Genomic DNA, 57,671 nt, shown 5'->3' on the forward strand with positions numbered 1-57,671 from the left:
AGCTTTCCGCCCTGCAAGGTGGCGATACCGGCGGAATCATAACCGCGATATTCCAGTCGTTTCAGAGCATCGACCAGAAGCGGCGCGACTTCATCCTTGCCTATAATACCGATAATTCCACACATGCGTCGCTCCGATAGATGCAATCATCTTCCATTTGTGGACCGGATTTAGTTCCAATAAAACAAAGTCGCAATCAAGTAATTGCATGTATCTCGAATTTGTAGCCAAACGACCTTTTTTTCTGAGCGGATCGGGAAGATATCCCCGCCGACATTGTTGTGGGATAGCAGTTTCCGCAGAACTAAAAGATCACGTGATACTGGCCAACGATGGAAGCCGAGAAGTTTCGCTAAACCAGCCTTGCCACCACATCCCCTAGTGACGACTGCCAATGCGGCATGGTCCAGCCAAATGTCGCGCTGAACTTCTCTGTAGAAAGGCGTGAATTGGCGGGGCGCGTCGCCTTGGTCGGATACTCTGCAGTCGCAATATCCATCACTTCAGCGGTCGGGCCGCCTTGCTTAGTGCTTTCAGCGAAAATCCCGCGCGCAAAACCGCTCCAGTTGATGTCGCCCGTGCCGACAAGATGATAGACGCCATAACCAGCAAAATCCGGCTTTGCGGCGAGATGATCCGCCACGCGAATGATCGCTTCGGCAATATCGAGCGCTGAAGTGGGATTGCCCCACTGATCGGACACGACCGACAGGCCGTCGCGGGTTTCAGCGAGACGCAGCATCGTCTTGACGAAATTCTTGCCGAAAGGGCTGTAAACCCAGGCCGTGCGCAAGATGATATGCCGCGGATGCGCCGTGGCAACCAGCCTTTCGCCTTCAAGCTTGGAGCTGCCATAGACACTGCGGGGACCGGTCGGATCGGTCTCGACATAGGGTCTATCGCTATCGCCCGCGAAAACATAATCCGTCGACAAATGAATGACCGGAGCGCCGCAGGCTTTCCCCGCCTCCGCAACAGCAGCAGCACCTGCAGCATTCACCGCAAAGGCCAGTTCCGGCTCATCCTCGGCCTGATCCACAGCCGTATAGGCCGCAGCCGACACGACGACATCCGGCTTGGCATCGACAATCGCCTTGCGGATGGTTGCAGGGTCGGCCAGATCGAGTTCCGGCCGACCCAGAGTAATCACTTCAATATCCGGGCGCTGAGCGGCCTTTTCCAGAAGACTCTGAACGACCTGCCCTTCCCGCCCGGTGACGACTATCTTCATACCGCACCCGCCTTGGCGACACCGGTCTTGGCTTGACCTCCGCCGAGACGTTCACCGGCATAGGTGCCGCTGCGGATTGGCTCCCACCACCATGCGTTATCGAGATACCATTGAATGGTCTTTTCAAGGCCGGTTTCGAAAGTTTCCTGCGGCGTCCATCCGAGGTCACGCTCAATCTTGGAAGCATCGATGGCGTAACGGCGGTCATGCCCCGGACGATCCGTCACGAATGTGATCAGGTCGCCATATTTTTTGCCATTGGCGCGCGGGCGCTTCTTGTCGAGAATGGCGCAGATCGTCTCCACGACATTGAGGTTAGTGCGCTCCGAACGTCCGCCAATATTGTAGCTTTCTCCGATTTTGCCAGTCGTCGCGACCAAAGCCAGCGCGCGGGCGTGATCCTCGACATAAAGCCAGTCACGCACATTCGCCCCTGCCCCGTAAACCGGCAGCGGCTTTTCATCGAGCGCGTTGAGAATCACCAGCGGAATGAGCTTTTCCGGGAAATGGAACGGGCCGTAATTGTTCGAGCAGTTCGAGAGAACGACCGGCAGACCATAGGTCTCGTGCCATGCGCGCACCAGATGATCCGACGCAGCCTTCGAAGCCGAATAGGGCGACGATGGCTTATAGGGTGTTTCTTCCGTGAAAATGCCGCTGTCGAACGGCAGGTCACCGAACACCTCGTCGGTCGAGATGTGGTGGAAGCGGAAGTTAGATTTGCGCGGTTCCGGCAGTTCACGCCAATAGGCAAGCGCCGCGTTGAGCAGGCGGAACGTACCGATGATATTGGTTTCGATGAACGCCGCCGGACCATCGATGGAACGGTCGACGTGGCTTTCCGCCGCCAGATGCATGACGATATCGACATCATTCGAACGCAGCGTGTCCAGAATTAGATTGTCGTCGCAGATATCGGCCTGCAGGAAACTGTAGTTCGGGTGGTTTTCGATCTGACGCAGCGACGCGAGATTGCCCGCATAGGTCAGCTTGTCGAGATTGAGAACATTGACCTTCGGGTCAGCGGCCAGATGACGGCACACAGCCGAACCGATGAAGCCTGCACCGCCAGTGACGAGAATATTCATATCATTCCTCAAGCAAAGGTTTCTGCATCGGCAAGCAACGGCGCGTTCCTATCCTTATCCGACAGTTGTATACCGGAAGCGGAAATCGGCCAGTCTATACCGATAGCGGGATCGTCAAAACGGATCGAGCGATCATGTTCCGGCGAATAGTAATCCGTGACTTTGTAGACGACTTCGGTGTTCTCAACGAGCGTCATGAAACCATGGGCAAAGCCTTTGGGAACCAAAATCTGGTTCCACTTGTCAGCCGAGACATCCTGCGCGACCCACTTCCCGAAAGTCGGCGAGCTTTTACGAATATCGACCGCAACATCTAGGATTGCACCGCGAACAACGCGGAGCAGTTTATCCTGAGCAAATGGTGGCAGTTGATAATGAAGACCACGCACTACTCCCTTGGCCGCCGAAAAGGAGTGGTTGTCCTGAACAAAATGGAAGTCAATACCCGCATCACTGAACGCCTTGGCCTTGTAGGTTTCGGAGAAGAACCCACGATCATCACCGAACTTTCGTGGAAGTATCTCAAAAACACCATCTAAACCTAAAGGGCGGACTTCCATTAAATTTTCCCTAGTTCGTCAACACGTCGGCGCAAATAAGCTGCATACTCGGTTTTACCAAGCTTGGCTGCACGTTCCAACACCGCTTCACTGCTCAGCCAGCCCTTATCCAGACCGATTTCCTCTGGACAAGCTATCTTGATACCCTGTCGCTTTTCGATCGTTTGAACAAATGACGACGCTTCGTGAAGGCTATCGTGTGTACCTGTATCCAGCCAGGCATAACCGCGCCCGAATCGCTGAACGTTTAACTCACCACGTTCGAGATAAACATTATTGACAGTAGTAATTTCCAGCTCCCCCCTAGCGGAAGGTCTGATTGAGCGCGCGATATCGACAACTTGATTGTCGTAAAAATACAGACCGGTGACAGCCCAATGGGACTTTGGCTTTTCCGGTTTCTCTTCAATCGATATTGCTTGACCTGTCTTGTTATCAAAGTCCACCACACCATAACGCTGCGGATCATCAACGCGGTAAGCGAAAACAGTTCCGCCTTTCATTGGTTGCGAAGAGAGCTGAGACAATTTTGAAAGGCCATCACCGAAGTAGATGTTATCGCCAAGGATCATCGCAACGCTGTCGTCGCCGATGAACTCTCTACCAATGATGAAAGCTTCGGCCAAACCATTAGGATGCGCTTGTTCGGCATATGAGAAATTCACTCCAAATTCTGAGCCATCGCCGAGCAATTTCTGAAACAGGGGCAAGTCATGCGGTGTCGAGATGATCAAAATATCCTGAATGCCCGCGAGCATAAGCACACTCAAGGGATAATAGATCATCGGCTTATCATAAATCGGCAAAATCTGCTTTGAGACCGCGATTGTTAAAGGGTACAGTCTCGTACCACTACCACCAGCGAGAATAATTCCTTTCATGCGATTTCACATCCTATCATCTTACTTCTTTCGCTTCGTCATATAAGCACGTACCGTGCCTAAGATGATGGCTTCCTTTTGACAACCGCCAGACCCACGTGGCGAACCGAGAATTCAAAGAATGACCTATTGCTCTTCAGCTGCTGATCCTCAAATCAATAAGCAGCCATTGCTCACGATTTCAATCGTTACATTTAATCCGGACTTCGCTGAATTTAAAAAAACTCTGGATAGCCTACAAACTGCACTGCAGGCTTTTTCATCCGACTCTTTCTCAATCACAATTGTGGACAACTCCTCTCGTGATGACGTCGCCTCATTTTTGCTGCGCTGCTATCCTAAATTACCAGTTACTCTAATTCAGGGACAGGGGAATATCGGCTTTGGCAGGGCTCATAATCTTGCAATGCGCGAGATGGGTGAGTTTCACCTCATTCTGAATCCGGATATCCAGCTTGATCCTGATGCGCTCATAAATGCAGTTGCATTTATGAGAACTCATGAAAATTGTGGGCTATTGAGCCCTCATGCCACCTGGCCAAATGAGAAACGACAATATTTATGCAAAAGCTATCCGGCTGTATTTGACTTACTTCTAAGAGGTTTTGCGCCCCAGCTAGTTCGCACGTTTTTCTCTGCACGCTTGGCACGATATGAATTGCAGGCTGAAACACAAAACGCCGTCTTCTGGAATCCTCCCATAGTGAGCGGATGCTTCATGTTCTTTAGACGCGCTACTTTAAGAAATACGGGCGGCTTCAGTGATAAATACTTTCTATATTTCGAGGATTTTGATCTCTCCCTAAGATCAAGAAAAATTGCCAATACAGCTTATGTACCAATGATACGAGTAGTACATGCGGGGGGACATGCTTCGAAGAAGGGGCACTGGCATATAAAAATTTTCATCCAGTCCGCCATGACATTTTATAGAACCCATGGGCTTAGATTATTTTAGTTTACAGCAGAGACCGAAGAAGGCACATCGAATGAAGAGATTCCGATTATATTATACTTCGATTTAGGCAACCCGCTTCGTTGGTGAACGATTCCACCATTGACGCCCCCCAAAAAAGAACTCGGCCACCCGTGCAAGACAAATCTGCTGAGCATGGTGAATGGGTGTTCCTTCTATTTTTTCACTGGCGTGCTGAGTAGCGACATGCAGATCGAAGAGGCGAACAACTCCTCTATCGGCAACAAAAAAATCAAGCTTCGCCTGCCAGAACGATTGGCCGCGGGTGACAAACCATCTTCTGCTCGGCTCATTTCTATCCGTTCTATTATGTGAGACCGAATCAGACACTAGCGAGGCCTGGCAATCGACAAACGCCACCATGGCTCCTTGGCTATACGTCCATCGCAGCTGTCACTGGCATGTTTCTATTCTTGAGGCGCTGAATTGCCCCGAAAGTAGCTCGCCAATATCTTGTCAGAACTACGGTCGACAAAATTGTAAAGCGGCTTTCCGTGGGTATCCATAATGAGAATCGAGATGTACTCGATTACTAATCCTGTGAGGAAAATGGATACTCCACCGAAGAACATGATCGTAATCATCAGTGAGGCCCATCCGGTCACAGGCATCATCGACGGATCAATAAGCTTAGTCACGATCACAACAAATGAGAAAAGAAATGCGAGGCACACAGCCAATCCACCTACCGCACTTCCAATGCGCAAAGCCTTCACTTGCGTTGAGAATAGAAGACGGCGGGCGTGGCTGAACAGACTTTTGAGATTGTAACCGCTCTTTCCAGTTACGATATATCGGTCATCCTTCAAAAGCATCGTGACATTTGAGACCCGCTGCGTAAACCACGAAAGGGCCATATCGAAATAGGTGCTATGGCCACATGCCTGCGAAGCCTCACGAGCTACGCTGCCACGAATAAGCCGAAAGCTGTTGAATACAGTGATGTTTCTATTGCCACTCAGACGGACCATCAAAGACTTGAAAGTTTTCGACGTCCAATCACGCAAAAAACTCTGATGCACAGCCTCTTCCGGGTTTGCGTAAACAATATCGCAACCCAGCTTAACAGCTTTCTCCAAAAGGCCCTCAACCTCCTCGGGAGGATGCTGCAGATCTTCATCCATTGTCACCACCCAATCGCCGGTGCTCTTCATTATGCCCGCGACAGTGGCCGCATGCTGTCCGTAGTTCCGTGACAAATGAAGGGGCTTTACCCAATCGAATTCAGATCCTAGATCATCAATGATCGTACCAGACGCATCCTTCGCCCCATCCTCCACGAAGATCAACTCGGACACCTGAAAAGGCGCACCCGCGTCGGTCAGCTTCGAACGTACACGAGCCACGCGCTCGCAGAGCTGCCGTAAATAAGCCTCCCCAGAATAAACTGGCACGACAATGGAAATAAAAATCATATTAAGCCCCGAAATTCGCTTGTCCAGTTGCTTAACAACTGTCAGAAGCAGCATCAAACGAATTCTAACGGGCGCGCAATGAATGTGATAATGCAATTCGGGCGGTTTGGGTTGGTTGGCTTACTCAACACGTTCATCACGCTTCTGGTTATTGCGGTTCTGACATGGCTCGGAGCTTCCCCGTTTGTAGCCAATGCCGCTGGATACGTTGCCGGACTTGTAAATAGCTACTTTGGAAACATGAAATGGACATTCAGATCCGAAAGCAGTTGGACAAGGACCCTTCGTTTTCTAGTAGCCTTCGGTATCTGTTATGCCGTTAACGTCTACGTATTGCATCTATCGTTACCGCTGGCTCAATACCAAGTCCTAATGCCACAGGTGGTGGCAATGACGTCATATACGGTATTGTTTTTCATTCTTTCACGGGCTTGGGTGTTTAAAAAGTGAACAACACTAAATTCACCAATGTGGTTGGCATATCTGGCTATATTGCACGGGCGACCTCCTTCTTTTACAAAAAGATGGCTGCGTATCAGCGATTTGATCGGGTGAACATTCTAGGGCATTTAAAATGATGAATAACGGTAAGAATTTCTACACGCATTTATTTCTATCTGTTCTGTTCCTTTTATCCGTGATCTGGCTTTTTCTAGGAGTGTTTAGCCCCGATGACATTTACCAGAATACGCGGTCAGCGACTGATTTTTCATCTATTCAAACTCATTGGAACAATTTTCGTTATTTCATTGTATTGATTTCTCAACCCTTTTTGAAAACAGGCATACACTATAATGACGTCTTTTATCTGTGGGTATCGTCACTAATAATAGGAATTTTTCTTACTTGCTATGCAGTCCTACGTTACTCAGAATTACCTATTTCAAATCTACCTTACTTTATAGTTCTGGTAGCCGTTCATGGGTATTTTACAAACATATTCTACTACCCGATGTCCTACTCTGTTTTCGGATTTGGTTTTATTTTTATTGCGTTAGCCATCCTATCGTTGATGAAACCTGGAGCGATGTGGGCAGTTGTTGCTGGGATACTAGTTGCCCTGTCTCTAATGTCTTATCAGCCGGCTGCACTTATTATTCTATTCGCAGCATCGTTGTCAGCTATTAACAAGTGGCTGCGAGGCCCCATCGATACGTCGAAGCTGTTCCAGGATGTTATCCGGGCACCAATCGCTTTTGTGTTGGGGGCAGCGCTCTTTCTTCTGTCTGTAAAACTCTTTTCAGATGGACATGGGCGAGCAATAGCCCCAAAGAACCTAATAACGAACCTGCCCGTCTACTTCTCCGCCTTGAATGAAATTCTTTTTGGTATCACAGCGGTTAATAATATATATCCAGTAATTCAGCGGCTAGTCTTTTTAATCGTGAACTTAACGACCATCGTGGCTCTTGTTCTGCACTTCAGAAAGGCTTCTGCAAGCGGAGGAGTAATGGCTCTGGCGGCTCTAGCCTGCGCCTTTTTGATTTTTCCCAGCCCATTAAATCTATTTTCTGATTTATTCTGGCCTTCTCCAAGAAGCATATCCGCCTCCGTTTTCTTTGAACTTGGCTTGCTGTTCGTCATCACAGGGCACTTTAAACGCCACCTGAATAACCGGCTGATTCTTTTAGCTTTTAGTATGTTTATCGCAGCGTCAGCAGTCCATCAGATGAATGTTTTCGCCGGGGCCAAATCCCAAAACCTTGTTGACCAATTTGCGGCGAAGCAAATTTTGTCTGCGATAAATGACATCACCCCAATCACGCCAGAGACCGGTATAGCTGTAGTTAGTACGTGGAAGAATGGTGCGAAAATGAATCCATATGTGTCTATGGACAATGGACTGTCGGCCTTCGACACAACCTGGAGCAACAACTCTGTCCTTTGGCTGGCTAGCCCCGTGAAATACAAACAAGTCCCTCCCCCTGCTGGCGCATGCGCAAATCATAAAGAACCACGCTTCTGGGAAATCGAGCAGCGAGATGGCGTTTTCGTAGTCTGTATGAGGTAGAGTTATCGTTTACCACCGGACAGCCATTTAATGAGATTACAATCCCTTGTAGTCGCCTACTGTCAGAACTGGCAACCCAAACCTTCAAGCCTGAGACGCACCCGTCAACACACCTCCACGCACTTGCTGCGTAAGCCCACGGTGAAGGCCGTCTTGCGATGACGGCCTGCTGACTGCCAGTCCTAGTGGTAACACTAGGAGTAGTCATATGACGGAGCATCCAATTGAGGTGATCACGTCCGTGGAGCGCCGTCGGCGCTGGTCACGCGAAGATAAAGAGCGCCTCGTCGCTGCCTGCTTTGAGCCATACGCGGTAATCTCCGAGATTGCCCGCGCGGCCGGCATCCATGTCAGCCAGTTGTTCCGTTGGCGCAAAGAGCTTTGCCGGATCGAGGAGCCAAGGTCTGATACGGCGACTTTGGTGCCGGTGATCGTATCCGAGGCCGCTTCGACAGTCTCTCCCGTTCAGCTGGAAGCGCCCACCACATCCCATCCTCGTCGGATGCGCAGCGATGTAACGATCGAGCTCGGCCGGGGCCGTCGGGTCCGCGTGGATAGTGATATTGACACGGACGCGCTTGGCCGGATTCTCGATTGCGTATTGGGTCCGCGATGATCCCGGTTCCTGTTGGCGTGAAGGTCTGGCTGGCCACGGGCTATACGGACATGCGCAAGAGCTTCCCCGGTCTGTCGTTGATGGTGCAGGAGGCGCTGAAGCGTGATCCGATGTGTGGACACCTGTTCGTATTCCGCGGCCGCGGCGGTGGCCTGATCAAGGTGATCTGGCATGACGGCCAGGGCGCTTGCCTGTTCACGAAGAAGCTGGAGCGTGGCCGCTTCATCTGGCCATCAGCGGCCGATAGCACGGTGGTGATCACACCTGCGCAGCTCGGTTATCTGCTGGAAGGTATCGACTGGCGGATGCCGCAAAAGACCTGGCGGCCGACGTCGGCCGGATAAGCAAAAACACTGGAATGATGGGGTCAAATATGATTCCATCCTGTCATGAACGACGCGACCGAAGAGCTTCCGGACGACCTTGCCAGTACCCTTGCACTGCTGGCCCAGGAACGCGCTCGACGTGTTACAGCCGAAGCAGAAGCGGCAACCGCCAAGGCAGAAGCCGCCAGTGCAAAGGCACTCGTATCGCATTCCGAAGCGCTGATCGCTCGGCTGAAGCTGGAGATCGACAAGGTCCGCCATGAACTCTACGGCAGCCGGTCCGAGCGCAAGGCGCGGCTCCTGGAGCAGATGGAACTGCAACTCGAGTAATTGGAAGCGGACGCCGGTGAAGATGAACTGGCCGCGAAGATCGCAGCCAAAGCTTCAACCGTCAAAGCCTTCGAGCGCAGGCGTCCGTTGCCACGCGAGCGCATCGTCATCGCCGCTCCCGCCAATTGCGCCCGCTGCGGATCGGCCAAATTGTCGAAGCTTGGCGAGGACATCACCGAGACCCTGGAGGTCATCCAGACGGTACGGGAGAAGTTTACCTGTCGCGAGTGCGAGAAGATCACGCAGCCACCGGCTCCCTTCCATATAACGCCACGCGGCATTGCCGGGCCAAATCTGCTGGCGATGATCCTGTTCGAGAAGTTTGCCCAGCACCAGCCGCTCAATCGTCAGAGCGAACGCTATGCTCCTGAAGGCGTCGACTTAGTTTATCGACGCTTGCAGATCAGGTCGGAGCTTGCGCCGCGACGTTGAAGCCACTTCATTGTCTGATCGAAGCGCATGTTCTTGCCGCTGAGCGCCTGCATGGTGACGACACGACAGTGCCGATCCTGGCCAAGGGAAAGACCGATACGGGCCGCATCTGGACTTATGTCCGGGATGATCGGCCGTTCGGAGGCCTCTCGCCGCCGGCAGCCCTTTACTATGCCTCGCGCGATCGACGACAGGAACATCCGGAGCGCCACCTGAAGACCTTCACCGGTATTCTGCAGGCGGACGCCTATGGTGGCTACAATCCGCTGTTCAAGGGTGATCGCGATCCAAATCCGCTAAGACAGGCGTTTTGTTGGGCACACGCGCGTCGCAAGTTGTTCGTGCTCGCAGACATTAATGCGAACGCCAAGCGTGGAAAGAACGCCGCGCCGATCTCGCCTATGGCGCTCGAAGCCGTCAAACGGATCGACGGCCTGTTCGATATCGAGCGGGAGATCAACGGGCTTACGGCCGATCAACGCCTGGAACGTCGCCGCAAGGAAAACCTGCCGCTCGTCGACGATCTGCATGCTTGGCTTCAAACCGAGCGTGCAAAACTGTCACGCAGTTCTCCGGTCGCCGAGGCGATCGATTACATGCTCAAGCGTTGGGATGGCTTCACGTCATTCCTGGAGGATGGCCGGATTTGCCTCACGAACAACGCCGCGGAGCGAGCCCTGCGAGGCTTTGCACTCGGTAGGAAGTCCTGGGTCTTCGCCGGATCAGACCGCGGCGCGGATCGTGCAGCCTTCATGGCAACGTTGATCATGACGGCAAAGCTCAACGACATCGATCCGCAGGCGTGGCTGGCCGACGTTCTTGCCCGCATCGCCGACACGCCGATTATCAGGCTGGAGCAGTTGCTTCCGTGGAATTGGACGCCGCGGACCGTCAACGCTCAAGCTGCCTGACCTGTGGCCTTCACCGGAGGCTTACCTTGCTGCTGCCAGTCTTTAAATGCGTGAAGAGCGCCGTTGTGGCAAGGATTCCATAAATGACACCAGTAACGGGTCGAAAGCATTCTACGACAAGCCACCCGTTACAACGTTCGGTAAATGCTGGGTTCCTCGACGTGGCTACTACTGTGCAACGTCCAAAGATCAATCACCTTGCACCGCGCAGATCGCCAACCCATGCGAAATATCCCTATCACTGACAACTGCCCGCAATAGACCGGAGAAATAGGGGCGGGAAACCGCACTTAATATCCTGCGTGTTTCAACAGACTAAAGCTTTACAATGACTGAGAATGCAAAGTTTGAAACGACCTGTTCATTCTTGCTAAAATAGATCCTTTGAATTGCCGACTGAACGATCTGGCAAAAATACCATGTGATGATTGTAGAATGGCCAGTTGAAGACCCGTCTGTTGAATCAACGGCGGATGCATCAAAATAACTGCTGCATATATATTTAGCCAAGAAATCTTTCCAACGCCTCATCAATTGCACGAATATCTTTATGTGGATTGTTATTCAGGTTCACGTACTGCATTGCTTCAGAAAGGGCTTTAGCTGTGGAAGCCTTAACGGAACCGGCATCTAAGCCTGCCTGCTTACTGCTCAGAGCAACGATATTTGAGAAAAAACACGTACGCTTCCCCTCGGAATCTGCTAAAGACACCGCCGATTTTGACAGGGCAACTGGGATGGCGCCTTGGACCCATTCATCACTCGATATCATCGGTACGACCGACACGTCGTCAAACGACAAAGAGCCGCTTGTTAGACCTGCGCCAAAGGCTTTGGACTCCTCTACTGGAAGCCGAACAACAGGTGTGCCTGCTATATTGGCATCAAGTATCAAGGTTGATTGTGTAGTAATCGCGCCGTCAACCGCCTTCAAGAGCCGCATTAGTGGCCAATCTATTGATGTAAGCAAAATATCATCAATTAGAACAGCATTCTGGTATAGTTTCTCAGAGAAGAAATCATAGATTGAACTGTCATCAGGATGGGGTTTTATGAAAAACAAGTGTTCTGGGTTTTTAGTAACTAAACGTTCTATCCAGGCGTAAGTTTCGTTTACTCCGTGGCGATGAACTGACCAATGAAGATTCAGTGCAACCAGAATCTTACTATTGAATTCATTTGTCCAATCGCCAAACCTATTAGCAATAGCGTCAGGATGTTGTTCGATTGACGCATCCATGGCTTTAGGTGAACCAACAACTTCAATACTATGGGCTGAAGGGTCTGCTACAGCAGCGGCGAATGCGCCTTGTGCCTTACTGTCCCACACGCCGATCACTTCTGAAGCAGGAGATATTGAGGATGCGATAGTCATACCGTGCTGAAGCGAAACAGTATGGTATCCAGCCTCTCGTGCCATGACCATAACGGATGAGTTTAACTGATGCGTGACGCTATGATTTCCTTCCGTTGCAGTCATCCACATTTCATTCTCTTTAGGAGACGAAGAGATGAGCGAACGAGCATCATTTGAAGTATTTAAGGTCGTAAATTCGATACCCTTTTGGGTTAGAAATCCTTTGATTATCTTCTGATATGATTTGCTGATACAATCTTCGCGCAACGTTACACGCAAGAGATCAGCCGGCCACGCATCCATAATGCTACGGGCAAAAGTCCAATCTTGGATGAAGTGAATTGAGTATGTAAGCTTCGGATATGTACGTTTTAAGGCTCTCTTTTTCCATCTGTAAGAAATATCCAGAATATCCGACAGTTTCTTTCGAAGAGCAGGCAGTGACGGAGCTTTCTTTTTCCTGTTGTTCCGTACGATCAGATAATGTTGATGATTCTTGTCGTCACGAAAAGGATTAAGCTTGTGCCAATGAGAAACCGATATAATGTCCGCCCCAGTTCCTACAAAATGAACATCTCGAACCAGCTCATCGAAATAATTGTCTGAATAAATTTCAAATCCGGATGCTTGGAAAATATTCTTCCAGGTTTCAATTGGGATCACAGTCGAATGAAAACTATTAGCTTGTGAGCTTGGGCGCGTACTGATGGAGATAACAAGAGCTTTTCCCGTTATGCTTTTCAGATTTAACATGAAGTCAGCGAGATGCTCATTGTCTATGTGTTCTGCGACGTCCAGACAGGTGGAAACCCAAGCTTTTCCAAGTGAATTCGAAAGAAAAGACGAAATTTCTGACGTTTTACAGTCATCATTTCGAGATAAATCAAACTTCTTACAAAATGCTTCTGGATTATCGTAATAGTCTAATGAGGCAGCTTTCCCACCACCCTCGCGCCAGATATGAGAGAGTTTGCCGTTACCACCACCGATATCCAAAAGGCTATCAACGCCAAGTTCGCCGGCCAACTGCCGAAGTAGTCGTGGAAACCGTTCGACGTCGTAGGATGTGGAGTCGGATTGATGGGCGTAATAATTTTGTGCGTACAGCTTTTCGTAGTTGGTAACGCTGGCCATTTCTTGACGAACGGAAAAGATCGGATCTACCTCCTGTTCTGAACGACATGTGCCGACGCTGGAAGCTAGCGATCGGATCTTGTTCAATATCGTTTTCATTCCAGCATCCTTCTCATTCTGACTATGAGTGCATTATCGAATTGCAGCGCGAATGACAAATGCTCAGCCGCTTATAGAATTAGTTTCAGACCAACAGGACGTGCATATGGCTTCATCCACGACGAATACCGCCATATAGACACTGCAAACGGGCCCATGGGCCAACCAAGGCCGAGTTCGATCAACTGCCACGTCACCTAGCTCCTGGAATCACCTCACATACAAGGGGCACAGTGAACGGTGCTGCGCTAACTTGCGCAGCACCTGAACCGTCTACATCCCAAGCAAAGCGGCGCTTCGCACATAGGATACCATCTGCTGCTGCAGAACGAATGGCCAAACAGCTGACAATGATATTGCGTGGGCACTGATGATGCGCAGGACTTGGTTTCAAAACGTTTGAAATCTCTGGCGAAGGCCAGACTCACGGCGCATGAAGTTCACCATTATCGATTAGATGGCCGCTTATCCCGCCTCTAACCTGTCAGGTTTTTCCGTCAGTCGAGGCGACTATTTGTCGTTGTCATTGGAACGAAAACTATGCAATGAAGTCCCTACGTGGCGCTTCGTAATCAAGTGAGTGAAGCTATCACAGGGGTACCTCACCAAACGAGCCACAACGAGCTATCAGCCTGGCCCTGCGCTCTGCTGCACGTAAGCGTCTTCGCCTTTTTGGTTAGGCTACTTAATAATAATGCCTTTAATTCGCTTTGCGGGAGAGTTCATGTCTGAAGAACGTATGCATTTGGAAAGCGATCATTATGATCCATTTTATGCCAGCCAACATGTCGGACGATATGAGATATTGCGCTCAATATGCGCCGGTAAAGTTGTTCTAGACATCGCTTGTGGCGAAGGTTATGGCTCTGCGCTCCTTTCAAAGTGGGGTGCCAAAGAAGTGGTAGGGGTTGATGTTTCTAACGAAGCCATCAACAACGCCAGCAAGCTGTTCGCGACCGACACGGTTAAATTTCATACATATGATGCGCACCAGGTCGACACGCTTCTCAAAGAAAAGAAGTTTGACGTGGTAGCGTGCTTCGAAACCATTGAACACCTTCAGGAACCGCTGACATTTTTAAAGGCGATCAAGAAGCTTCTGAATAAAGCGGCGGTTGTTGCAATAAGCTGCCCGAACGAGAAGAACGACTTCTCGAGTGACAACGACAACCCTTTTCATCTTGGGGCGTACACGTTCGACGAATTCAAAGCACTGACTGAGGGCGTTCTTGGAAAGGCGAATGGGTGGCTTTTCGGCACTCCTACGCAAGGGATGATCAATATTCCTGTTCATGACGCGCTGTCGCTGAAAGACAACGCACGGCTGCTGGATATTCTCGATGCCTCTCCTGTATCGTCTGCGTCAGTTATACCTCCCGCCGCGCATGTGGCCCCGTCTCAAGCGAACTGCTTTTATTTTGTGGGCTTGTGGGGTGTCGACCCCAAGACAACGTCCGTTATCTCTACACTTTCATACCCATCGTTCATATCTCCTTGGAAAAAAATCGAATTTCTCGAAGAATCATTAACTTCAAAGTCCGAGGCTATTGAAACTTTGAATAAACGGCTGAACGAACTTCGCTCGGAAGCCAGTCTTTACAAGACGAAGATATTAAAACTGGCGCGGGAGCTTGATGCCGAATTGCTTTACTCAGGCAATCACGACGCCGGACAGTCCGCAGTTGAAGCAATTCAGGGGTTAAAAGCCGAGGTCGAAATGTACCGCCGCTCCAAATTTGTTCGGATGGGCCGTAAAATCAATCGAATTTACGACGTGCCAGGCATCGGCCATGCATTGAGGGCAGCCCGCAAAGTTGCCACTATTTTTATGAGGTGAACTCATGCCAACTCCAATCAAGTATGACGTTTCGATAATTGTTAGCGTCCACAATGACTCTAAATACTTGGCCCGTACGATATGGTCATTCTCCGACGCGGCGACTTTTGCGGCGCAAGACGGCATTACCACTGAACTTGTTATTGTTCAGGATAACCCACACTCGTCTATCCCTCATGCTCTGGAGCAGTGCGACTTTTCTGCTTTCGCAAATGTTCAGAAAATTACAGTGTCAGTTGGCTCTCTGGGACCATGTCGTCAAGCGGGTATCGATGTAGCGGCAGGAAAGTATGTCGCACTTAGTGATGCAGACGACCTAATTTCCTACAATATGATTACCGACATGTACCGGCATGCAGAAAAGCATCGCGGCAAGGTCGTCCTTTTCCCTGACTGGTTGGTCGCTTTTGGTGGTCAGCATCATCTGTACAAAATGTACTCACTGGACGAAGTCAATGAGCTAGCCTTATTTGACCACCATCCATTTATTTCAAGGTCGTTTCTGGCCCGTCAACATGCTCAAGAAATACGGCTAGCCAACGTACCCATTAATGGTCCTTACGCTTACGAGGACTGGCATCACAACGCCAGCCTCGCTGCGAGCGGCTTTGAATTGATTGTCTGCCCCAACACTGTCTTCTTTTACCGGAAGAAAGGTGTCAGCATGCTGAACACCGTCAATTCATCATCCAGTAAAGTTATACCATTTTCGTCGTATTTTATCCCAGAGAGTTACATCGAGTTATGCAAATATGGGCATAAGAAATATAAAGAGTCGAAGGAAAACTGGGATTCCTCGGCAGAAAACCTTTACTCCGCCTTTATATCTTCAATATTTTTATTGGAATTGTGTTCTGCGGCGAACTTTATAGATCCGGCGATTGACATCCGCCACATAAAACCTTCGAATACATTCTCAAATCGAAAACATGATTTGACAGCTGGAGACGCATATTTTCAAATTTGTAAACTGCTTAAAGGAAAGCAGTTTACCGATGTCTTCATACTGCCCTTTTTTACGATAGGCGGAGCAGAGAAAGTAATTCTTGATATCATTGAAAATCTGTTGGCAATTGATCCCGCTAAGGAAGTTCTTTTTGTGTTCGGAATGGAACTGAGCGAGCACCAGTGGCTCGATAGATTGCCCGAGCAAGTTACAACGTGCGACATTGCCCATTTTTGCGGCACGGCAGCTGAAGAAACAGTTGATCTGGTAACTTTGCGGACGATACAGGCTTTCGCGCCGAGCGCGCATATCTATATCAAAAGCTCCCCCTACGGATATCGTTTCTGGGGTCGATATGGCAAGCTTCTATCGCATCACAAAAGTATACTTCTTCGATTTTGCGATGGCTCCTTTGAAATGCATTCACTACCTTTCATCGTGGGTTTCGACTTCAACTTTATTTCAGAATATGGCGAGACAATATCGCTCGTTCTCTCGGATAATAAATACATAAATGATGCAGATCGTGCACGTCTGCCATATTTGGCTGGGAAGCAAGATGTACTGTATTCCGTAGCCAACGAAGCTACTAATGGGGAAGAACTGGATAGCCGCTTTGAAAAACTCCATGATCGCATTATTTGGGCGTCACGCTTCGACCCTCAGAAGCGCCCCGAGTTGCTTCCACTCTTGGCAATCGCACTTGAATCGGAATTCCCTTCCGTAACACTGGAGGTCTGGGGTGCTGCTGTCTTGGGAACTGGAGACATTTCGCAACTACAAGCGCACCGCAATGTCGAAATTATGGGAACCTTTTCATCTTTTGCAGATATCCATTACCAGCGGTCTGATCTGTTCCTTTATACGTCGCGTTTCGACGGGATACCGACCGTCTTGCTTTCAGCGCTTGGAGCCGGAATGCCCGTCGTTGCCCCCAGGTTGGGTGGGATACCTGAGATCGTCATCGACGGAGAAACCGGCTTATTAGTTGATCCACACCTGTCGGATGAAGCGCTCATCCTAGCCTATATAGAAGCAATACGGAAAATTCGGAGCAGCGCATCGATCAGATCTTCTATGGGCAGGGCAGCTCTGAAGTTGATCAAAGAGCAACACTCCCGCCAGCGTTATCTGGATGTAATCAAACGGAATTTTTTCGCCTGAGGCCACCTGTAAACATTCAAATCGGATGTTGGACCAATGACGCTTGTACCAGGGATCGCTATCCAAGCCACAAATGAAGTTGCTTGTCGGGCTTTCGATCTTACACTCTATTCCAGCGACAACAGCTTGTTACGTAGGCACTCGTGAAGTTAATTTCCGTGAACGTAGCGCGTCGTCAAGGCATATCACCACGATAACGATTGATCGGTTCGATTGCGTGATAAATACTGGCTGTAAATGCCACCGCAACAATCACCTAATCCGATCAACAATACTTCGCGAGATATGAAAAGCCTTGCGGAGAACTGAATAAAGTATGGGCGTTTTTCTTAAACGCACGATTATAGCATTCATCATTCTGAGTATTTTTCGGCGTTCTAAAGCGCTCAATTGCCCCTGTAATTCGATAAGCCCCTCCGTACTGGTAGCCATGCGACACAAGCGTTGCAATTGAAGGGACTCGAATCTGGATAAGCCATGGGTCGTTTGATAAAGCCGAACCTGTCCCGGCCATTCTGAATAGGTTCTCGCCATCGAATTCTTCCTAACCCGGTAAAGACACGTCACCTTTGGGATAACTGCGATACGAAGCCCGCTGGCTATCACGTTGAGATAGAATGCCCAGTCTTCGTATTTTGCCTTAGACGCGGCGTTCCATCCCCCAATGCGCTTGGCATGAGAAACCCTGAAGCCAGAGTTTGCATGACCCAAATTGTTTTGCACTTGAGAGGTGACGAATCCGTCTCCGAGCGCACGGTAGATATACTGTCCCTTTGGAAGGTATTGATTGAAGTCTGCGCCAGCATCAAACGCAGCCAGATATGGAACCGCCGCTGCTGCCGACGGGTCACGGGTCAACGCGACAACTATGGTCTTAACCCAGTCATTCAGTGGGATATCATCTGAGTCAGCATTCAATATAAAATCCGTTTTACAGGCGGTCAAAGCCGTATTTCTCGCACCTGCCAGCCCACGATTGTGGGCGTGATCAAGGATTCTATACGGTATATTGAGATGCTTCTGAGCCGCCTCTGCCATCTCAATACGATTTTCAGTCAAAGACGCATCATTTACAATGATAATTTCGGTTGGGCGAAGAGACTGCTGATTGAGCGATTTCAACAAGTCAGTAAATTCGGCAATATCAGTATTATAGAATGGGATCATCACCGTCGAACTGGGACACTCGACTTCGGCTTTGTCGCTCTTCACATACTTAGTGGTATCTGCCACATCATTGCTACGACGCAGATCATCAATGAGCTCCGCAGCGATACGGCTCCTTTTACTGCTATCCCAATCGACCAATTCTCGAATTTTACAACGAAGGGCTTCTGTAGAGAGATCAGCTAGACATTCCTGCCACACTTCCGCTCGGAACATCTCCGGGATGCCCCCTGCGTTGCCGGTCAGAAGAGAACCGCCATTGCCGACAACATCATAGACAGCGAGAGGGAAGTTATCGCCGCGATATGGTTCAACAAACAAGCTATCGGACCTGCGCTCTCTTACATACGAAACAAGTTTCGCAAGATCAAAATCGGTATGCACCGTTAATTTGAAATGACGTTTGATAAACGCCTCGTTACGATAACCGCTAGTAGCTCCGCGCCCAATGAGTGTGACTTCCTCAATGCCCTTTGCCTTAAGATCCTTACAAAAGTTTTTGTCAAAGGATTCGCAAAAAAGGTCGAAACCCTTCATCGGCATAAATTTTCCAACAAAAACAATGCGTCTTATATTTGTAAATTCGAGGTTATCATTACTTATATTACCGTATTTATAAGGGCACATCAGAATCTTATTATCTTCGACAACTATTCCTGCTTGCTTGTAGAGATTACGCAAAAAGATCGACGGGAAAACGACTTGATCACTCAGTTCAATGCAAATCTTTTCCTTAACCGCATACTCCTGAGCATCCACCCCTAACCAAGCCTGATTTGCATTTTCCAGATAATGTTGGTTGCCGTGACAATGTGTGACAATTGTGAGTGTATCGGGAAGAATCCCCGCGCTTTTAGCTTGCGCAATGCGCATACCTATACCTAGATACTCCTGGAAGTGTATTTCCTTAAGATCAGGGCACATAAAAAGCAGCTGTTTGACAGCCTCAAGCAATATATCTGGGTGACCTATGTCGCCTATTCTCGATACATCGATCACATGTGCCGGGCTGAAAACGACGTCATTCTTCAACTTTACTTTGCTGTCAAAATCGAAAGTGGTGAGCACGACTGAATTGTCAGTCGAACGGTGCCAGTCCGCCACAAAAGTGCCGATACCACCGCTCGCGACCAACCCAGGATACTCAGTAGTGATCATCACCGACGACACACTTACGGAGGTAATACCATCGCGTGCCAACACTTCTCGATACGAAGAAGCGTCAAACAAGAATTCCGCAAGTATCGTGCTGCCTTGATCCTCTTGAGCATTCTCGAGAATATTATCTATCTGTGCTACATAGAAACCCGAAGCCGCAAGTAAGTTTCTAAGTTCTCCGCTGGTCCATTCTCGAATGTGGGCTGGATTATCTGGCTTACTCGTAAGTCGATGATTCGCCGACTGTGGACGGTTTGGTGTCGACAAGAAACAGCGATTACGGGTCGAAGCAGCCAATAGCAACCGGACTAGCGCTAAAAGCGGGCGCGGGTCGGGCAGATGTTCAATTATGTCGGCACACAAGATGATCGTCGGGACGCCGTCGCGATATCTTTCGGCAACGGATAATACGTCGTTCCACGATGTTAGGTCGCACTCAACACGAGTTGCGGCTGGATAGTTCGCCTTAGCAGCAAACAACACCCCCGCAGTGTCAACGGCAATAACCTCAAAATCGCCTTCCGCAAAAAGGTTCTTGACCGTGAGAGCGCTGCCACAACCAATGTCTATTATCCGCCGCGCACCAGAAGCATCGGCGTATCGCTTTGCAGAAAGATACGCATCTGGTTGCCTTTCAGTATCTACATCCATATCGTCAATGAATATATCATTCAACGCACGAGCTTGCGCGTTTACCCCAAAATTCCATTGCGGGGTTGAGATATACTGGTGTGGAATACTGCTGTGCTCCAAAGACCTTGGGTTAACTTCTTTTGGAGCAGACATCAAAAACCATCCGAACTCATAAGACCTCTAAAGACAACTCACGGTGGCGCTTATACCATCTCTCAGATCAACATTTGGATGCCAGTCTAGTTCATTTCTTACTAACGATATATCAAGAACACTTTTTCTAACGTCGAATATTCTACCTGGAAGCGGGTTTCTTTTCGCTTTCACGCTCATCGCGTTCTCGACAAGGGAAATAATCTCATTAACACTCTTCCCTTCTCCACTGCCAATATTGAAAATCTTGTGGCTGCCTTTGTAGGCTATCGCCGACTCCATCGCCCGGACGGCATCTCCGATGTAAACGTAGTCTCTCTGCGTTTCACCGTCGCCATAGACATCGACTGCACGGCCATTTTTTATCGCATCAATCACAGCCGCTATCAGCCCAACCCCTTTGGCCACTGGTTGCAACGGCCCATAGGGATTAGACAACCGAAGGATCAGATAATCCAGCTGTCTTGTATATGAAAATACCCGAAGATAATTCTCAATTAGAAGTTTATGAGCACCATAGGCGTTCATTGGTATTGTAGGATCACTCTCGCGTGAAGCTACCATACCATTATCACCATATACTGTGCCACCAGAGCTTACAAATATAACTTTCTTTACGCTTGCTTCCGCGCACAAGTCTAATAGAGAAATTGTGGGGTTAATGGTTCGAACAATATCCCCCGCTATATCAAAATTCACCTTCGGGGGATTAGTGCCGTGAACTAAATGAAAAACATAATCCTGATCAACGAGCGCTCGCTTAATTTGCTCAGCGTCAGAAAAATCTCCGCGCAGGAATTCGATATCGGGATGCAACGCCGTTGATGCAGTCCTTCCGAATGAGAATACCTTGTAACCAGCACTCAACAACTGATTACAGAGATGCGTACCTACGAAGCCAGTACCACCCAGCACCAATACTCTTTGCTCAGACAAGGCCATCTCCTCGCGCTGTGATCGGACTAATTGAAAGACCCCAATCTGTCAAACGTGACGAATCCTTGAGATCGATTTGACGCAGACCTCCAAAAAAAGGGTCTGTAGTACAACACTGGACATGCCGCCTGAAAACAATATTCACTTCTGATAGGAAGACATTATGATTCTACAAATCATTCGATGCGTGAGTGTGTAGCCACTCTCGAACTAGACCTTCAATCTTCTGCTGCGCAGCCGCGATCATTGGGGTGTAGCGTTCGTTTTCAAATCCCCATAAAGTGGACGTAGCGTCCTCCTTGTGTCCAGCTATAAATGGCAAAGCCACAACGACCCGGAGACCTTCCTGACGCTCAAGGTAACGGTCAATCGTGTTGGTGACAGCATCAGTATTCAGCGGATTCCATTTTGAGATTATTTCTAAAGCACTTTTATTATATATGTTGAATACAGTGCTAGTCATTTTGTCGATAGTAACGTAGGTACGATCGCCAAATTGATCAACGGAGATGATTTTCGCGTCCGGATGAACATCGGCCATCAGGCCAGAAAAGATATCCCAATTTGATCCGCGCTTATTAAGGTATTCATTTATCTCGCACAGGGTTTTATTGAAATTTCCAGGCAGCTCCACGTCATCTTCGATGACGGTCAGCCTGTCCACCTCGTTCGCGACCGCATAGCGCGATAAGGCATTGAAGCTACATCCACAACCAATCCAACCTGCACTATGGCGAATCCCGTCAAACAACTCGCAACCATCCGGCAGCGATTGGGCTATCGCCCTGCGCCGTTCTATAGTTTCGGGCAACGAAAGAGCGAAGAAGTCACTTTTCTGCGCAACATATATCGGATGTTCTAGAATGACGTTAGCCGCAACAACTCCAATAGCCACCAAAAAGCGGTCCATCATAAAATTGAAGCGTGCCGCACTGACTGAAACAGCGACTTCGAGAGTTTTGCTCTTCGTCGCCAAATTGTGAAGCATCTCCGACGCCGAGGTCATCATGCTCTCGACAGACCCCTCATCGAAGAATTTCACTGCACCTTCGAGTTCAGGATATTCATCCTGATCCATTGTGCCTTCAGAGAGAACAGGGACACCCAAAGAAATGCACTCGCATATCCGGGGCATTTCCAACAACGCTCCGTCATAATAATGAATATTTACAACAATCTTTGATTGTTGTATTACGTCGTATAGTTCTCTACCAAACAAATCGTTGCATATTTTTACACTATACTTCTCTTTCAATCTATCAAGAAAACTACTTCTTCGTTCGCTGCTTGAACTGTCACCATAAAACACAAAATCATATTTTTTTGGCTTTGTGTTATATTCAAAATCCTCGGCCAGCGAAGCACCGATTGGCAAATAATGTACTTTTGGGTATTTCAGACCGTTCTTGGCTAAAAAATCGACGTTCGTTAGAGAATATTCGAGCACCCACAGAGAATCTGCGAGAATTTTCTTATATTGCGCCGTGAACCATCTTGAACTTACCGATTGCTCAAGCTGGAAGATGACCCGTTTGTTTGCTGGCGGGAGACGCCCGAACATCTGCGCGCAAAGAACAATATAAAAATCATGGTCGAAACTCTTCATCGAGCCCGTAACGATTTCGCTTTCGATTCCGTGACTTGCTAAGCGTTCCGATATAGCCCGCGCTATAAAAAGGGTGTGTGGCGTGCAGACAATGCCCCAAACGATGCCACTTTCGTGCGCGAGGCGTTTACGCAGCTTCACATAATTAAATTCGCGCCCGTACCATTTCAGGCGACGTAACAACCCTGAAACATCCCCCTTGGCCAAATAGCGTAGCGCATTGGTCAACTGCCTGAAGCGGCTGGCTAATTTTGGCATGGCTGTTCAATACCTTACAATAATAACGACGAACTCGCATGAGTAAGAAGCCAATTATATCATTGGTTTCTGAAACGCGCTTTCCATGCGACTTTCATGCGAGCCGCTTAGACTTGCGTCATTCACCAAAATATGCAGCCAGTACATCATTAGGCGGCCCGTCCATTTTCACCCGCCCATGTTCCAGCCAGATTACTCTGTTGCAGTTCTTGGTCATCAGATCTTTTGAATGACTGGCAAGAACGAGAATCTTCGTAGAGTCCACGAGCTCACGCATACGTATATTGGCGCGCTCTTTAAAATCCTCATCACCAGTCGAAAGCCATTCATCCATGATCAGGATTTCAGGACGAACAGCCGTTGATGTCGCAAAAGCCAATCTTAACTGCATACCCGACGAATATGTACGGAATGGAACATCCAAGAATTCTCCGAGACCAGAAAAATCGGCAATCTGGTCAAATTTCTCGGCAATTTCTTCGGGCGGCATTCCCATCATCGCCGAGCGCAGACGGATATTTTCTCGTCCTGTCGCATCTGGATCTATTCCTAGATTGATATTGATCAACGATACACAGTGGCCATTAATGACCGAACTTCCATGTGTCGGGGTATAGATGCCCGACAAGACACGAAGCAACGTGGTCTTACCCGATCCGTTATGGCCGATCAACCCAACCCGATCTCCGTCCCTGAACGTCATAGAGACATCATCAAGCCCCCGCACAATCACCAGACGGTCACTGCGTCGTTCGATTTTTCCGCCTGTAGCGATGCTGAGAACTCTGTTTTTGAGTGAGCGGCTAGTCGAATTATAGATCGGAAATTCGACACTAACATTCTGAAGTTGAATTAAACTCATTTTCTACAACCAATACGCTACGCGCCAGCGATATCGCCCAAAGAACAGAATCGCAACGATCCAACCAATTATTGCGCACGCAAACCCGAACGTCCAATCAAGCAGAGATGGCGGAGAACCGAAGAGCGGAGCACGAACAAGTTCGATAAAGTGATAGAAGGGGTTCAAATCGATAAACGCTCGGGAAACGTGGTCCGGTAATATCTTCACCATCCACATGATCGGCGTCGCATAAAACAACACTTGCAGAATGTTCGTAACCACTTGGGTCATGTCGCGAAATCTCGCGCATAGAATCGCGAGAATGAGCATCATCCAAGATAAATTGATGCACAAGACTATAAAACCTGGAATTGCCCAAAGCACATTCACACTGATCATTCGACCGAGAATAAGAAGAAGAACAGGAAAAATGACAATATTATGAGCGAATATTATTATATTTCTCCAAACCGCACGCATAACATGTGTAAACAACGGCATGCGAACTTGTAGGATTATTCCGTCGGAAGACGTAAATGTCGTACATCCCTCATTCAAGCAAGTCGAGATAAAGCCCCACGTGATGACGCCAGCGCACAGATACGGCAGAAACTCACGCATCTCGCTTTGGAAGAGCGTTCCGAAAATCAAACCTAGCGCGCCGATAAACACAGCCATGTTCAACGTTAGCCAAAAAGCGCCTACCCTGGAGCGCCGATAACGTTGTGCAACATCTTGCCAGCCGAAAATTAAAGCCAAGCGATATTTGGACAGAGCTTCCGAAATGTCGCCAATGGCGACTTTAGCTCCTTTGGTTGGCTCTGCCACCACAACGTCGTGCGACACGACGGCCCTAGTCATCTCAATACTCATGGGTTCTTCCGGGCCAATCCGATATTTGTCACGAATGCCACCTTCTTGAATAAATCTAAACAACTCTCTTATGCGTAATTGAAGAAATATAGCTGCTAAGTCAACTCCGTCGTCACCCGCGAATACGGCGCATTTAGGACCCGCTCGTTATGGTAGGATATCACCGAGTATGATCTGTCATATTGGCTAGCATACACCGTTCTCTCGCAGTCGGGAGAATATTGGACCAAAACCCATACGTTTGGTGAGGGCCAAAGCTGCCATTAAGCTGAACCCAGACGACAATCAGCTTATACGATTTTTAATACAGGATGACGAGAACCAAAAGGTGTCCCGGCATCTATCAGAAGGATCTGGGAAAACGCGAGCAGCAGCTAAAAGCGTTTGATTTTTCCATCAAGTAGTGGCTGGGGCGCCTGGATTCGAACCAGGGAATGCCGGTACCAAAAACCGGTGCCTTACCGCTTGGCTACGCCCCAACAAATCAAACCGAAGCAATCGGTTGCGCGGCCTTATAGCCGCTTCATTTCGCAAGCGCAATCGCCTAATCGCGAAATCCTCGCTCATGCTCAAACTACCAGTTCGAACGTCACAATCACTTTATTGGCTTACGTCTTTCACCGGCAATACAAGCGGGGATTTGCGCGGACGCGTAAAGCTGATAATTCCTGTAACAGCTTCATTTGCCGTCGGTATCCCTATGCTTTTTTTAGCAATCTCTTCTGTATTCAGTGCAGTCCTCTGCGTTCTGGGTCTTGTGATCCTTTCTCGTCTTCTGCCCGCGACATTTCTGGCTGCGCGGATGAATTCGCGTTCGAACCACACAGTTGCGGCAAGACAGATTGGTGGATTGGCTCTGATACCGGCGACGCTTGCTACTTTGCTGATTTTCGGGGCCGATCTTGAAATTGCCAACAGGCTGTTGCTCTGCCTTGTTGGTGCATCGACCTTGCTGTGGATTATCGGCGGGCTGGACGACCGCTATGAGTTGTCCGAGATCATTCGACTCGGATCGCAGCTGCTGGCTGCCTGCCTCGTGCTTTATGGCCTGGGACCTGACTTCCGGCTTCTAGCGGATGTGCTGCCCCATTGGCTGGAAGCTGTGTTGATCGTATTTGCGCTTCTGATCGCCATCAATGTCACGAACTTTATGGACGGCCTCGATCTGATGACTGTCGCGGGGCTCGGGCTACCGCTGGCGGGTATCGCTCTGCTGGCGGCGCTTGGCCTTGCAGGCATGGAAAGCGGCGGTTTGAGCGCGGCCACTGCGGGAGGCCTGCTTGTCTTCGCATTTTTCAACCGCCCCCCTGCTCGCGTTTTTCTCGGCGATTCAGGAAGCTTGCCTCTTGGTCTGATGACTGGCACGGCCCTGCTTGTGCTGGCGCGCGAGACTCACATCGTCGTGGCATTGATTTTGCCGCTTTATTATATTCTCGATGCTGGCTCGACCATTATCATGCGTCTCGGCCAAGGCGAGAATATCCTTAAAGCGCATTCGAAACATGCTTATCAGGTCGCCAAACGCGCGGGCTGGAGCGTCCTGAAGGTCGTCGGCCATGTGGCGCTGCTCAACCTTGTCCTGATTGCCTGCGCCATCGCGCTGCTGGCGCTTGACCATCTCCTCACGCGTGTGGCTTTTCTGCTCGTTGCAGTGGTTGCAACGCTGGTGCTGCTTTTGGATTTCCGGGGGCGCTTCAGGAAGCTATGACGCTGAAGAGAACCTTGCGAACAGCGTCCAGATCGCCGCTCTCCATGGCCTTCTCAAGGCGCTGAAGGCTCTCCGGCACATTGATGGCAGCCTTGTTTCCCTTAGGTGCACGCATGATCTTCGGATGCCGTGTGGATTGCGCCTGGGACGGATCGTAGAAGAGCTCTTCATACATCTTCTCGCCTTCGCGGATGCCGGTCACTTCTATGGCGATATCGCCGCTTGGATTCTCCGCATTGCGCACGGTCAAACCGGCGAGCAGGATCATATTTTCAGCCAGATCGCGGATTTTGACCGGTTCGCCCATTTCCAGCAGTACTGTGTCGCCAGATTCGGCTATCGCGCCTGACTGGACGATCAGTTCCGCAGCTTCCTTGATCGACATGAAATAACGCGTCATGTCTTCATGGGTCAGTGTAATCGGACCGCCATTGGCGATCTGCTCGCGGAAAAGCGGCACGACCGAGCCATTCGACCCAAGCACATTGCCGAAACGGACCGAATAGAATGCCTGTTCCTTGCCTGCCTGTGCGGCCAGCAGGCCATAATAGTATACGACAAGCTCGGCCCAGCGCTTGGTCGCGCCCATGACATTCGTTGGCCGAACCGCCTTGTCAGATGAAATGAGCACCATACGTTCGACATCGGTTGCAAGTGCGGCTTCCGCCATGTCCAGCGTACCGAACACATTGTTGCAAATTCCGATCATCGGATTTTTTTCGACCAACGGCACATGCTTGTAGGCTGCACAGTGATAAACCGTATCGATGCGGTTATCGCGCAGCGCTTGCTCGACATATGTGCGATCGCGCACCGACCCCAGCACCGGCACGATCTGGCAGGAGGCGAGCTCACGCAGCTGACGCTCGATCTGATAAAGCGCAAACTCGCTCGATTCAAAAAGCACCAGACATTCGGGATTCCACTGCACGATAGTCCTGCAAAGCTCACTGCCGATGGAGCCCCCTGCGCCCGTGACTATGATACGGCGACCTTCGACTACTTCGCGCAGCAGTTCCGCGTCTGGTGGCACCGGCGAACGTCCGAGAAGGTCATCGATCTCGATATTGCGCAATGCCGATACAAGATATTTGCCTGCGCTCAGATCGGCAATCGGTGGTAAAATACGCGTATTGACCGGAAGCCGGCCAAGCAGACGCGCAAAATCTTGGCGCTGTTTTTGGTCCAGCGAGGGCTCAGACACCAGCACCTGCTTGACGCCGTAATTTTCGATGAGGCCGGGGATTTCTTCAGCTCCGTAGACGCGCAGGCCGATAATGTCCATGCCCTTGAGCTGCCCGTCCGGATCGACAAAGCCAACGACCATCGTATCGCTGTGGCTACGCAGTGCCGTTGCCAGCTGGCGCGCAGGTTCTCCGACGCCGACAATCAAGGCCGAGCTGCTAAAAGTCCTGCCGGTTTCGGCACTACGCAGCAGCCACTTCGCGCCGAAACGGCTGGCCGTAATCAGCACCGTACTCAACAGCCAGTAGAGAAGCGGCACGGAACGCGGAAGACCCGCATTGCCGTAAAGCTCCATCAGAAAGACCAGCGCGACCCAGAAAAGAGCCGCCACGGCGGTCGCCTGAAAGATCGGCCAGATGGCGCGTTCTGCCAGATAGCGGATGATCGCGCGATAAAGTCCAAACCGGATGAAAACCGGAACGGTCAAAAGTGGTGCAATGATAATCAGAAAAAGCTGTGCCTTGCTGGGGGTGAAAACAAAGCCCAGACGGATAACAAATGCCAGGTACGCACTGAGCAACAGCAGGACGCAATCGCTCAGCATCAAAATAATCTGCTTGGTCAGTCGTGGCAAAAGCGCCAGCCTTTGCCAAGGATATCTCAAACTCATACGCGCATTATCCTGCTCTCAAGACAGAGCGAAACAACTACCGCTCCTGTCAGCAGCAAAAAACTCTCTTTTTACCCGACGGATGAAGCCCTTAGCATTATTCCGCAACTGTTAGCATGAGTCCGCGAGGGGAACCATATGAATTGAGCCTCTATAAGACTAACGAACATGTTTCGGGCCGTTAAAGTGCGAGTGCGGCGTAAAAGCGTCAGAAATTGGCAATCCGTCTGGAAAATCCCGGTTTTCCAGACAGATAATCCGAAACCCACTCAGGAAATCAGGATGCCTGTCCTGAGGCTGCGCCACGCGCTGCCGTCGGAATAAGCAAGCTGCGCGCCCGCCGACGCGTCCGTCACGTAGATCAAGGCGCCGGCTCCGTGATTCGCAGCGACAGGCAGCGTGAGTTTTGAATAGGATGCAGGCCGGATCGGCCCATCAACATCGAGACGCGTCATGGGCGTATTGGCTCCAATAGCGACATTGCCCGTCGCCCGATCTACTCGCATGGCCTGACGCCATGTACCCAGATCGTCACTCACCTTGACGGTGAAATCGCTGCTGCCGTTCAGGCCCATTTCGGCATAGCCGGTCCAGTTGGTCTGGAAGAGAAGGCTCGCCGTGTCGGTCGCCGCCTGCTTGTTGACCTTGATCTGATGCCCCGCGCCTGCATTGTTGAACAGGCTTGCCGCAGCCGAAAGCGAAAAACGATTAACCGCATCCGCTGTCGCCTGAATGCCCAGCATATATACCGATAAATTGTCCGGCACGCCACCGCTGGCCAGGTTCCACAGCGTCCCATCGAAGACCAGAAGCTTCGCTTCCGCCTCGATATAGGCCTGCCACCCGATGGCGGGCTGGATGAACAGCCAGCCATCGTCGATGTAGGAGGCGATTGCTCCGGCCTTGCCGGACCACGCGCCCGTAGCAGACGACGCCACGATATAGCGTGCGCCGGCAGATGGCGTTGTCGGCGGAGTGGTCAGCGTGCGCGACTTCACGCTCAGATTCACGAACGCATCCAGCAGCCGCAAGGCTTCATTATGCGTAACGTGCTTCTGCGACTGGCTGGGCAGAATATAGGGAAGTTTCAGATTGGGTGTTTCGTCCATGTTCGGCTCCTCGCGTTTGGTTACGAGGAGTCTAGTCTTTCCGAGCAGCGCGGGGATAAGTGCGGATCAACTGCCGCGATAGGTTGAATATGACCATGGGCTGACGAGCAGCGGCACGTGATAATGACCGTCCACATCCGCCACGGCGAAGCGGATCGGAATGAGATCAAGGAAAGGCGGATTGGCCTGATCGGCACCGCGCCCTTCAAAATACTCGGCCACATGAAATTGCAGCTCGTAAATGCCGACCTGCATTTCGTCACCCGTCAGCAGCGGCGCATCAGTGCGGCCGTCCAGATTGGTGACAACGCGCTTGATCAGTTCCGGTGCGCCCTTGGTCATCCGATAGAGTTCGATGCGCATCGCCGCAGCCGGGCTGCCATGCGCTGTGTCGAGAACGTGCGTGGAAAGTCTACCCATGTTACCTCTTACCTTGCTCTCAGCTCAGGCTGGTTTGGCCGACTGGATGCGGTAAACGACATCCGGGAAGAAATATTCTTCCAGATTGTCCTCCTTGCCAGCACGGTCGACAATGAGAAAATCCGATTTCTGCTCAAGCGCCAGAAGCGGATGGTGCCAGACATTCTTGAGATAATTGACGCCCTGATCGCCCTTGGCAAAGAAAACACGCGGACGGGCGGGCTCGCCATCGGCGTCTTCAGCCACGACGACGAGAAACGGACGCCGTTCCAGCGGGATGAAAGCCTGCGAGCCGAAGGGATGCCGCTCCATCATGACGATATCGATGGGCGCTTCAAAAGACTGGCCGCGGAAAATATTGATCAGCACGCGCGCTTCCGTGCCTTCCGCCTCAACCCGCGCCAAATCGTGAAATCGCTCGGTGGAACCATTGTTGATGAGACGCCGCTCCGCGCCTTCCACCTCGATGACATCGCCGAATGGCGCGAATGCCTGCCTGGTCAGCGGCTCTACCGCGAGCGTCTCAACCTTCACCTTCGCCTCCCGAAAAACAGTACAGGAGGATGACAAAGCGTTGTCCAGCGTCACTTGTCAATCGCGAAGCAGTTTCAACGAGATATGAATAAAGGCCGAGCGCCGTCCGGCATCTACAGCCATGGTGAACATAAGCCCGGCATTAGTGTGCGGGGGCGCGTTTCACTTTTTCTTTGAAAAGCCGTAGAGCGCTGAGAAACCCAAGAGCGCAACCGCCTGCACCGCCATGATCATATAGATGAAATCGACTTTCACCCCGGCGGCAATTGCAACCAGTGCTGCGCCGATCAGGCTGAGCGAAATGAAGGAGAATATTCGGGCGAGTTGTTTGGTTTGACGAGATTCGGCGGCGAGCGATGCGGTAGCGACGCGTGACTTGGCTCTGTGCGGCATATCCAACTCCTAACCGTGATGAATACGATTCCGAATTCCGAACGCACGACCCTCTGACGTCAATTCTTGACGTTGCAGTGTCTGAATCAAAAAACGATAGGCCGTGGTGAAAATGGTGATTTCGAGGACCGGAGCGCAGCGTACTTAAAGGTACGTGAGCACCGGAAGCACAGAAATTGCCATTTGCAGATCGGCATGGCGACTTTTGGATCAGACACTCAGGCAGTTAACGTTTGAAATCCTACTATATAAGGCCTATGCCGTTTCGACAATAACACCAGTGATGAAATGGAAGAGACTTCCATGGCGCTCGTTTTCGACAGCAGTTTCTCTCCTGAATATGGGAAGCCGGTTGCGCTAAGTAAAGGGATTGTCCGCGTGACGGCCAACAATCCGAGCGCCTTTACCTTTCACGGCACCAACAGCTATATCGTCGGCCAGGACACGCTGGCGATCATCGATCCGGGTCCGGTCGACGAGGCCCATTATCAAGCCCTGCTTGCCGCCATTGCCGGACGCCCTGTCAGCCATATTTTTGTCAGCCACACGCATCGCGATCATTCGCCTTTGGCCGAGCGCCTTAAGAACCAGCTTGGCGCGCAGACGGTTGCCGAAGGCCCGCACCGGCCTGCCCGCCCCTATCATGAGGGTGAAGTGAACGTGCTTGAGGCAAGCGCCGACACGGATTTCGTGCCCGATATCGTGCTTGCCGATGGGGAAATCGTGGAAGGCGATGGCTGGGCGCTGGAAGGCCTGCACACGCCGGGCCATGCCGCGAACCATATGGCATTTGGGTTGAAAGGCACGGATATCCTGTTTTCGGCCGATCATGTGATGGCCTGGGCGACGTCCATCGTCGCGCCGCCGGACGGCTCGATGAGCGATTATATGGCTTCGCTTGAAAAACTGCTGGCCCGTGACGACCACGTCTATCTGCCCGGCCATGGCGGGGCGGTGACCAAGCCCGCCGCCTTTGTGCGCGGATTGCGTGCGCACCGCAAAATGCGCGAACGCGCGGTTTTCCAGCGGATCACGCAAGGCGACCGCACCATAGGCGACATGGTCAAGGCGATTTATCGCGATACCGATCCGCGCCTGCATGGCGCAGCAGCGCTGTCAGTACTGGCGCATCTGGAAGATCTGGTCGGGCGCGGCGAAATCGTAACCGAAGGCAATCCATCACTCGAAAGCATCTACCAGCCTGCATAGACCGCATTATTCGACGTCGGCGGGCGCCTTGTTCACTTCGCCTTCCAGGCTACCAAGAAAATCGGTGATGAAGGCCGCGTTGAGCCCCATGTCGCGCTTGCCATAACGTGAGAGCGAACGGATATCGACATAGGTGGTTTCACCTTCATCCAGCAGCCGGATGACGATATCGCTCTTGAGGCCGAGAACGAAACTATGCGCCGTCGCGACAAAGCGGGTAGCGCCTTCCTCGGGCGATGGCGCATCGTTGACGATCACCTGCCAGCCGAAACTCTTCAACACGGTCTGCACGCCCTGCGCCACGCGGTCAGGTGCTGCCTCGTAGCGGCGGCCCAGCACATCGGGATAGGCGGTGAGCTGTGTCAGCGCATCGCCGCTGATTGTCGGCGTCAGCGGGTTCATCCATTGCTGGCGGGCGGGCATGTCGGTGGGAAATTGCGGCGGCGTGTCGAAATCGGTCGAAATATCATAGAGCGCTGGCGAGCTGATCCAGAGAATGCCCAGCAGGCCAAGCGGCGCCAGCACGATGCAGGCAAACACACACGCCGTGAACGACCGCGCCCCGCCCTTGTCGCCATTGACCCAGAGATTGCGAAAACCCTTGGCTGCGCAGATCAGCGCCAGCAGGGCCAGAGCGCCACTCAGCCCCGCGGCAAGGACGAAATCGGGCGTTTCAAGCTTCCAGAAGCGGTGCAGCAGAAAGGACAGCCCCAGCAGCACGGCGGCGAAGACCCCGAACCGCAAGGCCCAGACCGCAGAACGCGACTGCCGCCGCTGATAGCGAAGTTTTCTCATCCAGAGTCCCAGAAGCACATTCCGAAAAATGCAAAGCACTTTCGGCAGAATCCCAAAACGGCCACAACATTCAGCCACGCTTATGAATAGCAGAGAGATTTGAACCCGGCAAAACATCCAGCTGCGCAGTTTTGCATAATCAGATTTACTGCCGGAAAAGCACACGTATTGCGCGATGCTAGCACCTTAAAAACGCATGAAGTGTGAGCCATTTATGGATCACTATTGCCGCCTAACAGAAAAAAGCGAGGTAAATCAATCAAAAGGGCATTGCAGCAACTTCTAATGAAGGGCATGATCAATTATTAGGGGGCTTTTTTCGGATTCGTCGGAGAGGACGGAATGAACCACGCGCCTGAAAACAGTGCCAACGGGATTGGCACCACAACCCGGTCGGGCAGCGCCGAAGAAAGCGCCCAGACGGGTCTCGAAGCGAGCACGATGACGCTCGAAGCCGTCGAGTTGGAATTTGCGCTTGGCGCGATTGATGTGCTGATCGAAGGGTTCGATGCAGCTCTTGCCCAGGCCGCAGAACGTGTCGGCGGCGAAGTTCTTTTCAACATGCCGGCGCTCGACACAAGCGAAGCCCAGCGCATCGGGGCAATCGCCATTGCGGGACAGCCGCAGGATCAGGTGATTTTCGTCACGCTGCGCAATGACGGCACAACCCTGTCAGTCGAACCGCCAAAAGGCGAGAATGCGCTTTTCGAAAGCCTCGGCCGCAACTACGCCGCCGTCATGAAAAGCCTGTCGCCGAAGGCACAGACGAACGGCGCGTGATCATTTCGGCGGGGTGGATTTTTTGACGCCCGGAACACCCGCCTGAAGATTATGTTCAGGCACCGGGTTTAGCGTCATCGATGTTTCGACATCGCGCAGCAGCACGAATTTCATACCCTTGGCCTTCAGCGCCACTATGCCTTTGGCGACGCCCTCGCCCGCCGAGCGTGTCGGCTGATTGATATGCGAGATGATGACATCGCCGTCGCGCGCCGCTGAAATGCGCCGCGCCACCGTTGGTGCCAGCAGCGATGCGCCCTGATCACCATTCAGCGAATAACCGCCGATCTTGTAGCCAAGGCTTGTGGCCAGTGCCACGGCATCTGTTGAATAGCGAGCTGTGGCGTCACGATAGAATTGCGGCTTTGGCGCACCAGCGCCAACAATGGCCGTCGAACCGCCCTCGATCTCCGAGCGGACGGCATCCAGCGACCCGGCGGTCTTGATGCCATACATGGTCGGCACATTGGTAAGAGCGGGAACATGCATCGCGCCGTGATCCTCAATCGCGAACAGATCAGGATTGGCCTTCATGACCGCGAATGCTTCAGTGTTCTGTTTCAACCAGCGCCCGGTCACAAAAATCGTGGCGGGAATGCGCTCCTTGACCAGCGTATCGAGAATACGGTGATCCGTCTTGCCCATACAGGCATCCAGCGTCAGCGCCACCTGCGGCGTTGCAGCCCCGCCCCGCGCTATGCGCAGCTGCGGTTCGACAATACGAATCTTTTCCGGCTTTGCCGCATCCTGCGGTGAAACCTCGACAGCGCCTGCCGCGCTGCACGTGAAAACAAGCGCGGCCCCCGCCGCAGAAATGAAACGACGCATGGCCCGTTCTTCTGAAAGTGTAAATTTCGAAGGATTTTAATATTGCGGGCAAAATTGTCCAGTGCGTCGATCCGATTGAATCGGAACGGCATTCTAACCGTTTGTTTTCTTGATATTTTTACTGATAACGCAGGCGCGTAAACCAGCCCGTCAGGCTGATTTCCCACTGATTTTGCCGCAAAAGCGCCCCTATTTCTCCCGGGCGCTTTCTATGACGTTACGCCTTACGCACGGCTGCCTGTGCGGCGGCGAGCCGCGCAATCGGCACGCGGAACGGCGAGCAGGAGACATAATCGAGCCCGGTTTTTTCGCAGAAGGCAATCGACGACGGGTCACCGCCATGCTCGCCGCAAATGCCAAGCTTGATCTTGTCGCGCGTCTTGCGTCCGCGTTCTGCAGCAATCTGCACCAGTTCGCCCACGCCATCCACATCGAGCGACACGAACGGATCCTGCTCCACAACACCGCGTTGCTGGTAGGTGGTGAGGAAGCCTGCCGCATCATCACGCGAAATGCCGAAAGTGGTCTGGGTCAGGTCGTTGGTGCCGAACGAGAAGAACTCCGCCGTTTCGGCGATTTCCGCTGCCCGCAGAGCGGCACGCGGCAGTTCGATCATCGTGCCGACCATATAGTCGATCTTGACGCCCGCTTCCTTCATGACGTCCTGCGCCACGGCATCAATGCGCCCCTTGACGAAATCCAGTTCCGCCTTGAGGCCGACTAGCGGCACCATGACTTCCGGCACCACCGGCTCGCCGGTCTTCTTGCCTGCAACAACTGCAGCCTCGAAAATCGCCCGCGCCTGCATTTCCGCAATTTCCGGATAGGAAATTGCCAGACGGCAGCCGCGATGGCCGAGCATCGGGTTGAACTCATGCAGGCTTTCGGCGCGCTCGCGCAGCTTTGCCGCGTCCACGCCCATGGAACTTGCGACTTCCGCCACTTCCTCATCCGTATGCGGCAGGAATTCATGCAGCGGCGGATCGAGCAGGCGGATCGTGACTGGCAGGCCCTTCATGATTTCGAACAGCTCGGCAAAGTCCGAACGCTGCATCGGCAGAAGCTTGGTCAGCGCTGCGCGACGGCCCTCTTCATTATCCGAGAGGATCATTTCGCGCATCGCAACGATGCGGCTTCCCTCGAAGAACATATGCTCGGTACGGCACAGGCCAATGCCTTCCGCACCGAAAGACCGTGCTGTGCGGGCGTCCGCCGGTGTTTCCGCATTGGCACGCACTTTCATGCGGCGCTGGCGGTCGGCCCATTCCATCAGCTGGCCGAAGTCACCGGAAAGCTCTGGTTGGAGCATGGCAACAGCACCCTTCAGCACCTGCCCGCTGGAACCGTCGATGGTGACGATATCGCCCTTCTTGAAGGTCTGTCCGGCTGCCAGCATGGTGCCATTGCGATAATCGACGCGCAACGATCCTGCACCCGAAACGCAAGGCTTGCCCATGCCACGCGCCACGACCGCCGCATGGCTGGTCATGCCGCCGCGTGTCGTCAGAATGCCTTCTGCCGCATGCATGCCGTGAATGTCTTCCGGGCTGGTTTCGATACGAACCAGAATGACCTTGCGGCCTTCCGATTTTGCCTGTTCGGCATCTTCCGACGAGAAGACGATCTCACCCGTCGCAGCGCCCGGAGAGGCAGGCAGGCCCTGACCGACGATCTGGCGCTCGGCGCGGGGATCGATGGTCGGATGCAACAGCTGGTCCAGGGCTGCCGGGTCGATGCGCAGCACGGCTTCTTCTTCGGTAATCAGCCCTTCACCAGCCATTTCGACCGCCATTTTCAGAGCGGCCTTGGCAGTGCGCTTGCCCGAACGGGTCTGGAGCATCCAGAGCTTACCGCGCTCGATGGTGAATTCCAGATCCTGCATGTCGCGATAGTGCTGTTCCAGCCTGTCGGCGACTTTCAGGAATTCGCCAAAAGCTTCCGGCATCACCTTTTCAAGCGACGGCTTGTCGGAACCGGCAGCGATACGCGCTTCTTCGGTGATGTTCTGTGGCGTACGTATGCCCGCCACCACGTCTTCGCCCTGTGCATTGACGAGGAATTCGCCGTAAAGCTTCTTCTCGCCGGTCGAGGGATTGCGGGTGAAGGCGACGCCCGTGGCGGAGGTCTCGCCCATATTGCCGAACACCATGGCCTGCACATTGACCGCCGTGCCCCAGGCCGCCGGAATGTTGTGCAAACGGCGATAGGTGATGGCGCGCGCATTCATCCAGCTGGAGAAAACAGCGCCGATGGCGCCCCAAAGCTGCTCATGCGGATCCTGCGGGAAAGGCTGGCCCAGCTCTTCCTCGACCTTGGCCTTGTAGAGCGAAATCACGTCTTTCCAGTCTTCAGCCGTCAGCGCGGTATCGACATCGACGGCCAGATCGTCCTTCTTGTCTTCAAGAATTTCTTCGAAGAAGCCATGATCGACGCCCAGCACCACATCCGAATACATCTGGATGAAACGACGGTAGCTGTCATAGGCAAAACGCTCGTCACCGGCTTCCCGGGCGATGGCCTGCACCGTTTCATCATTGAGGCCGAGATTGAGCACCGTATCCATCATGCCGGGCATGGAAGCCCGCGCGCCGGAACGAACCGATACCAGCAGCGGCTTGTCGGCATCGCCGAAATTGCGGCCAGTCACCCTGGCGATATGGACAAGCGCCGCACGCACCTGCTCGTCCAGTTCGGAGGGGTAATTGCGATCGTGGTCGTAATAATATGTGCAGACTTCGGTGGTAATCGTAAAGCCGGGCGGTACGGGCAGACCGAGGCTGCTCATTTCAGCCAGGTTCGCTCCCTTGCCGCCGAGGAGATTGCGATCTCTCGCAGCGCCCTCTGCCTTGCCGTCGCCGAATGTGTACACCCACTTCGCCATCATGGCCTCCCTTTATGCAGGACCGGTTCAAATAAAGGCTTGCAACAATTGCAAGTACTCCCAGAACCTGCTTTCCGTTGCTTATGCGATCCGCAGGGCCGCTGCCAACCAAAAAGCACGGGCCGCGACAATAGAATCGATTAGAGCGGGACCGGTGGGGGAGCGAGCTAGCTTTATTGGCCAGACGATGAAAAAATATGCGATTAATCCGCTTTATGAAACAGGTAGCAGAATCGCGCGATGGCGTGATTGAGACAATGGACGTTCTAGTGCAGCGGAATCCTGAGAGAGACGTTGGGCATAATCGTGTGCTTGAACGTTTCTGCTATGCCAGCCATCCAGTCGAACTAGGGGCTATTCCACTGGATCAGAGAGAAGATTTTTCAAACAGTTGTCCCGCTTCCTCCAGCTGTATACGTAACAGCAGGAGCTAGCCTCGCAGACGTAATTGACTGACCTCGGACCGAGTAACTCCCCCAATAGACAGCGGTCGTTTTTCGCGATGAAATCAATCAAATCGAGTATTGCCTTTTTATATGGCCTCTTCAGTGGCGGAAGTTTAAAGAGCATCGGCAAACCGAACTGAGAAAACTTTTTTTCAGATTTCCGTCCCAAACATACGTATGGACCGCTTTTTTCAAAACCCAGGCCGAACGTTAGGAGAGACCAAATTCCAATGAACGTGACCAAGTCCAGAGCCTCCACCCGAAGGTGAAGCCCGCTCGCGGTGGGCCTAATAAATGCCCGACCGTCACCAAATCCGATAACTCTGTTACGCCCAGAGATTTCAACCGACCGAAAATATGCGCTGTACGCAAGGCATAGCAGTTTTGCCGCTTCGTCTGGATTTGAAAGGCGCACGAACGTTTCAGTACAGAATTTACATTTCGGGTTCATCACTACAAGAGCCTTGAGTTTATCACTACTGATATGCAGTGAGCTTTTGATCAATCCGGCAGCCGTTTCCCGACAATGAGGCGAGGACCGGAAAAGTGTTGCGGTACATCCTTGAAACCAGGTACCGACACGGCGGATGCGAAGTGTTTTTCAATGGAATGATGGCCTTCAGAATCTGTCCTGTCCGGTCTTGAGCCAGTTGGGTTACCCCTTACCAATCAGGAGCTCTTTGACTGCGTTGCAAAAATTCTCGATCTGATCCGCCTGATGGCTGGCGGTGAGAGAGACACGTAATCCTGCGTCGCCCCTGGCTACCGTTGGAAAGAAAATTGCTGATGCGTAGAAATTGTTCTTCAAAAGCTCCTGGGCACACCCAATGGATGTCATTTCATCGCCGATGCGGATAATGCGGATCGGCAGTGCGGAGCCCGATTGAGCTGTGGGAATCAGTCTGTCGAAAAGTGCGATATTGTCCTGCAATGCAGCCTGTCGTTGCCCTAGCTCTGAAGACTGATGGATTTCAGCTGAAGCCAGCCCAGCACCAATAGCGGCAGTATTGAGTGACGCTGAGAATGCATGCGCAATGGCATAACGACGAAACAAACTTTCCTGGTGAGCGGTTCCAAGCATCAGCAGCCCCCCAGATGCTCCAAATCCCTTGCCTAACGATGTGACGATTATGGTTCGATCTCCAAGGTTATCGAACTGGGATCTCGCATAACCCTGCCCTTTGTTTCCGACAACGGACACACCGTGTGCATCGTCAATATAGAGAAACAAGCCGTATTTTTCTTGTAAACGTTTCAATTCATCGATGTGCGCGCTGCCTCCCATGGAGTACACGCCATCGCAAATGTAAGCTACGCTTCGGTTTTTTTTACAGATGTCCTCAAGCATTTCATAGTCGTTGTGAGGAATCGTTTGAACGGCGGTTTCATCGGCCACTGTTTTTTTATGGTAGGCAAGGGTCGCGTGAGCAAAGCGATCGAAAACCATCGTCGGCTTTATACCGTCTGTCAGATGACCAGAAGCAACCAATGGGAGTGCACTCATGTTAGCGGCCAAAACGGTCGTATAAGTAATAGAGCGGGCTTCGAAGAGCTTTGAAAGCACCTCTTCGAGTTCGACAAGCTGCGCGAAGTTCAGCCTTGTCCGCGCGCACGACCAGTGCAAACTGCCGTTTTGTCGAACTGCCTCAATGGCTCCCGCGACAATACGTGGGTGGTTGTCCAACCCTAGATAGGAACACCGAACAAAATCAACGATGGTCTCGTTGCAACCACGTAGCTGGACCTGGCGTCCTTCTCTCGGGTCGGCATAAAGTGCCATAACACCTTGAAGATGGGCAGCGTCAAAATGGGAGTCTGCAATACCGATCAACTTGGCCGTGTTACGGACACCCGTTCCAGATAGAGCTTGAGACGATTCAAACGAATTCTTTGGCATCACATCCTCCATTGTGGTGCCAGTATGAAAACTTCCTGAATGACTTCTCGCAACAAAGCAATTAAGAAGAATTATCAGATATATTATTCACAAAATTTATATTCTTGTCATTTTTGAGTTTATTGCGAAAGTTCGAATGCATATCCGGTCGTATGAACTGTTCGGATAAGGTTCTTTCCGGTCAGTTTCCATAGCTGACGCCTCAGATTACCAACGTGTACGTCTACGGTTCGCGGCTGGACATAGTGATGCGGCGGCCAACCGATTTTGATCAATTGCTCTCGCTTCATGACCTGGCCCGGTGCGGCAATGAACCCTCGCAAAATTCGAAACTCGGTGGGTGTCAACCGTATTTCCATTTCACCGTGTCTCAGGATCCTTTCGCCTGACAGGATATTCAGTTCGCCAACATGGCCAATACAATGGCGATCGGACGCTAACGTTTTGCGCTCCAAAGATGAGGTTTGCCGGTCGTGTAAAAATGACAGCACTCGCTCGGGCACGAAAGGATGAGGGAAAAATTCGTCGAATCCAGCCTGCAAAAAATCCAGAAAATTCAGCGAATTGCAAGATTGAGCCAGCGCTACGAGAATTATATCTCTGGTGGCGGAATTTTGTTTAATAGCAGCACAAAACTCAAGAATGGGTTCTGTGTTCTCGCTTGTATCAAACAATATCGCATATGGGATTGCTTCCGTTGCCAAGTTCGATGGAGCCTGCAGGCTCATGAGGCTCGGCTTATAGCCGGCAACACTGAGAATGTGACTAAGTATGAGGTAGTTCTGCGGATTTTGTGTGCAGATCTTTACGTTAAGATTCACGGCCAGCATTCTCCGTCGATATCGATGTTGCGACATAAAATATCAAGTTTATGAAGAATTTTAATAAGAATTATTAATAGGTCAATATTTATGTGAATATTTATACACTGATAGAAATGTTGTTCACTTTTTTGTTATATCAAATCGATGTATAAATATTTCTTATGATGCACGATGGACAATGACCACACCGACATTTCACATCCTTGAAACTTCGAGCTTGTCACTCAGGGCTGCGTTCGTTCGTGTGATGTTCCCGTACCGGAGGCTGACTGTTTTCGCTTGTGCGGGTAAAATTTACAGTTCAGCGCGCTCCGAAGATATCAAGGCGCCGGCACTGAAACGGTCCGGCATATCCTTGCGTACTATCGCGATGTTCAACCTCGAACCCACATATTCCAACTCTGCAGCAACTTCCTGGCATTCTCGTTGATCCATTTGGCATCTGGAACCACGACGGTGTCTCGAACTTGTGTTGCTGTTGGCATGAAGCGCTTAGTTTCCTCGGACATCAATGCAATTGCCTCCGTGCTCGGCGGCGTACAGGCCAAGACATCGCACGCTTTGGCCTGCGCGGCCGGATTATCAAGCCAAAAAGCTATAAGTTTAAGGGCATTTTCGCGATTTGGCGCTCCTCGCACGAGCGCAATGCGATCGCCAACCAAGAACGATGCTTCATAGGACCAACCAATTGGGAGACCTTCAGTTTGCAGTGCACGTGCACGGGTAAGCCAGATTTGACCCAGCGCGTATTCGTTGTTTCGAAATCCTTGTACACTTTGATCGCCACTCTTCCACCATAACGAGACGGCTGGACGGATTTCATCCAGCTTTTTGAATGCTCGGTCGACATCGAGTGGGAAAAGTTCGTCACGTTTCACACCGTCAGCAAGCAATGCAGCAGCCAATATGCGCCACGGATCGTCAAAATTCGGGAATGCTCGACCTCCGGGAAACTCGGCGATATTCCACATATCTGCCCATGTCCGTGGTTCCCGCTGGCCTTGCTTTTCTTTTCGGTAGACGAGCAATGTTGCGGTCGACTGGAGCAAAGCACCGCCTGACGCACAAGCGTTCGCCGCCAAATCGGGTCGTTTGGCGAATGCCCTACAAAACTCGCTGAGATCTTCGGTTACGAGCCGGTGAGCTTCCGATTCCGATTGGATTTCTCCATCGAGATAAAGATCCCATGAAACGTTTCCGGCTTTGACCATTGCTGAGGCTTTGGCCCGCATCTCCGAATTGGTTGCGGATACAATTTTTACGCGGATCCCCGTCTGCTCTGTAAATGGATCGAACCAGGCCTCCTTTAGTGCGCGATCGTAAGCTCCTCCCGTTGATGCGATCACGACCTCGCTGGCCGATGTCGCGCTGGCGTACGCATTTATCGCAAGCGTTATCGTCGCGACGGCCATGGATCGGTGGGCGAATTCGGTCACTTCATGAAGTGTCATAATTGTCTCCCCGTTTATCTGTTTTGCTTAGAACGTGATAGTACGAACGACAGTGTGATAAGACACATTGACACCAGAACAACCATGGTAGAGGCGGCTGCAATGGTTGGTGTCAGATTAAAATCTATGTCTTCAAACATTTTTCTACCGATCGTCTTGCCGTTAATGTCTGAAATGAAGAACGCTACAGTTGCCTCATCGAATGATGCCAGAAACGCGAAGACAAATCCTGTCCCGATACTTGGTGTGATTATCGGCAAAGTGATGTGGAAAAACGTTCTGCCGCGCCCTGCTCCGCAATTCAGGGCGGCAAGCTCCAATGCTGGGTCAATACGCTGTAGAGCCGCGACTACAGTAATCATCACGAATGGAACCGACAGGACCGTGTGACTGACCAGAAATCCTGAAAAGGTTCCTGTCAATTGATGCGGTGCAAAAACCAGATAGAGGGCGACGCCCAAAACAATATGCGGAACGATCATCGGGCTGATCGTTAGCACCTGAAACACCCCCTTGAAGGGTAGCTCGCCCCTGACAAACGCGAGAGCCGCCATGGTTCCCACGACGGTGGAGGTCAGGCCCGACGCCAAGGCGATTTTCAGGCTGAACCATGTTGACGCCATCCAGTCAGGATCGCGGAAATAAGCAATGTACCATCTCAACGACAAACCTTGCGGCGGGAATTGCAGATAATCCGTCTGGCTGAATGACATTGGAACTATGATCAATGTAGGTAGAATGAGAAACAACAATACGATGCTCACGAAGAAGGCCGCGAACAGTTTCCAGGCGAGATTACCCATGCGCCCTCCATTCAATGACATTCTTGGAGTCCCGATCTCCGGCCTCGAACCGATTGTAGAGAACTGATTAATGGACATTGGCGAACCCCTTATTGAGCGCCAGTACTCGCCGGAAGCATGCGACAAAAATAATTGTCATGCCGAGCAACACGGTAGAAAGAGCAGCGGCGAAGGGCCAATCGAGTGTCACAGTGGTCTCCTGACCGATCAGCGTTGCCATCAACACCGAATCCGGCCCTCCAACCAGAGCGGGCGTTATGTAAAATCCGAGCGCCAAAACAAAACACAATGTGGCGCCGGCAAATATCCCGGGAAGACACAAAGGAAACGTGACGATGAAGAAAGCCTTCCACGGACTTGCGCCGAGGTTCAGAGCAGCTCGATCGAGGTCCTTGGGTATAGCTTTGAGCGCTGCATAAATGGGCAACACAACGAAAGGCATCAGAACATGTGCCATCGCCAGCGTCACCGCTCCTTGCGTGTAAAGAAGCTTGAGGGGCTGCTCGGTCAAACCAAAAGCGCTGAGAACCCCATTCACAATCCCGTTTCGCTGCAACAGGACAATCCAAGCATAGGAGCGAACTAGAACCGAAGTCCAGAGCGGAATGAAGACGCAAATCGCGGCTATAATCCCGGCAAGCTTTCCCGCTCTTGCCATGACCAGAGCGACGGGAAAGCCGAGCACGCAGCCAATGGCGGTTACAGCGACCGCAACGCCGACTGTGGAAGCCAGAACATCGAGATAAAGACTTCCCTCAACGATGCGTCCATAGCTTATCGCGTCGTCCGAAAAACTGAGCGTGATGAGTCGACCGATCGGATACATAAAGCCAACGACCAATAGAAATAACAATGGTAGCACCAGAAACCAGGATGTTAGCGGAGGGTATTGGCGTGCTGATCTTCCCCGAAGGAATGTGCCGAGACTGGAAAACGAGGAACTCATGCCGCCAACCTCGTCTCAAGGTCGAAAGTCAGGAGTGAGAGGGCATCGAAGCTTATACCGACGCGGCTATTCCTCTGAAAATTCGGTGAAGATGCCGTTGCAGGCAATTGGACACGAAGGTCGATATTGGGAAAAGCGTCAAGTCGGACCAAGACGACAGTGCTCGAACCGATGAAGACGGATGCCTCGACGGTACCAGACAGTTGCCCCATACCCGGATCGGAAGAGATACGAAGATGTTCCGGCCTCACGGCCATCCTGATTTCGGAGCCGATAGATTTGTGCGCCAGTTGGGGATGAAGTCGTGGATCCACTTCCACAGCAACGCCCTCTGAGATATCAAGAATGCACTTGCCGTGTTCATTGCCGCGATAAGTTGCCGGAATAAAATTGATAGAGCCAATGAAGTCAGCAACGAAGGTGCCGTTCGGTTCATTATAGAGTTCTGACGGAGTACCAACCTGCTGGAGGCAGCCATCATGCATTACCGCGATGCGGTCGGACATGGTCAACGCCTCTTCCTGGTCGTGAGTGACGTAGATTACTGTCGCACCGAGGTCTTCCTGAATGCGCTTGATCTCAAACTGCATTGCCTCTCGCAATTTCTTGTCGAGGGCACCGAGCGGTTCATCCATCAAGATGACGGGCGGAGAAAAAACTAGCGCACGGGCGACAGCTACACGCTGTTGTTGTCCACCTGACAACTGGTTCGGATAGCGGTCCGCGAAGTCATTGAGACGGATCAGTTCAAGCATCTCATCGACCCGAGTCTGGATCTCTTTCTTCGAACCCAGTCGACGCATTTTCAGTGGAAACGCAATGTTCTGCCGAACCGTCAGATGGGGAAACAGCGCATATTTCTGGAACACCATGCCGATATTACGTCGATTGGGCGGGAGCGTGGTTATATCTATGCCCCCCACTAGAATCCTCCCGTTCGTCGGCTGTTCGAAGCCGGCGATCATGGTGAGCAAGGTCGTTTTGCCAGAGCCAGACGGCCCAATTATGGAAACGAATTCGCCGGCCCGGATGTCGAGCGTGGTTTCATGGACAGCCCAGGTTTCGATAAATCTTTTCTGAATGCCAGCAAGCATTAATTTCTGACCGATCAATCTATCCTCCTCCGGAAACCATGTTGGTATCTGTGCTCGTGCATTCGGTCTCGATGCAAATAGCATCGTTGACGTTCCAGACGCACAGACATGCCTATCCAACAACCGCGTGACTCCATGAGTACACGCTGCTAAAACCTAAAATGACGCGACAAAATCTTTGCAAAAACTTTATATGATCATTTTGTTGCATCATAATTTTGGTATGTCAACAGGGATTACAGCTTAAATGAGCACAACAAAATTGTCGGACCTCGCCAATGAGGGTCAGGCACCAAGTCTTGGCGACGTGGCGTACCGCGAAATGAAAGAGCGGCTGATACGAGGTGAATACAAGCCCGGCAAGAAGCTTACAGTCCGAGCCGTAGCGGAGGATCTCGGATTCAGCTCCACTCCTGCGCGGGACGCGATCAACCGTCTCACCGGTGAAGGCGCATTGGTCTATTCGGGACCAAAAACCGTAATCGTACCGGTTTTAAACGAAGACAGCCTACGCGAGATCACGCTAATTCGGCTTGCCCTGGAAGGGTTGGCAGCACAGCTTGCAGTAAACTCGGTTACCAATGAAGACATTGAAAAACTTAAGGATATTCAGTGTTATATAAACGATGCGCTGGATCGGCGCGCTTACGATACGGTTTTGCGACACAACAAGGATTTCCATTTTCATGTTTACGGAATGGCAGGGATGCCTCGGCTTTTATCCATGATCGAAGGGGCCTGGCTCAGGGTTGGCCCATCTCTTTACGATCTCTATCCCGAGTTTGCCGAAGAAAAATACGGCGTACGAAACCACCAGATAGCCATTGAATCACTGGAGGACAAAGATGGCGCATCCTTGCGTGCTGCATTCGAGAACGACATTCGGGACGGCTATCGGCGCTTGCGCCAAGCGGCGCGAGTGCGCTCCGCGATAAGATAGATTTTTGTTGTATGGGCTTGACCTATCGCATTTTTGTTGCAACAAAATTGTGAAGGTAACGCAAAAGCGTTAGCTGATGTTCATTTAAAAGGCCCAATCAATGATACCCAATCCGAAAGTACACTGTGACGATGCGGTACAGAGAACGAAATCATCACGCCTTTACGCCCGCGGCCTGCGGGCTTTGCCGCAGGGTGTGTCACGCGTCACGATCGATATCGATCCAATACCGATTTACATTGAACGTGGTGACGGCGCCTATCTGATCGATGTGGACGGGAACCGTCTTCTGGACCTGAACAACAACTTTACCACCCTTATTCATGGACACGGCTTCGAGCCGGTTGCGGAAGTTGTAGCGCGGCTTTTGCGGAACGGGACCTGTTTTTCCAATCCGACGGAACACGAGGTCGCATTGGCTGAATTGCTTATCTTGCGTATCCCGGCAATGGAAAAGGTTCGCTTCGTCAACAGCGGGACTGAAGCGGTCATGTATGCAATCAAGGCCGCACGAGCGTTCACAGGCCGCTCTGCGATCGTTCGCTTTGAGGGATCTTATCACGGGGGGTACGACTGGGCTGAAACGGGGCAAACGGGCACCTATCCCACCAATGAGTCGGGTCGAAGCATTGCGCGACCTGGATATCTTGGTGCACCGTCCAGCCTTGGCGACGATGTCATCGTCCTCCAGTTCAATGACAAGGAGGAGATCATTTCGAAACTCGAAAACCACGTGCATCGGATCGCTGGTATTTTGATTGATCCGATGCCAAGCCGGGCCGGGCTATTTGCACCAAACGAGGGGTTTATCGGGGCGCTGACAACCTTCGCGCAAAAGCATGGTATTCTGCTGATCGCCGATGAGGTGTTGAATATCAGGCAAGGTTATACCGGTGCTTCGGACCGTTACGGTCTTGGTCCCGATTTGATAGCAACCGGCAAGATCATCGGGGGCGGTTTTCCAATTGGAGCCATCGGCGGGCGCGCCGAAGTGATGTCGGTCTTCGAAAAACGGGACGGCAAGCTGCCTGTTCCGCAAGGTGGGACATTCTCCGCTAACCCGGTCTCCATGGCGGCAGGTCTTGCTGCCATGAATGCATTGACATCCGATGCTTTCGTACGGCTCGAAGAATTGGGAGATGCCTTACGCGCACGTCTTTCGCAGATCGCTCAGTCGCGACAGGCTCCCTATTCGATCACTGGAGCCGCTTCCCTCTTCCGCATTCATCCAAAACGTGAAGCGCCGACTGATTACCGCGCTTCGATCATCTCGGCTGATCAGGCCTTACGCATGCGAAAGCTCACACGTTATTTGGCCCGGAATGGCGTGCTGTTGCCGGTTGGAGCAGCAGCCAGCCTATCGACCCCGATGGGCGACACAGAAGTCGAACTCATTGCCTCGCTTTTTGATGATTTCCTTGCACAAAGCCCCGTTCGGGAGGACCATTCATGAAACATGCCGCAATTACAGACAGCGTTGCTGATCGTATCGCTCAAGCACTTGTCCGCCATGGCGTCGAGGTGATCTTCGCACAAAGTCTCCCCTCCGCTGTTATTCTTGCGGCCGAAGCCTGCGGAATTCGCCAGATCGCTTATCGGCAGGAAAATATGGGCGGAGCGATGGCGGACGGTTATGCCCGTGTTTCCAGCAAGGTGGGGGTCGTCGCGGCGCAGAACGGTCCTGCGGCTACGCTGCTGGTTCCACCACTTGCCGAAGCCATGAAATCGAGCATCCCAGTTGTCGCGCTTGTGCAGGATGTCGAGCGGAACCAAACGGACAAGAACGCCTTTCAGGATATCGATCAAATCGCCCTCTTCCAGTCCTGCACGAAATGGGTCCGTCGACTTAATGTGGCCGAGCGCGTCGATGACTACATCGATGCAGCTTTTACCGCCGCGACAAGTGGACGAGCGGGACCGGTCGCGCTTTTGTTGCCGGCGGACCTGCTGCGCAGCCCGGCTCCGAAGATCGATAAGCCGAGAACTGCTTGTCTTGGCTACTGGCCGCTTGACAGGTTTCGTCCATCGGACGATCTCATTCAGACTGCGGCGGATACTATTGCTGACGCCCACAACCCCGTTGTGCTGGCTGGGGGCGGGATTCATGCCGGTGGCGCCGCGGCAGCTTTGGCTCGCCTTCAGGAAATAGCCTCCCTTCCCGTGTTCACGACCAATATGGGCAAAGGTGCAGTTGACGAATTCCATCCTCTGTCTGCTGGCGTGCTGGGGGCGCTAAGTGGCCCAAGATCGTTGGGTTTCTACAGTCACCAACTGATGAAGGAAGCCGATCTGGTTATCCTTGCCGGAACACGCACCAATCAGAACGGAACCGACAATTGGCAGCAGATTCCTCCTTCAGCGAAAATCATCCACATTGACATCGACCCCGGTGAGATCGGGCGCAACTACGAGGCGTTGCGTTTGCATGGCGATGCGCACGAAACACTCACGGCCCTGTGCGAAGCGTTGTCGAAACGAGACTTCCTTCGGCGCGACATGCCCCGCCTCGCTTACGAAAAGAGAATTGCGGGGTTCTGGGCGGAATATGACGAAGCTCGCCAACCGGTTCTTAAAGATCAAACAGCCATGATGAGGCCTGAGCGCGTTATGCAGGAATTGCAGCCCTGGATCGAGCAGGACATAACGGTCGTGGCGGATGCAAGCTATTCGTCCATGTGGGTCGTGGGTCAGCTTCGCTGTCGCAAGGTGGGCACAAGATTCATTACACCGCGCGGGCTTGCTGGTCTTGGGTGGGGTTTACCGCTTGCTATGGGGGTGAAGGTTGCCCATCCTGACAACCCGGTGGTTGCCATCGTAGGAGACGGTGGATTTGCGCATAGCTGGGCCGAACTGGAAACAATGATACGTATGCAATTACCTGTCACCGTTGTTCTTCTGAACAATGGCGTGCTGGGCTTCCAGAAAGATGCTGAAACCGTAAAATTCGGGCGGTACACAACGGCGTGCCATTTTGCTCCCGTCGATCACGCAGCGGTCGCTTCAGCATGCGGATGTCGATCTGCCACTGTCGATAATGCTGCTGACTTCTCGCAGCAGCTGCGTCTGAGCATTGAAAGCGGTAAACCGTCGCTCATTGAAGTGATTACCGATCCCGACGCTCATCCTCCGCTTTCTCTTTTTGCGGCAATGGATCAGGCAGCATGACGGCTGGAGCACGTGAGCGTATAGCAGTTGTTACCGGGGGCAGCTCAGGCATTGGGCTGTCAACGGTCAGACACTTGGCCAGTGAAGGCTACAAAGTAGCGTTTTTCGGGCAAACGCGACAGCGAGTCTCCGCGGCTGGAGAGTTGCTCATTTCGCAATTCGGGAAGGATACCATCTTGTATCGGTGTGTCGACATAAGTGAACCGACAGCAATTGTCGGCTTTTTCGATACCGTGCGAGGCCATTGGGGTTCGCCAGACACTCTGATCTGTAATGCTGGCGTATCGCCGAAAGCAAAAGATGGCAAAGCTACAGCGTTTGCAGAGACAACGATTGACGAATGGAACGCAGTCCTTTCAACCAATTTGATCGGACCCGTCCTTTGTTGCCAATGTATTTTGCCGGATCTGATTAAACGGCGCTTCGGTAGAATCGTTTTGGTTGGTTCTATTGCTAGCAGGGCGGTACCCAGAATCGCAGGCAGTGCTTATACCGCATCAAAAGCTGCACTATCGGGTTGCCTTCGTTCTCTAGTGTCCACGCTTGGCGGGACAGGAGTTACGGCCAATATTGTTGCGCCGGGACACATCGTAACCGGAATGACTAGCTCAGTTGATTCCGATTCAAATCGAGATGCCCTTTCGCGCATTCCGGTGGGCCGCTTGGGAAGCCCTGACGATGTAACCGCTTTGATCGCTTTCCTGGCGTCGGAAAGCGCTGGCTTCGTCAATGGTGCCACGATCGATGTAAACGGGGGAGAATACGTTTCGCCTTAATAGTGCTTCAACGGGACGATGAATGTTATGTCGAAGGTTCTGATAAAAACATCTGACGCGCAATTGTTTTTGATGCTTCGTCATCTGCTCTCGGTTGAAGGGTTCAATGCGGAACTCGCATCACAGCTCAAAGATTTGACGACTTCCAAGATAGGCCCCGAACGGAATCCGACTGTCTTGATATGGGACGGCAGCGAGGCTGAGCTTTCCGAATTTCTTCACCTTAGGGAACGGCTTCCAAGTCTCGCGTTGGTTTTACTGAACAGGAGTGGTATCGATACTGGACATCAGATCAATGAACGTTTGGATCTGGTCCTAGACCCTCCGTTCGATCCCCTTGTTTTGCTGGGATTTCTCCAAAAATACCGAGGCAATATCGCGAGTACGGATGCCGCGAGAGGTGTTTTGACCTATTACGACCTGCTGCTGAACCGTTCGCAGGTTCGGGTGTTTCGCAACGGGCATCGCGTCAAACTCACGCCGTTGCAGTTCCGCTTGCTTGAAGCGCTCATGCAAAAGCCTGAAATAGTCTGGAGCAGGCAGGACCTCATCGACGCAGTGTGGGGCCAGGGAGCTATCGTCGAGCCACGCACGGTCGACATTCATATCGGCCATATACGGCGTGCATTAGCGCGGCATGGTCAAAATTTGGTCAGAACTGCGCAGGGCCGCGGCTATTCTCTCGATCAGCGGGCAGACCCGTTGCAGTAAGTTTCAATTCATGAGGCGCTGAAAAACCCGCGTCCAGAACTGAAAATTACGTTGATCATTTTCGAACCAGGCATCGAGTGCAAAAAGAGCGGCAGCTGTCGGCGCTGTATCCGCATAGATTCGCCTCGTGGCATCGACGACCAGGCTGTCTTCCGTGCCATGACGGATAGCGTCCTGCTGCAAAGTTTCCCGGGCAGCTTTTACATTCGAAATTTGCAACACAACCATTCCTCCTGCGTCCGGCGGAGGGGAAAATAGAATGGAGCCGGACGTTAGAGAGACCGCATGGCGGATTTTTTAACAGCAGGCGCTGTATCGTCGTCCCTGGCATGTGTTGCTCAAATATGCACCGTCTTATAACAGAATCAAATAGTTGTGGCAATAATTGGAGATAGGATTTAGATGAAACTCAAGATATTTTCAGGAACGCAACAACAAAGGGGAATATGCGCTGGACATAAAGGCCAAGGCAGCTGCCATCTCGTAATTTTAAATCTGTTACGGCGCCCTATAGGAGTAAAACCGCATGATCTTTGCAAAGGCTTTGTTGATCAGCGTCGTTGAATTTTGCAATTTAAGCCGACACACGAAATAGTTCGTCGCCCTTTCTTTTGACCCACAGGTGCACCCGTGCTGATGAAAGACCGTATCGATCACCTGCCTCACGTAAAACAGCGTGAGTTGCAGCGCGTGCTGGAAATAATATTCGAGGAATTCGAGGATGCGCTCAAGGAGGGGGCGGCGGAATTCAAGAAGCGGGGTCGTATCGTCAAGGTAATTCTGTTTGGATCCTATGCGCGCGGCACACAGGTGGATGAGCCGCATACTGGCAAAGGTTACCGCTCTGATTTTGATCTGCTGATTATCGTCAACAACCGGAAACTGGCGGACTTTGAATTCTGGCGCAAAACCGAAGACCGGCTTATGCGCCTGCGAGATGTGCAGACACCGGTAAACTTCATCGTCCATTCGCTTCGCGAGGTGAACACGCGAATTAAGGAAGGACGATATTTCTTCACTGACATTCGCAAAGAAGGCATTGTCCTCTACGAACTCGACCCTGAGCCGCTCGCCCAGCCCGGCATTCCCAATCCGGAAGATGCCTATCGTATCGCGAAGGAATATTTTGACGACCGGCTACCGCATGCAAGTAAATTCGCGAAAGGAGCTGCGTTTTATTGTCAGGAGGGAGACTTCAAAGAGGCTGCTTTCCTGCTCCATCAGGCGATAGAACAGGCTTATTCCACCTTCCTGTTGGTGACAACAAACTACTCTCCGTCTTCACACAACCTAAAATTCTTGCGCCGGCTTGCAGAAGGGCAACGCAATGAACTGGCCAAGGCATGGCCGCAAGATCAACAGCGCTACAAGGCATGGTTCAATATCGTCAATGAAGCCTATGTGAAGGCGCGCTATTCTCCGCATTTCGACATTACTGAAGAAGCACTCCGCTGGCTTATGATACAAACGAACCTGCTCATCGCTGAGATAGAGCACATTTGTGCTGATCATTTAAACAAAATGAGCGAAGCCGGATAACAATCGTCTTATCGTTCAAGATTGTCCGTGACCAGAATCTGAAAAGTGCGAAGGTTCTTTACGCTATCGCCGAGCGCTCCAGCTAGGTGCTGCACCGCGATGATCAATCTGGGCCGGTGCGGCGCGACAATCAATGTAAGGCCAGCGTCAATTGACGCGCCGTAGCCGGATTGCTAGGTAACAAATATTCCGCGATTTTTGGCTGCTGTCTTTCTGATTAGCCCCGGCATTTGTGGGGGCGCGCAAATCAGGTGAGGCTGATACCGCGATCAAGCGCGCGACGCTGACGTTCTGCTACGATTTGCTCGCTTGCCTGCTTGCGAACAGTTTGCTGCAAGACCTTCAGACGTTCCTGCATTGTCTCGAATGCCCGGCGTTGTGTCGGTGCCACACTGTTGGTGACGGTCGTTTCGCCGCGCAGGATCGCATCACGCCCGAATCTCAGATCAAGCGCCCGGCTGACAGCGGCGAATTCCTGTATGATATTGGGACCGACTAGTCCGGCTTCCGCTTTGAGGTTTGCGTCCTTCTTCTTCATCGTCTGTGTGAGCTCACGCAATGCCTGGCTGGCTGCGGGCGACAACCCGGGAATAGCAATTCCCATACGCTGACGCTCTCCGGTAATCGCTTTGGTCTCGTTGCTCAGCGCCGTCGCGTAAGATGCACCCAGCGACCGGACACGGCTTTTTGCGTCTGAAACAGACAGAAGCGCTTCCTTTCGTTCACGCCCGGTCGCCAGAAACTTATCCATGATGCGGTCAGAACCGCGCAATGCGCCATAGGCAGCGGGATCGTTAGCAACCGCCGCCGCGATGCGCTCTGCCGCAAAACCTTTGATAATCAAGGCTTCAATTTTGTCGACAACATCTGCCGGATCACGCCAGATGTTGGACGCTGTTTCAGCAAGAGCTGCACGATTGTGGCGATAATGATTGGTTGTTAGCGCCCTCTCCTTTGCCTCATCTTCTATTAGCGTTTTGAACTCCGTCACGGCTGCAAGCATCGGCAACACGGCATTTGTTTTCGCGCCTGGCTCGATGCTGGCAGTTGTAACGACCTTCGCGCGGTCCCTTGTTTCGACAAGACGCTGTTCCTCGGCAAAACGGCGTACGATGGTAAAAAGATGCGTCAGTTTCTCGCGCCGATCTGGATCGAGGTTCTCCGGCATGCGCTCGAGGATATTGCGTTCAGCCACGGCATCAGCTTTGTCGGTAAAGGCCGACCAGCCAAAGCGCGCGGTCAGCGCCTCATTGATCGCCTTCACTTGCTGGACCAACTGACGATCCCCCGCAGCATGGGCAAAGGCCGTCTTATAGGCATCGGGTCCACCCAGCTCGCGCACCTTCTCGATTTCGACAAGGCGGGCCATTGCCTGTTTCGAGATTGCGGGGATCGACAGCGTCATATAGGCGCGACGTTGCTCTTCGCGCGTGCTAAAGCGTTCAGCCTCACGACGGAATTCTGTCGCATGCGCGCGCGCCAGCGCAACAAGGTCAGAAAGAGAGCCAAGCGCAACCTTGCGTTCATCACGAGCGGCCCGACTATCGAGCAGAGAACCCGATCCCCGGAGCTGGCCAAGTCGCTGCGGCGTGGTCGCGAGATCTTCGGCAAGGCCACGTGGTTCCATTCGCCTATTCGACGCAAATGCATTGAGCCTGTCCAGCGCACCATCTGGATCTCGATAGATCTTCCCCAACATAGGTCGAAGAATGACCTCCCGCTCCTTCCATCGATCCGATTGCAACTGCGCACGTCTGGCATCCTCTTCGAGGCTGCGGGCGAACCGGATTATTGGTTGAAGAAGATAAGGTCCGTCATCGCCCCGTTCGGATGTTTCAGTTGGTCGTGCTGCAAGGTGTTGCGAACGTTGTTCGTTATAGGAAACGCTTTTCTCGCGTTCGATCTTGATATCAAGCGCCACGCTCGCCCGTTCCCAAAGCTTTGCCACTTGTCCGCGCTTGTCATCAAGCCACGCCAGTTTTTGTCCGACACGCTCTTCTATGCTCGCTACAACTCCGGCAAGCGTTTCGATACCACGCCTGCGGGCAAAGTCATGCGCATGCGCCCGATAACCAGCTTCATTCTCAAAATCGAGCGTTGTGGTTTTTGCACCTGAACGGCCAAGACGTTCAACCAGTTGCCCAAACAATTCCGGCCTATGGCTCTCACGCTCAATCCGCTCTCGACGCGAGGCTGCAGTTTCGAGCTGCTTTGCCGTCCAGACGTTGCGCTCGACTGCGCGTTCCTCAAAACTCTTCCGGCCGGTATCATTGTCTGTGACAGGGATTTTGACCTTGACGATTTCAACACCGTCTTTTCGGAAAAGTGCGGTATCGCCTTTTGATACGCCTCCGTCGGTCAGTGCCTTGGGCAGGCTGACGCCCCAGAGCCGATGCACTGTCCCGTCATCTCTCTTCACGTCCGCATAGGGACTTTGATACGCATCCTTATCCTGTGGCCGGAACTTCGCCATTCCCGTTCCGATAAGTTCGCCGGCAACACCGGCTGCATGATCAACACGCGATTTCCTGCCCCATTGCGGTTTTGGCTCGAAATCCTCCCGCGCTGCATAAAGGTCAGCGTGATCACGATGACGGGTCATGGACACATAGGTCAGATGCTGATCCATCATGCCGGTCGCCAGCACAAATGTCCTGTCAACGGTGACGCCTTGTGTTTTATGGATGGTCGCAGCATAGCCATGGTCGATATTGCGATAGCTATCCTCGCTGAGCACCACATCCCGGCCAATGTCGAGACGAACAACAGCAGGGGACGGCCACGCTCGTCACCCGTCGAAACGACCGTGCCGAGCATACCGTTTTTGACATATTGCGGACCAAGCTGCTTTGCGCGCTTTTCAACAAAGCGGGCATTTTCGAGGAAGATGATGCGGTCTCCGCAGCCGAATTCCCGAAAGCCACGCTCTGTGCGAAACTCACGAGCGTTTGTCAGTGCACCTTCCCTGTTCATGACGATGCGCAGGGATTCGTTCAAGCGCTTTACATCTTCATTGGTATGGGCGAGCACCAGCATTTCGTCGCCGCGCAGCTTTCCATCATTGCCTGCCGTCCGCGACTGTGCGATCGCCTCTCGGCGCGCATCGCTCCAGTCGGCAACAAGACGTTCTATAACCTCGGCGCGTCGCTCGGCTTCGATTATGTGCCCCTTTTGAGCATAGGCATCGAGCCCCTCTTCGAGCTTGCCCCGCGCAAAGAGCCTGGACGCATCACGTGCCCAGGCTTCTCGTTGGCGACGCACACCGGCAAGCTCGGCGAAACCAATCCGCTCCGCTATTGCTCGGAAGGCTGCACCCGCCTGTATTGGCTGAAGCTGCATCGCATCACCGACCAGAACGGCTTTTGCACCGGCATTCTCAACCGCCTTCAACACGCGTGCCATCTGCTCAGAAGACACCATGCCGGCTTCGTCCACCACGAAGACGTCCCCGGCTTGAAGCAAATCGCGGCCGTTCTCCCATACAAGTTCCCACGCGGCAAGGGTTCGCGATCTGATACCAGAACTATCCTCCAAGCTTTCCGCAGCCTTCCCGGCCAAGGCTGCTCCAAAGACAAGACGATGCTCTTTTTCCCAGGCGACACGGGCAGCGGCAAGAAGCGTCGACTTGCCAGCACCGGCAAGCCCAACCACGGCAGCAATGGCGCCGTCGCCCGTAACGTGAGCGACCGCATCAATCTGCTCTTGATCAAGCCTGAACGGTTTTTCCGGATCCGCCGTTTCGACGCTCCGGACGGCAGCTGCAATCTTCGCAGCCGCAACTCCAAAGCCCTTGCGATTTGATAAAACCCCGGCCGACTGCGCCATGTCATATTCGATACGCAGGATCTCGCGGGTGGTAAAGATTGCAGGTTCGATTGCCTTGCCGGTTTGCCGATCCACCTGCTGTGGCTTCAACAGCACAAGATCGTCCGACTCCATCAGCCGTGTGCGAATATTGGCAAAATCGCTCGGATCATCGACATAACGATGCAGCGTTTTTGCGATATCCTTCTCATCAAAGGTCGAACGCTCAATGCCGAGACGCTTGAGAAGAAGTCCGGGGTCAGCAAGCAGTCGATTAGCCATTTCCTGCCGACGCGCAAGCTCGGCCGGCGCGAAATACATCTCCACGCCCTTACGCATCATGGCGGTCTTTTTCGGCCCAAGATGTTTCTGGGCAATCCCATCCAGGCCCTGTTCCGCATAAGAGCGTCCATCAAGGCGAATGTCATGGCCAGCCAGCGCAAGATGCCGATTGGCCGTTTGCGCCCATGCGACTTTCCACGCCTTCATCGTTTCCTTATCGCCAGCCCAACACGTATAAACAATATTCCCGTTATGGCGGTTCGACTTTACCTCGCGAAGTGGTTTCCCGTCGGGTTGGCGAACCGGCACATATTTGGGACCAAAACCCATTTCAGTTAGGGGTCTGAGCGCAGTCAGCAGGTGAATATGGGGATCACCATCCTTGTCGTGATAGACCCAGTCAGCAATCATACCCTTCGCAGTCAGATTGTCCTGGACGAACTCCCGAACCAGGGCAATATTCTCCGCCCGCGTCAGTTCTTCTGGGAGCGCAATGATCAACTCGCGGGCGAGCTGCGCATCCACCCGCGTCTCAAATGCATCGACGGCGTTCCACAACACTTCGCTCGCGCCAGCGGCAGTCTTGCCATCTATCGACAACCGTAACCAACCCGGAACATCTTCCGGCAAAGCCAGCTCTTCATGGACCAGATCATCGTCGCCACCACGATAGTTGAATGAGATTCCGGTTTGTTCGTCTCTCATCCGGGTGCGATGCCGGTAAGAAGCCGCGGAGATAATATTACGTCCCGCCCCTCTGCTGATCATCTGTGCTCTAACGAACATGATTGCCACGATTAACTCCTGACCTCACAAACGTGCCAACTAACCCAATCCCGCTGCCTGCCAAAAGTCAGCCCCCACTCAGGAATGAAAATCAGGTCGGAATTTTGGTAGTGTCGATTTGGATAATTGCACAGATAAATGCTTTTTACTATCTTTTTTAAATTAGTTAAATTCGGCCCTTAAATCTGGATAGAATAAGCAAAAGGCGTAAATTGACGTAAATTTTGTATTTTTCCTAACGAAACGCAAATAGAGAAGCTGATCGAACGTATAAAACAAATTACAGTTAAATTGGCTGAACCGCTAAGACAAGACTGGCGGAAATGAGGTCGCCAATGTGAAACTCAATCACAGTGTCGAAGAATTCGTGGCGCGGATTCGTGAAAGCTGAAAAAGCGATTGGCAGAGCGACAACGGCAAAATAAAAAGCCACAAAACTTTTAGAGAACGTCTCAAGGACGAAGCCGCCGGAACACGACCGGTTCATGAACCCCTAAGGCAGTCGCAAACCCTCCCTCGTTGTTTATGCAATCACCTTATCTGCGCCAACGAAAAAGTCAGGCCGCAACAATGGAAACAATTCAACAGTTGAGATCGACACCGGACGATTGACTCTCCTCCTCATATGCCTCAGAAATAAGAACAAACCATGAACATTTGGAGAGTGTGATGCGCATCACTGGCAAACTCGATTATCTGGAAATGCCCGCAGCCAATGGCTCGCTCGACGCAACAAAAAGCTTTTATGCGCGA

44 protein-coding genes, 1 tRNA gene and 2 pseudogenes (1 of these 47 running past the window's edge) are annotated in these 57,671 nt (G+C 52.0%); 18 read left to right on the forward strand and 29 right to left on the reverse strand.

Annotation, left to right across the window (positions count from 1 at the left end):
- Positions 1-352: 352 nt before the first annotated feature.
- Genes rfbD through rfbA form a run of 4 tightly spaced genes read right to left on the reverse strand, consistent with a single transcriptional unit; the run spans position 353 to position 3,760 of the window.
- Positions 353-1,231: a dTDP-4-dehydrorhamnose reductase gene (gene rfbD, locus JAU75_RS04375; RefSeq protein ID WP_199054961.1), complete on the reverse strand. Its 879-nt coding sequence runs from the start codon at positions 1,229-1,231 to the stop codon at positions 353-355.
- Positions 1,228-2,319, reverse strand: a complete 1,092-nt coding sequence (gene rfbB / locus JAU75_RS04380; protein ID WP_199054963.1) for a dTDP-glucose 4,6-dehydratase — start codon at positions 2,317-2,319, stop codon at positions 1,228-1,230. The genes rfbD and rfbB overlap by 4 nt, the downstream gene beginning before the upstream one ends.
- A gap of 8 nt (positions 2,320-2,327) precedes the next feature.
- A complete protein-coding gene (gene rfbC, locus JAU75_RS04385; protein WP_199054965.1) occupies positions 2,328-2,879 on the reverse strand; it encodes a dTDP-4-dehydrorhamnose 3,5-epimerase in 552 nt (183 codons plus the stop codon).
- Positions 2,879-3,760 (reverse strand): glucose-1-phosphate thymidylyltransferase RfbA, encoded by an 882-nt coding sequence (rfbA, locus tag JAU75_RS04390; RefSeq protein ID WP_199054967.1) that lies wholly within the window; start codon positions 3,758-3,760, stop codon positions 2,879-2,881. The genes rfbC and rfbA overlap by 1 nt, the downstream gene beginning before the upstream one ends.
- 121 nt (positions 3,761-3,881) lie before the next feature.
- On the opposite strand from rfbA, the gene JAU75_RS04395 reads away from it, so the two are divergent.
- Positions 3,882-4,718, forward strand: a complete 837-nt coding sequence (locus tag JAU75_RS04395) for a glycosyltransferase family 2 protein (RefSeq protein WP_199054969.1) — start codon at positions 3,882-3,884, stop codon at positions 4,716-4,718.
- Positions 4,719-4,781: 63 nt separating this feature from the next.
- Here the strand turns inward: JAU75_RS04395 and JAU75_RS04400 are convergent, their stop codons facing one another.
- Together JAU75_RS04400 and JAU75_RS04405 are read right to left on the reverse strand one after the other, a co-directional pair.
- Complete coding sequence (locus JAU75_RS04400; RefSeq protein ID WP_199054971.1) at positions 4,782-5,096, reverse strand: hypothetical protein; 315 nt, start codon at positions 5,094-5,096, stop codon at positions 4,782-4,784.
- 47 nt (positions 5,097-5,143) lie between these two features.
- Positions 5,144-6,205, reverse strand: a complete 1,062-nt coding sequence (locus JAU75_RS04405) for a glycosyltransferase family 2 protein (RefSeq protein ID WP_199054973.1) — start codon at positions 6,203-6,205, stop codon at positions 5,144-5,146.
- A 36-nt stretch (positions 6,206-6,241) separates the two neighbouring features.
- On the opposite strand from JAU75_RS04405, the gene JAU75_RS24210 reads away from it, so the two are divergent.
- The 5 genes and pseudogenes from JAU75_RS24210 to JAU75_RS04430 all read left to right on the forward strand — a co-directional run bounded on the left by JAU75_RS24210 (position 6,242) and on the right by JAU75_RS04430 (position 10,777).
- Positions 6,242-6,601, forward strand: a complete 360-nt coding sequence (locus tag JAU75_RS24210) for a GtrA family protein (RefSeq protein ID WP_199054975.1) — start codon at positions 6,242-6,244, stop codon at positions 6,599-6,601.
- A 124-nt stretch (positions 6,602-6,725) separates the two neighbouring features.
- Entirely contained in the window at positions 6,726-8,162 is a 1,437-nt protein-coding gene (locus tag JAU75_RS04415; protein ID WP_199054977.1) for a glucosyltransferase domain-containing protein, read from the forward strand.
- A 208-nt stretch (positions 8,163-8,370) separates the two neighbouring features.
- Complete coding sequence (locus JAU75_RS04420) at positions 8,371-8,778, forward strand: transposase (RefSeq protein WP_199054979.1); 408 nt, start codon at positions 8,371-8,373, stop codon at positions 8,776-8,778.
- The gene (tnpB, locus tag JAU75_RS04425; RefSeq protein WP_199054981.1) at positions 8,775-9,122 is read left to right on the forward strand and encodes an IS66 family insertion sequence element accessory protein TnpB; all 348 of its coding nucleotides are present in this window, start codon (positions 8,775-8,777) and stop codon (positions 9,120-9,122) included. Before JAU75_RS04420 ends, tnpB begins: the two co-directional genes overlap by 4 nt.
- Before the next feature lie 45 nt (positions 9,123-9,167).
- Positions 9,168-10,777, forward strand: a pseudogene (locus JAU75_RS04430) (IS66 family transposase).
- A 502-nt stretch (positions 10,778-11,279) separates the two neighbouring features.
- On the opposite strand, the gene JAU75_RS04435 reads toward JAU75_RS04430, so the two are convergent.
- Positions 11,280-13,367: a hypothetical protein gene (locus tag JAU75_RS04435; protein WP_199054982.1), complete on the reverse strand. Its 2,088-nt coding sequence runs from the start codon at positions 13,365-13,367 to the stop codon at positions 11,280-11,282.
- 724 nt (positions 13,368-14,091) lie between these two features.
- On the opposite strand from JAU75_RS04435, the gene JAU75_RS04440 reads away from it, so the two are divergent.
- Together JAU75_RS04440 and JAU75_RS04445 are read left to right on the forward strand one after the other, a co-directional pair.
- Positions 14,092-15,204: a class I SAM-dependent methyltransferase gene (locus tag JAU75_RS04440; protein WP_199054983.1), complete on the forward strand. Its 1,113-nt coding sequence runs from the start codon at positions 14,092-14,094 to the stop codon at positions 15,202-15,204.
- A 4-nt stretch (positions 15,205-15,208) separates the two neighbouring features.
- Positions 15,209-17,314, forward strand: coding sequence for a glycosyltransferase (locus tag JAU75_RS04445; RefSeq protein WP_199054984.1), 2,106 nt, complete (start codon positions 15,209-15,211; stop codon positions 17,312-17,314).
- A 252-nt stretch (positions 17,315-17,566) separates the two neighbouring features.
- On the opposite strand, the gene JAU75_RS04450 is transcribed toward JAU75_RS04445, so the two are convergent.
- The 6 genes from JAU75_RS04450 to JAU75_RS04475 all read right to left on the reverse strand — a co-directional run bounded on the left by JAU75_RS04450 (position 17,567) and on the right by JAU75_RS04475 (position 25,421).
- On the reverse strand, positions 17,567-20,425 hold the full coding sequence (locus JAU75_RS04450; RefSeq protein WP_199054985.1) for a glycosyltransferase: 2,859 nt from the start codon (positions 20,423-20,425) through the stop codon (positions 17,567-17,569).
- 27 nt (positions 20,426-20,452) lie between these two features.
- Positions 20,453-21,361: an NAD-dependent epimerase/dehydratase family protein gene (locus tag JAU75_RS04455; protein WP_199054986.1), complete on the reverse strand. Its 909-nt coding sequence runs from the start codon at positions 21,359-21,361 to the stop codon at positions 20,453-20,455.
- Between the two features lie 169 nt (positions 21,362-21,530).
- Positions 21,531-23,225 (reverse strand): methyltransferase type 11, encoded by a 1,695-nt coding sequence (locus JAU75_RS04460; protein ID WP_199054987.1) that lies wholly within the window; start codon positions 23,223-23,225, stop codon positions 21,531-21,533.
- A 118-nt stretch (positions 23,226-23,343) separates the two neighbouring features.
- Positions 23,344-24,087: an ABC transporter ATP-binding protein gene (locus JAU75_RS04465; RefSeq protein ID WP_121539532.1), complete on the reverse strand. Its 744-nt coding sequence runs from the start codon at positions 24,085-24,087 to the stop codon at positions 23,344-23,346.
- A gap of 3 nt (positions 24,088-24,090) precedes the next feature.
- Positions 24,091-24,942, reverse strand: coding sequence for an ABC transporter permease (locus tag JAU75_RS04470; protein WP_199054988.1), 852 nt, complete (start codon positions 24,940-24,942; stop codon positions 24,091-24,093).
- 404 nt (positions 24,943-25,346) lie between these two features.
- Positions 25,347-25,421, reverse strand: a tRNA-Gln gene (locus tag JAU75_RS04475).
- 221 nt (positions 25,422-25,642) lie between these two features.
- Between JAU75_RS04475 and JAU75_RS04480 the strand changes: the two genes are divergently transcribed.
- Positions 25,643-26,650 carry a glycosyltransferase family 4 protein gene (locus JAU75_RS04480; protein WP_199054989.1) on the forward strand — a complete coding sequence of 336 codons (1,008 nt, stop codon included), beginning with the start codon at positions 25,643-25,645 and terminating at the stop codon, positions 26,648-26,650.
- Here JAU75_RS04480 and JAU75_RS04485 read toward each other — a convergent pair.
- From JAU75_RS04485 to JAU75_RS04505, 5 genes are all read right to left on the reverse strand, one after another.
- A complete protein-coding gene (locus JAU75_RS04485; protein ID WP_199054990.1) occupies positions 26,637-28,505 on the reverse strand; it encodes a nucleoside-diphosphate sugar epimerase/dehydratase in 1,869 nt (622 codons plus the stop codon). The two genes, JAU75_RS04480 and JAU75_RS04485, sit on opposite strands and share 14 nt — an antisense overlap.
- A 269-nt stretch (positions 28,506-28,774) precedes the next feature.
- Complete coding sequence (locus JAU75_RS04490) at positions 28,775-29,614, reverse strand: DUF2793 domain-containing protein (RefSeq protein WP_199054992.1); 840 nt, start codon at positions 29,612-29,614, stop codon at positions 28,775-28,777.
- A 66-nt stretch (positions 29,615-29,680) separates the two neighbouring features.
- Positions 29,681-30,034, reverse strand: a complete 354-nt coding sequence (gene uraH / locus JAU75_RS04495; RefSeq protein WP_199054997.1) for a hydroxyisourate hydrolase — start codon at positions 30,032-30,034, stop codon at positions 29,681-29,683.
- Between the two features lie 24 nt (positions 30,035-30,058).
- A complete protein-coding gene (locus tag JAU75_RS04500) occupies positions 30,059-30,568 on the reverse strand; it encodes an ureidoglycolate lyase (RefSeq protein ID WP_199054999.1) in 510 nt (169 codons plus the stop codon).
- 162 nt (positions 30,569-30,730) lie between these two features.
- Positions 30,731-30,961 carry a hypothetical protein gene (locus JAU75_RS04505; protein ID WP_199055001.1) on the reverse strand — a complete coding sequence of 77 codons (231 nt, stop codon included), beginning with the start codon at positions 30,959-30,961 and terminating at the stop codon, positions 30,731-30,733.
- Positions 30,962-31,264: 303 nt separating this feature from the next.
- On the opposite strand from JAU75_RS04505, the gene JAU75_RS04510 reads away from it, so the two are divergent.
- On the forward strand, positions 31,265-32,170 hold the full coding sequence (locus JAU75_RS04510) for an MBL fold metallo-hydrolase (RefSeq protein WP_199055003.1): 906 nt from the start codon (positions 31,265-31,267) through the stop codon (positions 32,168-32,170).
- Between the two features lie 6 nt (positions 32,171-32,176).
- Here the strand turns inward: JAU75_RS04510 and JAU75_RS04515 are convergent, their stop codons facing one another.
- Positions 32,177-32,965, reverse strand: coding sequence for a DUF1499 domain-containing protein (locus JAU75_RS04515; protein WP_199055005.1), 789 nt, complete (start codon positions 32,963-32,965; stop codon positions 32,177-32,179).
- Between the two features lie 441 nt (positions 32,966-33,406).
- On the opposite strand from JAU75_RS04515, the gene JAU75_RS24035 reads away from it, so the two are divergent.
- Positions 33,407-33,745, forward strand: coding sequence for a hypothetical protein (locus JAU75_RS24035; RefSeq protein ID WP_247880409.1), 339 nt, complete (start codon positions 33,407-33,409; stop codon positions 33,743-33,745).
- Here the strand turns inward: JAU75_RS24035 and JAU75_RS04525 are convergent, their stop codons facing one another.
- From JAU75_RS04525 to JAU75_RS04560, 8 genes are all read right to left on the reverse strand, one after another.
- Positions 33,746-34,573 carry a polysaccharide deacetylase family protein gene (locus JAU75_RS04525; protein ID WP_199055012.1) on the reverse strand — a complete coding sequence of 276 codons (828 nt, stop codon included), beginning with the start codon at positions 34,571-34,573 and terminating at the stop codon, positions 33,746-33,748.
- A gap of 217 nt (positions 34,574-34,790) precedes the next feature.
- Positions 34,791-37,454, reverse strand: coding sequence for a pyruvate, phosphate dikinase (gene ppdK / locus JAU75_RS04530; RefSeq protein WP_199055013.1), 2,664 nt, complete (start codon positions 37,452-37,454; stop codon positions 34,791-34,793).
- A gap of 1,101 nt (positions 37,455-38,555) precedes the next feature.
- Positions 38,556-39,797, reverse strand: a complete 1,242-nt coding sequence (locus tag JAU75_RS04535) for an aminotransferase class I/II-fold pyridoxal phosphate-dependent enzyme (protein ID WP_199055014.1) — start codon at positions 39,795-39,797, stop codon at positions 38,556-38,558.
- 119 nt (positions 39,798-39,916) lie between these two features.
- Positions 39,917-40,627 (reverse strand): winged helix-turn-helix domain-containing protein, encoded by a 711-nt coding sequence (locus JAU75_RS04540; protein WP_247880392.1) that lies wholly within the window; start codon positions 40,625-40,627, stop codon positions 39,917-39,919.
- 368 nt (positions 40,628-40,995) lie between these two features.
- Complete coding sequence (locus tag JAU75_RS04545; RefSeq protein WP_371836123.1) at positions 40,996-42,033, reverse strand: ABC transporter substrate-binding protein; 1,038 nt, start codon at positions 42,031-42,033, stop codon at positions 40,996-40,998.
- A gap of 53 nt (positions 42,034-42,086) precedes the next feature.
- Positions 42,087-42,875 (reverse strand): ABC transporter permease, encoded by a 789-nt coding sequence (locus tag JAU75_RS04550; RefSeq protein ID WP_247880393.1) that lies wholly within the window; start codon positions 42,873-42,875, stop codon positions 42,087-42,089.
- 67 nt (positions 42,876-42,942) lie between these two features.
- Positions 42,943-43,821, reverse strand: coding sequence for an ABC transporter permease (locus JAU75_RS04555; protein WP_199055017.1), 879 nt, complete (start codon positions 43,819-43,821; stop codon positions 42,943-42,945).
- Positions 43,818-44,933 carry an ABC transporter ATP-binding protein gene (locus tag JAU75_RS04560; RefSeq protein ID WP_199055024.1) on the reverse strand — a complete coding sequence of 372 codons (1,116 nt, stop codon included), beginning with the start codon at positions 44,931-44,933 and terminating at the stop codon, positions 43,818-43,820. Before JAU75_RS04560 ends, JAU75_RS04555 begins: the two co-directional genes overlap by 4 nt.
- A gap of 229 nt (positions 44,934-45,162) precedes the next feature.
- Between JAU75_RS04560 and JAU75_RS04565 the strand changes: the two genes are divergently transcribed.
- The 5 genes from JAU75_RS04565 (at position 45,163) to JAU75_RS04585 (ending at position 50,507) form a co-directional block, all read left to right on the forward strand.
- Entirely contained in the window at positions 45,163-45,855 is a 693-nt protein-coding gene (locus tag JAU75_RS04565) for a GntR family transcriptional regulator (RefSeq protein WP_199055026.1), read from the forward strand.
- A gap of 100 nt (positions 45,856-45,955) precedes the next feature.
- On the forward strand, positions 45,956-47,308 hold the full coding sequence (locus tag JAU75_RS04570; RefSeq protein ID WP_247880394.1) for an aspartate aminotransferase family protein: 1,353 nt from the start codon (positions 45,956-45,958) through the stop codon (positions 47,306-47,308).
- Positions 47,305-49,020: an acetolactate synthase catalytic subunit gene (locus JAU75_RS04575; protein WP_199055028.1), complete on the forward strand. Its 1,716-nt coding sequence runs from the start codon at positions 47,305-47,307 to the stop codon at positions 49,018-49,020. Before JAU75_RS04570 ends, JAU75_RS04575 begins: the two co-directional genes overlap by 4 nt.
- Positions 49,017-49,796, forward strand: a complete 780-nt coding sequence (gene fabG / locus JAU75_RS04580; protein ID WP_199055029.1) for a 3-oxoacyl-ACP reductase FabG — start codon at positions 49,017-49,019, stop codon at positions 49,794-49,796. Before JAU75_RS04575 ends, fabG begins: the two co-directional genes overlap by 4 nt.
- 27 nt (positions 49,797-49,823) lie before the next feature.
- Positions 49,824-50,507 (forward strand): response regulator transcription factor, encoded by a 684-nt coding sequence (locus tag JAU75_RS04585; RefSeq protein ID WP_247880395.1) that lies wholly within the window; start codon positions 49,824-49,826, stop codon positions 50,505-50,507.
- 3 nt (positions 50,508-50,510) lie between these two features.
- Here the strand turns inward: JAU75_RS04585 and JAU75_RS04590 are convergent, their stop codons facing one another.
- Positions 50,511-50,735: a hypothetical protein gene (locus tag JAU75_RS04590; RefSeq protein WP_199055031.1), complete on the reverse strand. Its 225-nt coding sequence runs from the start codon at positions 50,733-50,735 to the stop codon at positions 50,511-50,513.
- A 408-nt stretch (positions 50,736-51,143) separates the two neighbouring features.
- On the opposite strand from JAU75_RS04590, the gene JAU75_RS04595 reads away from it, so the two are divergent.
- Positions 51,144-52,046, forward strand: a complete 903-nt coding sequence (locus tag JAU75_RS04595) for a nucleotidyltransferase and HEPN domain-containing protein (RefSeq protein ID WP_199055032.1) — start codon at positions 51,144-51,146, stop codon at positions 52,044-52,046.
- A 247-nt stretch (positions 52,047-52,293) separates the two neighbouring features.
- On the opposite strand, the pseudogene traA reads toward JAU75_RS04595, so the two are convergent.
- Positions 52,294-56,927 (reverse strand): annotated as a pseudogene (gene traA / locus JAU75_RS04600) (Ti-type conjugative transfer relaxase TraA).
- Positions 56,928-57,587: 660 nt separating this feature from the next.
- Between traA and JAU75_RS04605 the strand changes: the two are divergent.
- On the forward strand, positions 57,588-57,671 hold the beginning of the coding sequence (locus JAU75_RS04605) for a VOC family protein (RefSeq protein WP_199055033.1). Its footprint extends 261 nt past the window's final position; only the first 84 of its 345 coding nucleotides appear in the window; its start codon is at positions 57,588-57,590; the stop codon falls past the right edge of the window.

The organism is Ochrobactrum sp. Q0168 (genome assembly GCF_016427605.1).
Lineage (GTDB): Bacteria > Pseudomonadota > Alphaproteobacteria > Rhizobiales > Rhizobiaceae > Brucella.

What these genes read in the sequence shown, in the direction of transcription:
- rfbD (WP_199054961.1), bottom strand. Translation starts at nt 1,231, where the DNA reads ATGAAGATAGTCGTCACCGGGCGGGAAGGGCAGGTCGTTCAGAGTCTT.
- rfbB (WP_199054963.1), bottom strand. Translation starts at nt 2,319, where the DNA reads ATGAATATTCTCGTCACTGGCGGTGCAGGCTTCATCGGTTCGGCTGTG.
- rfbC (WP_199054965.1), bottom strand. Translation starts at nt 2,879, where the DNA reads ATGGAAGTCCGCCCTTTAGGTTTAGATGGTGTTTTTGAGATACTTCCA.
- rfbA (WP_199054967.1), bottom strand. Translation starts at nt 3,760, where the DNA reads ATGAAAGGAATTATTCTCGCTGGTGGTAGTGGTACGAGACTGTACCCT.
- JAU75_RS04395 (WP_199054969.1), top strand. Translation starts at nt 3,882, where the DNA reads ATGACCTATTGCTCTTCAGCTGCTGATCCTCAAATCAATAAGCAGCCA.
- JAU75_RS04405 (WP_199054973.1), bottom strand. Translation starts at nt 6,205, where the DNA reads ATGCTGCTTCTGACAGTTGTTAAGCAACTGGACAAGCGAATTTCGGGG.
- JAU75_RS24210 (WP_199054975.1), top strand. Translation starts at nt 6,242, where the DNA reads ATGCAATTCGGGCGGTTTGGGTTGGTTGGCTTACTCAACACGTTCATC.
- JAU75_RS04415 (WP_199054977.1), top strand. Translation starts at nt 6,726, where the DNA reads ATGATGAATAACGGTAAGAATTTCTACACGCATTTATTTCTATCTGTT.
- JAU75_RS04420 (WP_199054979.1), top strand. Translation starts at nt 8,371, where the DNA reads ATGACGGAGCATCCAATTGAGGTGATCACGTCCGTGGAGCGCCGTCGG.
- tnpB (WP_199054981.1), top strand. Translation starts at nt 8,775, where the DNA reads ATGATCCCGGTTCCTGTTGGCGTGAAGGTCTGGCTGGCCACGGGCTAT.
- JAU75_RS04435 (WP_199054982.1), bottom strand. Translation starts at nt 13,367, where the DNA reads ATGAAAACGATATTGAACAAGATCCGATCGCTAGCTTCCAGCGTCGGC.
- JAU75_RS04440 (WP_199054983.1), top strand. Translation starts at nt 14,092, where the DNA reads ATGTCTGAAGAACGTATGCATTTGGAAAGCGATCATTATGATCCATTT.
- JAU75_RS04445 (WP_199054984.1), top strand. Translation starts at nt 15,209, where the DNA reads ATGCCAACTCCAATCAAGTATGACGTTTCGATAATTGTTAGCGTCCAC.
- JAU75_RS04450 (WP_199054985.1), bottom strand. Translation starts at nt 20,425, where the DNA reads ATGTCTGCTCCAAAAGAAGTTAACCCAAGGTCTTTGGAGCACAGCAGT.
- JAU75_RS04460 (WP_199054987.1), bottom strand. Translation starts at nt 23,225, where the DNA reads ATGCCAAAATTAGCCAGCCGCTTCAGGCAGTTGACCAATGCGCTACGC.
- JAU75_RS04465 (WP_121539532.1), bottom strand. Translation starts at nt 24,087, where the DNA reads ATGAGTTTAATTCAACTTCAGAATGTTAGTGTCGAATTTCCGATCTAT.
- JAU75_RS04470 (WP_199054988.1), bottom strand. Translation starts at nt 24,942, where the DNA reads ATGAGTATTGAGATGACTAGGGCCGTCGTGTCGCACGACGTTGTGGTG.
- JAU75_RS04480 (WP_199054989.1), top strand. Translation starts at nt 25,643, where the DNA reads ATGCTTTTTTTAGCAATCTCTTCTGTATTCAGTGCAGTCCTCTGCGTT.
- JAU75_RS04485 (WP_199054990.1), bottom strand. Translation starts at nt 28,505, where the DNA reads ATGAGTTTGAGATATCCTTGGCAAAGGCTGGCGCTTTTGCCACGACTG.
- JAU75_RS04490 (WP_199054992.1), bottom strand. Translation starts at nt 29,614, where the DNA reads ATGGACGAAACACCCAATCTGAAACTTCCCTATATTCTGCCCAGCCAG.
- uraH (WP_199054997.1), bottom strand. Translation starts at nt 30,034, where the DNA reads ATGGGTAGACTTTCCACGCACGTTCTCGACACAGCGCATGGCAGCCCG.
- JAU75_RS04505 (WP_199055001.1), bottom strand. Translation starts at nt 30,961, where the DNA reads ATGCCGCACAGAGCCAAGTCACGCGTCGCTACCGCATCGCTCGCCGCC.
- JAU75_RS04510 (WP_199055003.1), top strand. Translation starts at nt 31,265, where the DNA reads ATGGCGCTCGTTTTCGACAGCAGTTTCTCTCCTGAATATGGGAAGCCG.
- JAU75_RS04515 (WP_199055005.1), bottom strand. Translation starts at nt 32,965, where the DNA reads ATGAGAAAACTTCGCTATCAGCGGCGGCAGTCGCGTTCTGCGGTCTGG.
- JAU75_RS24035 (WP_247880409.1), top strand. Translation starts at nt 33,407, where the DNA reads ATGACGCTCGAAGCCGTCGAGTTGGAATTTGCGCTTGGCGCGATTGAT.
- JAU75_RS04525 (WP_199055012.1), bottom strand. Translation starts at nt 34,573, where the DNA reads ATGCGTCGTTTCATTTCTGCGGCGGGGGCCGCGCTTGTTTTCACGTGC.
- ppdK (WP_199055013.1), bottom strand. Translation starts at nt 37,454, where the DNA reads ATGGCGAAGTGGGTGTACACATTCGGCGACGGCAAGGCAGAGGGCGCT.
- JAU75_RS04535 (WP_199055014.1), bottom strand. Translation starts at nt 39,797, where the DNA reads ATGCCAAAGAATTCGTTTGAATCGTCTCAAGCTCTATCTGGAACGGGT.
- JAU75_RS04540 (WP_247880392.1), bottom strand. Translation starts at nt 40,627, where the DNA reads ATGCTGGCCGTGAATCTTAACGTAAAGATCTGCACACAAAATCCGCAG.
- JAU75_RS04545 (WP_371836123.1), bottom strand. Translation starts at nt 42,033, where the DNA reads ATGGCCGTCGCGACGATAACGCTTGCGATAAATGCGTACGCCAGCGCG.
- JAU75_RS04550 (WP_247880393.1), bottom strand. Translation starts at nt 42,875, where the DNA reads ATGGGTAATCTCGCCTGGAAACTGTTCGCGGCCTTCTTCGTGAGCATC.
- JAU75_RS04555 (WP_199055017.1), bottom strand. Translation starts at nt 43,821, where the DNA reads ATGAGTTCCTCGTTTTCCAGTCTCGGCACATTCCTTCGGGGAAGATCA.
- JAU75_RS04565 (WP_199055026.1), top strand. Translation starts at nt 45,163, where the DNA reads ATGAGCACAACAAAATTGTCGGACCTCGCCAATGAGGGTCAGGCACCA.
- JAU75_RS04570 (WP_247880394.1), top strand. Translation starts at nt 45,956, where the DNA reads ATGATACCCAATCCGAAAGTACACTGTGACGATGCGGTACAGAGAACG.
- JAU75_RS04575 (WP_199055028.1), top strand. Translation starts at nt 47,305, where the DNA reads ATGAAACATGCCGCAATTACAGACAGCGTTGCTGATCGTATCGCTCAA.
- fabG (WP_199055029.1), top strand. Translation starts at nt 49,017, where the DNA reads ATGACGGCTGGAGCACGTGAGCGTATAGCAGTTGTTACCGGGGGCAGC.
- JAU75_RS04585 (WP_247880395.1), top strand. Translation starts at nt 49,824, where the DNA reads ATGTCGAAGGTTCTGATAAAAACATCTGACGCGCAATTGTTTTTGATG.
- JAU75_RS04590 (WP_199055031.1), bottom strand. Translation starts at nt 50,735, where the DNA reads ATGGTTGTGTTGCAAATTTCGAATGTAAAAGCTGCCCGGGAAACTTTG.
- JAU75_RS04595 (WP_199055032.1), top strand. Translation starts at nt 51,144, where the DNA reads ATGAAAGACCGTATCGATCACCTGCCTCACGTAAAACAGCGTGAGTTG.